The organism is Aeromicrobium sp. REDSEA-S38_B2 (assembly GCF_001628525.1).
Taxonomy (GTDB): Bacteria; Actinomycetota; Actinomycetes; order Propionibacteriales; family Nocardioidaceae; genus Aeromicrobium; species Aeromicrobium erythreum.
Genome location: NZ_LUNH01000003.1, coordinates 1 through 57,671 on the forward strand (window position 1 = coordinate 1; position 57,671 = coordinate 57,671).

Genomic DNA, 57,671 nt, shown 5'->3' on the forward strand with positions numbered 1-57,671 from the left:
GGGTCGCGCAGCCCGAGCCGCAGCAGGGCCCCGAGCTCCATCTCCAGACGCATCACCTCACGGGCGAGGTGCGCGGAGTGCGAGAGCGCGGCGACGGCGAGGTGCAGCTCGGTGTCGGCGGCGCGGAGGGTGGTCGCGTCGGTCGTGCCCGGGTCGGGGAGGATCTCGCGGAGGTCCTCGACCTCCTCCACGTTCGCACGCTCCGCGGCGAGCTCGGCGCAGCCGCTGAGGACGGTCGCGTAGTGGATGCCGTGGTCGGCGATGTCGACGCGGGTCATCGCCGCGACGCGCCGCTCCAGCATCTCGTCGGCCGCGCCGACCGGACGGGTGACGAAGGAGCCGCCGCCGCGCCCCCGCGTCGTCGTGACGAGTCCCTGCGCACGCAGCGACACGAGCGCCTCGCGGGCGGTGACCGTGGCGACGCCGAGCATCGCCGCCAGCTCCGACTCGCTCGGCAGCCGCTCGCCGTCCTCCAGGATCCCCGAGCGGATGGCCTGCGCGAGCCGCTGCTCGACGCGCACGGCACGCCCCAGGTCGCCGATGGGCGCGAACACGGCCGTGCGCGCTCGGGTCGAGCGGCGTCGGACGGCGGCCATGCATCTCCTCGGGTCGACGTCCAGGCTCGGTCGGTGCGGGACGACGGTGGCACCTGTTTACCGGATGGTGACAGAAAGCTGTTTACATTTAACATCTGAAGCCATAGGTTTCTCGACGCGGACAGGGCTCACCAACCCTCCCGCCCCGGCGCGCACGGCGTCGGGACGCCCGCCGAAGGAGACCGATGAGCAGCACCGGCGCCACCCCCGCGATCCGCCTGACCGGGCTCCAGAAGCACTTCGGCGACGTCCGTGCCGTCGACGGCGTCGACCTCGAGATCGCCGACGGCGAGTTCTTCTCGATGCTCGGACCGTCCGGGTCGGGCAAGACCACGGTGCTGCGTCTCGTGGCCGGCTTCGAGCAGCCGACCGGCGGCACGGTGGAGCTCGCCGGTCGCGACGTCACGGGCACGGCACCCTTCGAGCGCGACGTCAACACCGTCTTCCAGGACTACGCGCTCTTCCCGCACATGAGCGTGCTCGAGAACGTCGCGTACGGGCTGCGCGTGCGCGGGGTCGGCAAGGCCGAGCGTCGCAGCCGCGCCCGCGAGGCCCTCGCGACCGTGCGCCTCGACCACGTCGCCGACCGTCGACCGACCCAGCTCTCCGGCGGGCAGCGCCAGCGCGTCGCCCTCGCCCGCGCGGTGGTCGTCCGTCCCAAGGTCCTGCTGCTCGACGAGCCCCTCGGCGCCCTCGACCTCAAGCTCCGCGAGCAGATGCAGGTCGAGCTGAAGCAGCTCCAGCGCGAGCTCGGCATCACCTTCGTCTTCGTGACGCACGACCAGGAGGAGGCGCTCACGCTGAGCGACCGGGTCGCCGTGTTCAACGACGGCCGCATCGTGCAGCTCGGCAGCCCCCAGGAGGTCTACGAGCGGCCCGTCGACGAGTACGTCGCCTCGTTCGTCGGCACCTCGAACCTGTTCGACGCCGAGGCTGCGCGCGCCGTCCTCGGCCGCGACGGTCGCTACGCGCTGCGCCCGGAGAAGATCCACCTCGCCGCCGAGCCCGACGCCGGTGCCGCGACCCCGGAGCACGACCGCGTCCGCGGCGTCGTCGCCGAGACCATCTACCTCGGCATCGGCCGCCGCGTCGTCGTCGACACCGAGCACGGGGCCCGCCTCGTCGTCCTCGAGCCGTCGACGGCGCCCGCCGCCGTCGAGCGGGGCGACCAGGTCGTCGCCTCCTGGCGTCACGCCGACCTCGTGACGCTCGCCTGACCCCCACCCACACCCATCGAAGAGGACGGAACCGAGATGATCCCCACGACCAGGAGAGGACGCGTCGGCGCACTCGCCGCCGCCGTCACCTGCAGCCTCGCCCTCGCCGCCTGTGGCGGGGGTGGCAGCGACGACGCCGCCACCGAGGCACCCACCAAGCTCGGCAAGAACGAGGGCCAGGTCTCGATCCTCGCGTGGCCCGGCTACGTCGAGGACGGCAGCAACGACCCCGACGCCGACTGGGTCACCGACTTCGAGAAGGAGACCGGCTGCAAGGTCACGAGCAAGGTCTACGGCACGTCCGACGAGGCGTTCAACCTCGCCAAGTCCGGCGACTACGACGTCGTCGCCGCGTCCGGCGACCTCACGCTGCGCATGGTCGCCGCCAAGGCCGCGGCCGAGGTCAACACCGACCTCGTGCCCAACTACGCCAAGGTCTTCGACTTCCTGAAGGACCAGGAGTGGAACACCGTCGACGGCAAGAACTACGGCGTGCCGCACGGCTACGGCGCCAACCTGCTGATGTACAACAGCGACGTCGTGAAGGACGAGCCGACGTCGTGGGACGTCGTGTTCGACAAGGGTGCGCAGTACAAGGGCAAGGTCACCGCCTACGACTCGCCCATCTACATCGCCGACGCCGCCATGTACCTCATGGCCAAGCAGCCGGAGCTGAAGATCGAGAACCCGTACGCCCTCGACGAGAAGCAGCTCGCCGCGGCAGTCGACCTCCTCAAGGAGCAGCGCGCCAACGTCGGCGAGTACTGGTCGGACTACCTGAAGGAGGCGTCGGCGTTCAAGACCGGCGACTCGGTCGTCGGCACCACCTGGCAGGTCATCGCGAACACGATCGACCAGGAGAACGTCAAGACGACGGTGCCCGAGGAGGGCGTCACCGGCTGGAACGACACCTGGATGATCGCCGCCAAGGCGAAGCACCCGAACTGCGCCTACGCGTGGCTCAACCACATCGAGGACCCGAAGACGAACGCGCAGGCCACCGAGTACTTCGGCGAGTCGCCGAACTCCGAGGAGGCCTGCGAGTTCGCCAGCGAGGGCTTCTGCGAGACGTACCACGCCGGTGACAAGGCCTACTCGGACAAGATCTGGTACTGGCGCACGCCCATCGAGCAGTGCCTCGACGGTCGCACCGACGTGAAGTGCACCGACTACTCGGACTGGACCAAGGCCTGGACCGAGATCAAGGGCTGACGTGACCCAGCCGAACACGCCCGCGGTGGCCGCTCCGTCCCCCTCCGGGGTCGGGGCGGCCACCCGCCGGGCCTCCTCCTTCCTCGCCACCCGGCCACGGCTGCGGCTCGGCCTGTTCCTCTCCGCGCCGCTCACCTGGCTCGTGCTGGTGTACGTGGTCGCGCTCGCGGCCCTGCTCGTCACCGCGCTCTGGTCGGTCGACGCGTTCACGGGCGAGATCGACCGCGGCCTCACGCTCGACAACCTGCGCGAGGTCGCGACCGAGTCGCTCTACCGGACCGTCACCCTCCGCACGCTCGGCGTCGCGGTGCTCGTGACCGTCATCGACGTCGCGATCGCTCTGCCCATCGCCTTCTTCATGGCCAAGGTCGCGTCGCCGCGCGCCCGACGCATGCTCGTCGTCGCGGTGCTGACGCCGCTGTGGGCCAGCTACCTCGTCAAGGCTTTCGCGTGGCGCTCGCTGCTCAGCGAGGGCGGTCTCGTCGACTGGGTGCTCGACCCGTTCGGCGCGCACAGCCCCGGCTACGGGCTCACGGCCGTCGTCATGACGCAGGCCTACATCTGGCTGCCGTACGTCATCCTGCCGATCTTCGCGGGCATGGAGCGCGTCCCCGACGCGCTGCTCGAGGCCGCGGGCGACCTCGGCGCCTCGGCCGGCACGACGGTCCGCACGGTCGTCATGCCGCTGCTGCTGCCCGCGATCGTCGCCGGCTCGATCTTCAGCTTCTCACTCACGCTGGGCGACTACATCAGCGTCAACATCGTCGGCGGCGCGAACCAGATGCTCGGCAACCTCGTCTACACGAACGTCGGCGCGGCCAACAACCTGCCGCTCGCCGCCGCCATCGCGCTCGTGCCCATCGTCATCATGCTCGGGTACCTCGCGGCGGTCCGTCGCACGGGCGCCCTGGACAACCTCTAGGAGCGCGCCGTGACCCTCAGCCCGACCTCGCGCCGAGCCCTGCTCGCCGTCACCGCCCTCGTGCTCGTGCTCATGTACGCGCCGCTGCTCGTCGTGGTCGCGAACTCCTTCAACCCCGACCCGTCGATGACGTGGCCGCCCGACGGCTTCACCACCGAGTGGTGGGTCCGGGCGTTCCACAGCGCGGGCGCCCGTGACGCGGTGCTGACGAGCGTCGAGGTGGCGCTCGCGTCGACGGCGGTCGCGCTGGTGCTCGGCACCCTCATGGCGTTCGCGCTGCAGCGCTTCCGGTTCTTCGGGCGCAACACCGTGAACCTGCTGGTGATCCTGCCGATCGCGCTGCCCGGCATCGTCACGGGCGTCGCGCTCAACAACGCGTTCCGCGGCATCCTCGCCATCGAGCTCGGCGTCGCGACCCTGGTGGTCGCGCACGCGACCTTCTGCATCGTCACCGTGTTCAACAACGTCGTCGCCCGGCTGCGGCGGATGGGCGGCAACCTCGAGGAGGCCTCGGCCGACCTCGGCGCGGGGCTCTGGACCACCTTCCGGCTGGTCACGTTCCCGCAGCTGCGCTCGGCGCTGCTCGCCGGCGGCCTGCTCGCGTTCGCGCTCAGCTTCGACGAGATCATCGTGACCACGTTCACCGCGGGCCCCGGCACCACGACGCTGCCGATCTGGATCCTCAACAACCTGTTCCGGCCCAACCAGGCGCCGGTCGTGGCCGTCGTCGCGGTCGTGCTCATCGTCGTGTCCGTCGTGCCGATCTGGATCGCCCAGCGCATCGCCGGCGAGGCCGAGACCGTCCGATGAGCGCACGCCTCGTCACCGGGCCGACCTCCGCGCCCTCCCGTAACGTCGGCCGTGCCGACACCGCCACCCCCTCGAAGGAGCACCGATGAGCCTGTACGCCGTCACGAACCCCGCCACCGGCGAGGTCGTCAAGGAGTACCCCACCGCCACCGACGCCGACATCGAGGCCGCGCTCGCGTCGGCCCACGAGGCCTACCGCGGCTGGTCGAAGAGCTCGACGGTGGCCGAGCGCGCCGCGCTCGTGCGCCGCGTCGGCGAGCTGCACGCCGAGCGCCGCCAGGAGCTCGCCGAGATCGCCCAGCGCGAGATGGGCAAGCCGCTCGAGGAGTGCCTGGGCGAGGTCGACTTCTGCACGGCCATCTACGAGTTCTACGCCGACAACGCCGAGCGCTTCCTGGCCGACGAGCCGCTCAAGCTGCTCGAGGGCGAGGGCTCGGCCGTCGTCAAGCGCAGCGCCGTCGGCGTGCTGCTCGGCATCATGCCCTGGAACTTCCCGTCGTACCAGATCGCCCGCTTCGCCGGCCCGAACCTGGCGCTCGGCAACACGATCGTGCTCAAGCACGCCCCGCAGTGCCCGGAGTCGGCCGAGGCGCTGCAGAAGATCTTCCTCGATGCCGGCTTCCCCGAGGGCGCGTACGTCAACATCTACGCGACCAACGAGCAGATCGAGGAGATCATCGGCGACAAGCGCGTCCAGGGCGTGTCCCTGACCGGCTCCGAGCGGGCCGGCGCCGCCGTCGCCGCGATCGCCGGACGCCACCTCAAGAAGGTCGTGCTCGAGCTCGGCGGGTCCGACCCGTTCATCGTGCTCGGCGCCGACGACCTCGACGCCACCGTCGAGCAGGCCGTCAACGCGCGGCTCGACAACACCGGCCAGGCCTGCAACGCGGGCAAGCGCTTCATCGTCGTCGAGGACCTCTACGACTCCTTCCTGGAGAAGTTCACCGCCAAGATCCTCGAGGCGGCCGACGGCATCGCACCGCTCTCGTCGAAGGAGGCCGCCGAGCGGCTCGCCGACCAGGTCGACCGCGCCGTCGAGCAGGGCGCCCACCTGGAGAGCCGCGGCGAGCGCGACGGTGCGTTCTTCCCGCCCGGCGTGCTCACGGGCGTGAAGCCCGGTGACGACGCCTTCCACGAGGAGCTGTTCGGACCGGTCGGCATCGTGTTCAAGGTCAGCTCGGAGGACGAGGCGGTCGAGCTCGCCAACGACACGCCCTTCGGCCTGGGCTCCTACGTCTTCACCGACGACCCCGAGCAGGCGCAGCGCGTCGCCGACCGCATCGAGGCGGGCATGGTGTTCGTCAACGGCGTCGGAGCCGAGGGTGCCGAGCTGCCGTTCGGCGGCGTCAAGCGGTCCGGGTTCGGTCGCGAGCTCGGACGCTTCGGCATCGACGAGTTCGTCAACAAGAAGATGATCCGCACCATCGCCTGATCTCGCCCTGCGAGACACCAGCGTCGTCGCGCGTCATGGGACGCCGCGGGCGGCGTCTCCTGGGTGCGTCGGTCCCGCTCCTCAACAGGGAGGGCGGGACCGACGTCGTCGTCGGGGTCGGTCCGGCGCCGGCACTAGGCTGGCGGTCGTGGTCTACGACGCGCTGTTCTCGACGGTCTTCGCCCGCATGGACCCGGAGGTCGCGCACGAGCAGGCCTTCCGGGCCATCCGCCTCGGAGGTCGGCTCGCGCGACCGCTCACGGCGGTCCCGCCCGCGCCGCGCACGGTGATGGGGCTGACGTTCCCGCACGCCTTCGGCCTGGCCGCCGGCTTCGACAAGAACGCCCGCGCGGTGCCCGGGCTGCTGGGCCTCGGGTTCGGCCACGTCGAGGTCGGCACCGTGACCGCCCGCCCCCAGCCCGGCAACCCACGCCCCCGGCTCTTCCGGCTCGTCGACGACCGCGCCGTCATCAACCGGATGGGCTTCAACAACGACGGCGCCGCCGTCGTCGCGGCCCGGCTGCACCGTCTGCGGCGCACCGCGGTCGGGGCAGACGCCGTGGTCGGCGTCAACATCGGCAAGACGAAGGTCGTGCCGGCCGAGGAGGCCGTCGCCGACTACGTCGAGAGCGCCCGGCTGCTCGCGCCCTACGCGAGCTACCTGGTCGTCAACGTCTCCAGCCCCAACACACCGGGTCTGCGCGACCTGCAGTCGGTCGACGCGCTGCGCCCCATCCTGGCCGCCGTGCGCGACGTCACCGAGCGTCTCCCGCAGGGTCGGCGGGTGCCGCTGGTCGTCAAGATCGCCCCCGACCTCGCCGACGCCGACGTCGACGCGGTGGCCGACCTCGCGCTCGAGCTGGGGCTCGACGGCATCAGCGCCACGAACACGACCATCGAGCGTCCCGCCTCGCTGCTGGCCGACCGCGCGACGATCGACGCGGCGGGCGCGGGCGGCCTGTCCGGCCCCGTGCTGGCCGACCGGGCCACCGAGGTGCTGACCCGTCTGCGCGACCGCGTGGGGGAGCAGGTGGCGCTCGTCGGGGTGGGCGGGGTGACCACGCCCGACGACGTCCGCGACCGGCTCGCCGCGGGTGCCGACCTCGTGCAGGCCTACACCGGCTTCATCTACGGCGGACCGCTGTGGCCGGCGCGTCTCGCGCGCGCTTGCAGGCCCTGAGGGCGTCACGGTCGAGGGGGGTACCCCCGATTTCGTCCTGCACGGGACTACCTGTAGTGTTGCTTCTCGGCTTGCCCCTTTAGCTCAGTCGGCAGAGCGTTTCCATGGTAAGGAAAAGGTCTACGGTTCGATTCCGTAAAGGGGCTCTGAGAGACGAGAACTCGTCCCTCCGTGGCTGGGTAGCTCAGGTGGTTAGAGCACACGACTCATAATCGTGGTGTCGCGGGTTCGAGTCCCGCCCCAGCTACCGCATCCCGGCAGCACCACCCCCAGACCAGAAGAGGCAGACCCGTGGCGAGCAAGAGCTCCGACGTTCGACCCAAGATCACCTTGGCTTGCACCGAGTGCAAGGAGCGCAACTACATCACCAAGAAGAACCGTCGCAACGATCCCGATCGTCTCGACCTCAAGAAGTTCTGCCCGCGCTGCAAGACCCACCAGGTCCACCGCGAGACCCGCTGAACCTCGTTCCTCCCGAGACCCCCGACCGCATGGTCGGGGGTCTCGTGCGTTGACGCCCTCCTGCGACGCGTCCCGCACGGGAGGGGGTGGACCGCGGGGAGGCGTGCTGGCGGTGAGGTCCTAGGCTCGACGCATGGAGCTCGCCGACGTCACCACGCTGCGCCTGGGTGGTCCCGCCCGCGACGTCGTGGAGGTGACGACGGAGGCCGAGCTGGTCGACGCCGTCCGCACCGCCGACGCCGCCGCGACGCCGTTGCTGCTCGTGGCGGGCGGCAGCAACCTGGTCGTCGACGACGCCGGGTTCGACGGCACGGTCGTGCTGGTCCGCACCCGCGGTGTCCAGGTCGAGGCGGACGCGTGCAGCGGTGCGCAGGTCGTCGTGCAGGCGGGGGAGCCGTGGGACGACCTCGTCGCCCTCGCGGTGGAGTCGGGCTGGGTCGGCATGGAGGCGCTGTCGGGCATCCCCGGATCCACGGGCGCGACCCCGGTGCAGAACGTCGGTGCCTACGGACAGGAGGTCGCGCAGACGATCGCCTGGGTGCGGGTGTACGACCGCACCCAGCAGAAGGTGCGCACGATCTTCGCCGTCGACTGCGGCTTCGGCTACCGGCACAGCCGGTTCAAGGCCGAGCCGGGACGCTACGTCGTCCTGGCCGTCGCCTTCCAGCTGCGCCTCGGCGACCTGTCGGCCCCGATCGCCTACGCCGAGCTCGCGACGCGGCTCGGTGTCGACGTCGGCGACCGCGCCCCGCTCGCCGACGTGCGCCGCACGGTGCTCGCCCTGCGCGGCTCCAAGGGCATGGTGCTCGACGCCGACGACCCCGACACCTGGAGCGCGGGCTCGTTCTTCACCAACCCCGTGCTCGACGCCGAGGCGGCCCAGCGGCTGCCCGAGGCCGCCCCCCGGTTCCCGCAGCCCGACGGCAGCGTCAAGACGAGCGCGGCATGGCTGATCCAGGCGGCGGGGTTCGAGCGCGGCCACGCCACGGCGGACGGCCGAGCCAGCCTCTCCACGAAGCACACGCTGGCCCTCACCAACCGCGGCGACGCCTCGAGCGCCGACGTCCTCGCGCTCGCCCGCGAGGTCCGCGACGGCGTGCGCGACGCGTTCGGGGTCACCCTGGTGCCCGAGCCGGTGCTCGTCGGCTGCGCGCTCTGAGACGTCCCTGCGCCGCGTCGCGCACCAGCGGGCGGACGGCCTCTCAGTAGCCGGTGTCGCGGCGCAGCGCCACCAGCTCGACGACGGCCCAGCCGACCAGGGCGAGCACGGCGAGGCCGAGCGCCGTGGTCGCCACCGCGCCCAGGACGACGCCGGCGCGGGCGCGGCTCGCTCCCGTCCAACGTCCCGGCTCGCGCTCGACGTCGCGCAGCACGCCGGCGCCCAGGTACCAGGCCCAAGGGCCGAGCAGCAGCGGCACCACGAGCAGTCCGCCGACGACCGACGCGAGCCCCGTCGCGTAGGCGCGCTCGGCGGCGGGGTGCCGTTCGGCCGCGCCAGGCCCCAACGGGCTCACGAGGTCCGCCAGCGCTCGATGCCGGTGAGTGCCTCGGCCTTGAGGTCGTCGGGGGCGTGGGAGCGACGGACCGACATCGCCGCGAGGGTCGCGAGCTCGTCGTCGCTGAAGTCCTGGGCGGCGCGCAGCACGTTGTACTGGCCCGCCAGGCGCGAGCCGAACAGCAGCGGGTCGTCGGCGCCCAGCGCGACGTCGACGCCGGCCTCGACGAGCGTGCGCACCGGCACCTCCTCGAGCGTGGCGTAGACGCCCAGCGAGACGTTCGACGTCGGGCACACCTCGAGCGCGACCCCGGCGTCGGCGACGCGCGACAGCACCGCAGGATCCTCGCTGGAGCGGACCCCGTGCCCGATGCGCGTGGGATGCAGGTGGTCGAGGCACTGGGTCACGTGCGCGGGGCCGAGCAGCTCGCCGCCGTGCGGCACGAGCGACAGGCCTGCCCGCTCCGCGATGGAGAAGGCGGGCGCGAAGGCGGCCGTGTCGCCGCGTCGCTCGTCGTTGGAGAGACCGAAGCCCACGACGCCGCGGCCCGCGTACTGGGCGGCCAGGCGGGCCAGCGTCCGCGCGTCGAGCGGGTGGCGCGTGCGGTTGGCCGCGACGACCACGGCCACGTGCGTGCCGGTCCGCTCGGTCGCGTCGCGTGCTGCGTCGATGACGAGGTCGGTGAACGCGGTGATCCCCCCGAACCGGGCCCCGTACCCCGACGGGTCGACCTGGATCTCGGTCCACACCGAGCCGTCGCGCGCGTCGTCCTCGGCGGCCTCGAGCACGAGCCGGTGGACGTCGGCCTCGGTGCGCAGGACCGACCGGGCCACGTCGTAGAGCCGCTGGAAGCGGAACCAGCCCTTCTCGTCGGTGGCGACGAGCTGCGGGGGCCACTCCTCGACGAGCGCCGGCGGGAGGCGGATGCCGTCGCGGTCGGCGAGCTCGACCAGCGTGGCGTGCCGCATCGACCCGGTGAAGTGCAGGTGCAGGTGCGCCTTCGGCAGCGTGACGACCGGCCTCACGCGGCGAGCGCCTCGTCGAGGTACGAACGGGCTCCGCCGGACTCGAGCCCGGCGCGCACCCGGTCGACGGTGGAGCGGCGCGCGAGCACGTGGAACAGCATCGAGGGCACCCCGGCCACGACGGCGAGCACGAACGGCCAGGGCCCCTCGTCGAGCGTGAACGCGAGCGCGATACCGAGGATCACCGGCACCTCGGTGACGACGAAGCGCAGGATCATCAGCGTCTGGTAGGTGGCGACGGAGCGTCGGCGTGCCTCCGCCTCGCCGAGCCCGGGCGGCAGCGGGGCGGCGCGGTAGCCGACGGCCTGCGCCAACGCGAACGCCGCGGCGACGAGCGCCAGCACGCCCAGGGCGACCGGGAGGGTGAGCCGACCCTCCGACGGTGGCAGCACCACGAGCACGGCGACGAGCACGAACAGGGGCGACGAGCAGAGCGCCAGCGCGAGTACGCGCAACGTCCGGCCGGGCGACGGGACGGCGTTCGCGGCACTCATGGAGCCACGGTAGCCGTCCCGCGCCGCTCAGGCCTCGTGTGCCTTCTCCACCGCGCGGGCGGCCTTCTCCACGGCGTCGGCGACCCGGTGGTGGACCTCCGGGTGGAACACGCTCGGGACGATGTAGTCGGCGTTCAGCTCGTCGTCCTCGACGCACGCGGCGATGGCCTCCGACGCCGCGAGCAGCACCGGCACCTCGATGCCGTGGCTGTGCGCGTCGAGCAGACCGCGGAAGATGCCCGGGAACGCGAGCACGTTGTTGATCTGGTTGGGGTAGTCCGAGCGTCCGGTGGCGACGACCCGCGCGTGCTGGCGGGCCAGCGACGGGTCGATCTCCGGGTCGGGGTTGGCCAGGGCGAACACGACGGCGTCGTCGGCCATGGTCTCGACGTCGGCGGCGTCGATGAGGCGCGGCGCGCTGACGCCGATGAAGACGTCGGCGTCGCGCAGGGCGTCCTTGAGGGTCCCCGTGACCCCGCGCGGGTTCGTGTTCTCGCCGATCCAGCAGAGGGTCGGGTCGGTGTCGCCGCGCTCGGTCGAGACGATGCCGTCGACGTCGCACACGACGACGTCGCTCAGGCCGGCACCGAGCAGCAGCCGCAGGATGGCGGTGCCGGCGGCGCCTGCGCCGACGAGGACCACGCGCACGTCCTCGAGCGACTTCTCGACCACGCGCAGCGCGTTGCGCAGGGCCGCGAGCACGACGATGGCGGTGCCGTGCTGGTCGTCGTGGAAGACGGGGATGTCCAGGCGCTCGCGCAGCCGTGCCTCGATCTCGAAGCAGCGGGGCGCCGAGATGTCCTCGAGGTTCACGCCGGCGAAGCCGGGGGCGACGGCGGCGACGATCTCGACGATCTGGTCGACGTCCTGCGTGTCGAGGCACAGCGGCCAGGCGTCGATGCCGCCGAAGGTCTTGAACAGGGCGGCCTTGCCCTCCATCACCGGCAGGGCGGCGTGCGGGCCGATGTTGCCGAGGCCGAGCACGGCCGACCCGTCGGTGACGACGGCGACGCTGTTGCGCTTGATGGTGAGTCGGCGCGCGTCCTCGCGGTCGGCGGCGATCGCCTGGCAGATGCGCGCGACGCCGGGCGTGTAGACCATCGACAGGTCGTCGCGGTTGCGCAGGGCGTGCTTCGACGCGGTCTCGATGACGCCGCCGAGGTGCATGAGGAACGTGCGGTCGGAGACCTTCTTGACCTCGACGTCGGGGATCGCGCGCAGCGCGTCGGTGATGCGGTCGGCGTGGTGCGTGTCGCCGGCGGCGATCGTCAGGTCGATGCGCAGCGCGTCGCCGCGCGACGCGGCCACGTCGAGCGCGGTCACGACGCCGCCGCTCTGCTCGACCGTGGTCGTGAGGTGGCCGACGGCGGTGCCGCCGGCCGGCACCTCCAGGCGGACGGTGATGGAGTGGGACACGTTCGGCGCGGGGGAGGCCCCGACCGCGCTCTCGGTCGTCGAGTGAGTCACGATCCCCAGTCATACGCCCGCCCGCCGGTTACCGGCCAGTCGCGCACATTGTGTTCACGCCGGGTGACCTTGCTGCTGCGCTGCTCGGCTCGCGCTGGGGGTGGCTTCCGAAAGTGCCTCGACCGGGTGGCCGGGTGCAATCCACTGACGAGGGGGCCGGCCGGTCGAACGCTTCTGCGTTCACGACGGGATCCCGTAGTCAACGCAGAAGCCTTCGATCTTCCGCACGCGAACGCAGATTCTTGCGTCCACGCGGGCCACAGCCCGAGATCCGAGGCCGGCCCCCACCAAGGTCACGACGAAGGCAGGCAGCGCAGCAGCGGGACGAGGCCCACCGCACCCGGCGCACCGGCGACGTCGACGAACCCGCGGGCAGCGCACCGGCCCGTCCGTCCCGAGGCGGTTCGACTCCGCCGCCTCCCACCCCGTACACTGGTCTGACCGGTGAGAAAGTCACGCTGTCTCGTCATGCCCTCGTCCCTGCCTGCAGGACGGGCGTGGTCGACCAGGGTCACCGGCAGACGGCACTAGCTCAACTGGCAGAGCATCGGTCTCCAAAACCGAAGGTTGGGGGTTCAAGTCCCTCGTGCCGTGCCAGCACGACGCACCACCAGACCAGCACGATCCAACGAAGGGAACACCGTGAGCGAGAGCCACGAGACGTCGGCCACGAAGGAGCGGCGCACCTCCCCGCTGACCTTCTACCGCCAGGTCGTCGCGGAGCTGCGCAAGGTCGTGTGGCCCACGCGACCGCAGGTCGTCAACTACTTCTTCGTCGTGCTCGTCTTCGTCCTGATCATGATGGCGTTCGTCGCCGGCCTGGACTACGGGTTCGGCAAGGCGATGTTCGCCGTCTTCGCGTGAACCCCAGACGCACACCCGCAGAGGAACCTTGTGACTGAACAGTCCCCCGAGACGAGCCCCGTCGAGGTCGAGGAGCTCTCCGACGTCGAGGCCGCCGACGAGGCGCCCGAGGTCGAGGAGACCACCGACGACCTCGACACGCTCGACGCACCCGACGAGACGGTCGACACCGACCAGGCCGACGAGGCCGAGGTCGACGCCGACCTCGAGGCCGACGCCCCCGTCGACGCCGCCCCGGTCGACGCCCTGGCGGAGTTCCGCGAGCGCCTGCACAGCCAGATCGGCGACTGGTACGTCGTGCACACGTACTCCGGCATGGAGAAGCGGGTCAAGGCGAACCTCGAGAACCGCATCACCTCCCTCAACGCCGAGGACTACATCTTCGAGATCGTGGTCCCGACCGAGGAGGTCGCCGAGATCAAGAACGGCCAGCGCAAGCTCGTCAAGCGCACCGTCCTGCCCGGCTACGTCCTGGTCCGCATGGACCTCACCGACGAGTCGTGGGGCGTCGTGCGCCACACGCCGTCGGTCACCGGCTTCGTGGGCAACTCCCACCAGCCCGTGCCCCTCAGCCTCGCCGAGGTGGAGCAGATGCTCGCCCCGGCGGTGGAGGCCGAGGTCGCCCAGCAGGCGGCCGACGCCCCCGAGCAGCAGCAGACGGCCTCGTCCCCCAAGGTCGAGTTCGCCGACTTCGCGACGGGCGACTCCGTCATGGTCGTCGACGGTCCGTTCGCCACGCTGCACGCGACCATCACGGAGATCAACCTCGACGCTCAGCGGGTCAAGGCCCTGGTCGAGATCTTCGGTCGCGAGACCCCGGTCGAGCTGAGCTTCACCCAGATCCAGAAGGTGTGACCCCGACGTCGGCCCGGCCGACGTCCGCCACCTCGACCCGCACCACCCATCCACCAGAAGGACCCGAAGAAGAATGCCTCCCAAGAAGAAGGTCGCAGCGCTCGTCAAGGTGCAGCTGCAGGCCGGCCAGGCCAACCCCGCGCCGCCCGTCGGCACGGCGCTCGGCCCGCACGGCGTCAACATCATGGAGTTCTGCAAGGCGTACAACGCCGCCACGGAGTCCATGCGCGGCAACGTCGTCCCCGTCGAGATCACGATCTACGAGGACCGTTCGTTCACGTTCGTCACGAAGACGCCGCCCGCGGCCGAGCTGATCAAGAAGGCCGCCGGCCTCGCGAAGGGCTCGCCCGTCCCGCACAAGGACAAGGTCGGCAAGCTCAGCAAGGACCAGATCCGCGAGATCGCCACGACGAAGCTCCCGGACCTGAACGCGAACGACATCGACCAGGCCATGAAGATCGTCGAGGGAACCGCCCGCTCCATGGGCGTCACCACCGACTGACCAACCCCCCACCGAGCAGTACGTGGCAGGGCCGGCTGGGCCCGCGAGACCACACCTGGTGCACAACCGAAGGAAGCCAGACATGACACAGCGCAGCAAGGCGTACCGCGCCGTCGCCGAGAAGATCGACCGCGACGCCCTCTACACCCCGCTCCAGGCCACCACGCTGGCCAAGGAGTCGGGCAGCAAGAACTACGACTCCACCGTCGACGTCTCCGTGCGTCTCGGGGTCGACCCTCGCAAGGCCGACCAGATGGTGCGCGGCACCGTCAACCTGCCCCACGGCACCGGCAAGACCGCCCGGGTCCTGGTCTTCGCCACCGGCGCCAACGCCGACGCCGCCCGTGAGGCCGGCGCCGACCACGTGGGTGCCGACGAGCTCGTGGAGCAGGTGAACGGCGGCTGGCTCGACTTCGACGCCGTCGTCGCCACGCCCGACATGATGGGCAAGGTCGGTCGCCTCGGCCGCGTCCTCGGCCCGCGCAACCTGATGCCGAACCCCAAGACCGGCACGGTGACCGTCGACGTCGCCAAGGCCGTCAGCGACATCAAGGGCGGCAAGGTGCAGTTCCGCGTCGACCGTCACGCGAACCTGCACTTCGTCATCGGCAAGGCCTCGTTCTCCGCCGAGCAGCTCGCCGAGAACTACGGCGCCGCCATCGAGGAGATCCTGCGTCTCAAGCCGGCCAGCTCCAAGGGCCGCTACCTGAAGAAGATCACGGTCTCCACGACCCAGGGTCCGGGCGTCCCGGTCGACCCGTCGCACCTGCGCAACTTCGCGGCGGCCGACGAGGCCTGAGCCTGCGTCGTCCCACCCAGGACCCCCTCCGCCGACGCGGAGGGGGTCCTGTGCGTGTGGGCGGCCCCCTGGTGGCCGCCGTCGCTGGTCAGGCGGACGGGCAGCGCCGGGGGAGGATCAGCTGCAGCTGCGACCCGGGGGCGTCCGGCACGGTCAGGTAGCCGCCGACGGCCTCGGCGGTGGTGGCCGCGGCGGTCAGGCCCGCGTCCTGGGCGGCCGCGTCGTCGCCGTGCAGGATGCCCACGGGCACCCGTCGTCCGCCGAGGTCGCCGACGCGCACGTGCACGACGTCGCGCAGCTGCGCCACGTCGACGGTCACGGTGCCGCTGCCCCGGGTGGCGGCGTGCGCCACCAGGGCGTCGACGACCTGGCGCACCGGCTCGGAGGCCACGCGCGCCCGCACGGGCGCCGCAGCGCCCAGCACCAGCCCGCGGCCCTGGTCCGACAGCGGCTCGCGCCACCGGTCGACGACGGTGGAGGTCAGCGCGACGAGGTCGACGTCGAGCTCCTCGGCCGTGCTGACGTCGCGTCGCTCCTCGAGCAGGTCGGCGACCGCCGCGCCCAGCCGGTCGACCTCGCCGATGGCGCGCTCCAGCTCGACCGTGATCTCGGCCGGCACCTGCTCCCAGCGGGTCAGGTCCTCCAGGGAGAGGCGTAGGGCGGTGAGCGGGGTGCGCAGGTCGTGGGAGGCGCTCACGGCGATCGCGCGCTCGCGGTCGACCTGGCCGTCGAGCCGGTCGGTCGTCTCCTGCAGGGTGCGGCCGAGGTCGTCGAACGGTCGGGTCACGTGCCGGGCGGCGACGAGGCCGACCACTCCCGCGAGCACGGCGGCTGCGAGCGCGGCGGCCACGTGCGCGAGCACGCCGTGGTCGGCGAGGTCGGACGTCGTCGACAGCAGCAGCACGAGCAGGGCCAGGCCGACGAACGCTGCGACCAGCCGCTCACGCATCGGCGCCGCCGGTCTCCCAGCGGAAGCCCACGCCCCGCACGGTGACGAGCCGCGCCGGTGCGTCGGCGTCCTCGAGCTTCTGGCGCAGCCGTCCGATCGTCGTGTCGAGGGTCTTCGTGGAGCCGAACCAGTTCTCGTCCCACACCTCGTCCATCACGCGCTCGCGCGTGACGACGCTCCCGCCCGCGGACTCGACCAGGGCGAGCACGTCGAACTCCTTGACGGTCAGCCCGAGCTCGGTGCCGTCGACCCAGGCGCGGCGCGTGTCACGGTCGACCCGGACGCCGCCGGCGACCGGGTCGTCGGGGACGGCCGGTGCGGTCCGCGCCGTGCGCCGCAACAGGGCACGCACCCGGGCCAGCAGCTCGGCGAGGGCGAACGGCTTCGGCAGGTAGTCGTCGGCGCCGACGTCGAGGCCGACGACGCGGTCGAGCTCGCCGCCACGCGCGGTCAGGATCATGACGCCGCCGTCGTAGCCGGACGCCCGGGCCCGCCGGCAGACCTCGAGCCCGTCGACGTCGGGCAGGCCGAGGTCGAGCAGGACGAGGTCGACGGTCTCGGCGGCGAGCCGCTCGAGGGCCTCGCCGCCGGTCGCGACACGCTCGACGACGTAGTCCTCGCGCTCCAGGGTGCGCACGAGCGGGGCGGCGATCTGGTCGTCGTCCTCGACGACCAGCAGGGTGGGCGACATCTCAGGAAGCATACGGTCGGTCCGCCTCAGAAGTCTCGGTCGGCGGTGCCGGTCTCGGTGGCCGGCGCGGTGGAGCACTTCTGACCGGTCAGGTCCGTGGCGCTGGCCGAGGGGCTCCAGACCATCGTGGCCGCGGTGGTCACGGTGCGCAGGCCCGTCCCCGAGCTCACCGCACCGAGCCGGATCGTCACCACCGTGCGCGTCGCCGTGCCCACGGTGACGGTGCTGGCCGTGACGGTCCCGTTCCACTGCAGGGTCTTGCCGTTCTTCAGGTAGTCGGCCCGCAGGTTGATGCTGCCGAGGTTCAGGCCGGGCACGTCGAGCGTGTCGTCCCTCGAGCCGAAGCCGACGGAGGAGACCGCCCCGTCGCGAAGCCGCACCGTGACGGCCCGCGCCGTCCCGTCCCACCCGGCCACGAGCGACGCGGGGGAGACCTTCTCGCTGTACGTGAGCGTGACGGTGTCGCCGCTGTCGAGCCGGCCCACGGTCCCGCCGCCGTTGGCGGCCTGCACGTCGAGGGCGCGCACCGGGCTGTTGTCGACGACCCGGCCCGCGACGATGCTCGAGACGGTCGTCGTGCCGCGGGCGTCCAGCAGCACGGCGCGCAGGTCGATGCTGCCGTCGGCGACCGTCCTCGTGTCGAAGGCGCAGCTGTAGGGCGCGGTCGTGTCGGTGCACACGTCGGTCCAGGTTCCACTGCCGGCGACGGCGCGCTGGATCCGCACCGACGTCGCGCCGGCGGGGGCGTTGGCGCTCGCGGCGAGCGTGACGGTCCCGGTGAGGTACGTGCCCGGGTCGGTCATCGACACCGAGGAGACGGTGTTGTCGACGACGCGTCCGGTCACGACCGCGGAGGTGGTCTGCAGGCCGACGCCGTCGGTCGCGACGGCGCGGACGGAGTAGGTGCCGTCGGGCAGTGCGGTGGTGTCGAAGCGGCACGACCACGGAGCGGCCGTGACGGTGCACAGCGAGCGCCAGGTGCCGGAGGTCCCCGCCACGTACTGCAGGTCGACCGTGTCGACGCCCGCTCCGGCGTCCGACGCCGTCGCCGCGAACGTGCGCACACCGCTGAGCGGCGTGCCGGGGTCGACCATGGTGACCGTGGGGCGGGTGTTGTCGACGAGCACGTCGGTCTGCACGACGGACGTGTAGGTCGTCACGCCGGCCACGACCGCGGCGCGCAGGTCGTAGGACCCGTCGGCGAGGCTCGCGGTGCTCCACTGGCAGGTCGCGACGTTCGAGACCAGCAGGACCCCGGTGCAGGCCGTCGTCCAGCGGCCGGAGCCGGCCGGTGCGTACTCCAGGCGCGGTGTGCCGAACGGCAGGCCCGCGTTGTAGACGGTCATGGTCGCCGTGACGGTGCCGCTGACGGCGTCGGCGACGGGCGACAGCGCGATGGCGAAGCTGTTGGCCACGTAGGTGCGGACGACGTCGGAGGTCGTGCTGTAGCCGGCGCGGTCGGTGGCGACCGCGCGCAGGTCGTACGGACCGTCGGGGGTGGTGCCCGTGCGGGTGTCCCACGCGCAGGAGTACGGCGCCGTCGTGTCGGTGCACAGCGTCGTCCAGGTGGCGGCGTCCGCGGCCTGGTACTGCACGACCACCTGCGCGACCCCGGACTGTGCGTCGCTCGCGGTCGCGGCGATCGTCGCCGTGCCGCTCACGCTGCCGCCGGTCGGCGGGGTGACGGCCACGGTGGGCGGCGTCCAGTCCGCCGCGGCGGTCACGGTGCTAACGGAGTTCATCGTGCGGGCCGTGAACGTCGCCGACGAGAAGCCGGTCGCGGAGACCGCGACGGCGACGAGGACCGCCACGAGACCTACCAGGGGCAGGCGGCGCCGGGCAGGCGCCGGAGCGAGGTGGCGGGCGTTCATCGGCATGTCTCCCACGCTACGAAGAGGGGCTCCACAGGACGGTCACGCGCAGGTCACGCGCGCTCCACGAAGCAGGTCAGGGGGTGGCGGGCGCGACGCTCGACGGTGCCAGCACCTGCTCGGCCCGCGCCCGACGGTCGCGGCCGCGTCGACCCTCGCGGAGGGCCCGGAGGAGCTCCACGGCGCTGGCGAGCGCGACGAGGCCGGCGGGCACGCCGAGGACGAGCACGCGCACGTCGCGGTCGGCGAGGGCGACGAGCACCCAGCCGACGTGGGGCACGTGGTGCCGGACGACGGGCTGCGTGGGCGCGGTGAGCGAGAACCGCCAGGGGTCGGGCTGCGGGTTCGCATCACCCTGCGTCCGGAGCAGGCGGCCACCGCCCTCCGCGGTGCCGATCTCGATGATGCGGTGCGTCACGAGGTTGGGGACGCCGCTGTCGGCGGGAGGCTGGTAGGTGATCACGTCGCCGACGGCGAGGTCCGCGACCGGCACGGCCTTCTCGAGGACGATCGAGCCCTTGTCGATGGTCCCGGTCATGGAGCCACCGGTGATCACGTAGCGCTGGTAGCCCAGGAGGCTCGGCGCGAGGTAGGCCAGACCGGCGAGGGTCGCCACGACCAGGAGCGCGTTGACCGCCGAGGAGGTGACGCGGCGTGCGGTGCGACGCTCGACGCGGTGCTGCGCTGAGGTGCTCATGGTGCTCTCCCTGCTGGCGGTGGACGGGCCGTGGTGGCTGGTGGCGGTGGAGGTGGTTCGAGGAGGCGCGCGACGGGCGCGCCCCCTCGGGCCCGGCGCTGCGGCCCTCCCCGCGTGCCGGGCGACCCGGACGTGACCCTCCCTCCACGTCACGTCCGGGCTGGTCTCACTGGTTGGTGGTGGTGGCGGCGAGCTGCGTGGAGTCCCAGCTGTAGGCGGCCGAGGCGGTCTTGCCCTGCTGCGTGTTGTCCGCCGTGTCGGCCAGGCGCACCGAGAAGGTGTAGGAGCTGGCGACGCCGGGGTCGACGGTGCCGAGCGGGTTCTTCTGGCCGTCGGTCAGGCCGCCGAAGTTGCCGTCGTAGACCTTCGTGCCCGTCGTGGTGTTGGTGATGGTGAGCGAGAGCGCGTTGTCGGCGAAGCCGTTCGTCGAGGACGTCTCGGTCAGGCTGAACGAGGCCGGCAGCGAACCGGTGTTCGTGATGGTGAGGCTGCCGTTGACGACGTCGCCGGGCTTGATGTTCGACAGCGAGAAGACCGCCGCGTTGTTCTTGGAGTTCGTGTGCGTCAGGGTGCCCGACGTCACCGAGCTGATCGTGTTCGCCGTGCTGGAGGTGAACGTCGCGCCCGAGCCGATGGCGACGGCGCCGGCGGCGAGCAGGGTGGCGAGGGGGAGGAGGACCTTCTTGGTGTTCATGGTGTGGCTTCCTGTGCGGTGCTGCGTGATCGAGGTGATGTCGACGACGCTACGGAGCCGAGATCCACAGAAGTCCCCCACGAGATCCCCACGCACTCCACGTCTGGGAACCGGTCGGCGGCTACCCCGCGGGAAGCTCGAACCACACCGCCGCGCCACCGGCCGGGGAGTCCTCCGCCCCGACCCGGCCGCCGTGGGCCTGCACGAGCCGACGCGTCGTCGCCAGGCCGATGCCGTGGCTGTCGGGGTCGTCGCCGCGGTCGTACAGGTCGAAGACCTCCCGTCGCCGCTCGGGCTCGATGCCCCGGCCGTTGTCGGCCACCGTCACCCGCCAGGCGTCGCCGTGGCGGTGCGCGGTCACGCTCACCTGTGCCGGGACGCCGGGGCGCGTGAACTTCAGCGCGTTCGTGAGCAGGTTCAGCACGACGGAGTACAGCATGTCCGCGTCGGCGCGGACCGTCGGCAGCATCCCGACCGTCACCGTCGCGCCACCCTGGCGCACCACGGGCTCGAGGTCGGTCAGGGCGAGGGTGAAGACGTGCTCCAGCGGGGTGTCGACGAGGGAGAGGCGTCCGCCGCGCACGGCGAACTCGAGCATCTCCTCGATCATCCGGTTCATGCGACGGCCGGCGTCGGAGACCGCCCGCACGACCGTGCCGAGGTCCCCGCGGGTGGCGACGACCGGCTCGGTCTCCAGAAGCTCCACGTTGGCGAGGATCGCGGTGAGCGGGCTGCGCAGGTCGTGGCTCACCTGCCCGGCGAAGAGCGCCAGGTGGTGGTTGGCGCGCTCGAGCTCCCGGGTGCGCAGCCTCAGCTCCAGCACGTCCATGACCTGCTCGGCCACGGTGCGCAGCGACGTCTCCTGCTCCGGGGTGAGCTCGCGCGCGGACTCGTCGAACAGGCACAGCCGTCCGAGGTGCACGCCGTCGGGCGTCACCAGCGGGGCCGACGCGTAGAACCGGACGGCTCCGATGACGCCCGTGACGAACGGGTTGGTCCGGAAGCGCTCGTCCACGGTGGCGTCCGGCACCACGACGGCGTCGCGCTCGGCCATCACCGCCGCGCACATCGAGTCCGACCGCGAGCACACCGACGGTGCGATCCCCGCCGTGGCGACGATCTGGTGCTGCTGGTCACGCGTGATGATGTTGATGGCCGCGCTGGGCACGTCGCAGGCCTGCGCCGCGAGGTCGACGAGCGCCTGCAGGTCGCGACCGACCGGCTCGGTGAGCACCGCGTAGCGCGCGAGCTCCTGCTCCTGCTGGTCGGTGGTGCCTCCGACGACCTCGATCACGTGTCCTCCTCGCCGTACGTCACGACGCCGCTGCGTGTGACGGGGGTCTCGTCGCGCATGCCAGGATGCCCCCGCGGGAGACCATCCGTCACCTCGCGTACCCCTTCGAGCGGCAGGTACGCTCCAAACATGAACCTTCGCCTCAAGAAGACCACCGCGGCGCTGGCCCTCGTGCTGGCCGCCGGCACCACCCTCGCCGCGTGCGGCGGTGACGACTCCTCCCAGGCGAAGGGCGACTCGTCCTCCGTCGGCGAGAAGGCGTCGACCACGCTCACGAAGGACAACTTCTTCACCGAGGTCTCCCAGGCCCAGCAGGACGCCAAGACCAGCCACGTCGAGATGGACTTCGGCGTCAGCGGCCAGGAGATCAAGGCCAGCGGCGACGTCGCGGTCGCGAAGGACGTCGCCGACACGAAGATGGCGATGAAGATGTCCGCCGGCGCGCAGGGCGACATCGAGATGCGTCTCGTTGACGGCGTGTTCTACATGAACATGGGCCCGATGACGCAGAACAAGTTCGCGAAGATCGACCTCAACGACACGAGCAACCCGATCGGCAAGCAGTTCAGCGGCCTGCTGGACAGCGTCGACCCCTCCAAGCAGATCGAGCAGCTGCAGGGCTCGATCACGAGCTTCGAGCAGAAGGGCGCGGCCAAGCAGATCGACGGCGTCGAGGCCAAGCCGTACGTCGTCGGCGTCGACTCCCAGAAGATCGTCTCCCAGCTGGGCGCGGCCGGCGCGGGCGCGTCGTCGCAGCTGCCGAAGGAGATCGTCTACACGATGTGGATCGGCCCTGACAACCTCCCGCGTCGCATCACGCTGGACCTCGCGGGCACGGCGATGACGATGGACTACAGCAAGTGGGGCGAGGACGTCTCCATCGAGGCGCCCGCGCAGGACCAGATCTCCGACGTCGACCTCGGCCAGATGGGCGCAGGCTCCCTGTAGGTCCCTGCACGCCCTCGCCGAGCCCCCGTCGCACCGGATTTGGTGCTGCGGGGGCTCGTGCGTAGACTGGACCAGCCGAAGACCGCTGGTCGGGTCCCACCTGGGTCCCGTGAAGTGCCTCGAACGGGGCGGCCCGCGCAGGTGTCCTCATGGTGGTGGGTTCCCAGAGCCTCCCGACGTGCGCATCCCTGCATGGCGTCGGTCGTAGGCAACGACCACCTGAAGGAGACCCATGGCAAACGCGGAGAAGGTCGCCGCCGTCGCCGAGCTCACGCAGAGCCTGCGCGAGTCGGACGGCATCGTCCTCACCGAGTACCGCGGTCTCACCGTGAAGCAGCTGCAGGAACTGCGGCGCTCGCTCGGTGAGGGTGCGAGCTATGCCGTCGCCAAGAACACGCTGACCAAGATCGCGGCCCGCGAGGCCGGGGTCGAGCTGTCCGAGGACCTGCTGACGGGTCCGACCGCCATCGCCTTCATCAAGGGCGATGTCGTCGAGGCGGCGAAGGGTCTGCGTGACTTCGCGAAGGCCAACACCACCCTCGTCATCAAGGGAGGCTTCCTCGACGGGAAGGCTCTCGACGCCGACGAGGTCAAGAAGCTGGCGGACCTCGAGTCGCGCGAGGTCCTCCTCGCCAAGCTCGCGGGCGCGATGAAGGGCAGCCTTCAGAACGCCGTGTCGCTCTTCAACGCCCCCCTCGCCCAGACGGCCCGCCTCGTGGCGGCCCTCGAGGCGAAGAAGGCCGAGGAGGCGCCTGCCGCCGACACTGCCGACGAGGCCCCCGTGGCCGAGACGGCGCCCGAGGTCGAGGCTTCCGCCGAGACCGACTCCGAGGGCTGAACGCCCGATTCACATCGGGACCCCCTCGGGGTCTCACCAACGAAAGGACGCCAATCATGGCGAAGCTCAGCACCGACGAGCTGCTCGACGCATTCAAGGAACTGACCCTCATCGAGCTCTCCGAGTTCGTGAAGGCCTTCGAGGAGACCTTCGAGGTCACCGCCGCTGCCCCCGTGGCCGTGGCTGCTGCCGGCGCCCCCGCGGCCGCCGGTGGCGACGCCGGTGACGCCGCCGCCGAGCAGGACGAGTTCGACGTCGTCCTCGAGTCGGCCGGCGACAAGAAGATCCAGGTCATCAAGGAGGTGCGCGGTCTCACGAGCCTCGGCCTGAAGGAGGCCAAGGACCTCGTCGAGGGCGCTCCGAAGCCCGTCCTGGAGAAGGTCAACAAGGAGACCGCCGACAAGGCCAAGGAGGCCCTCGAGGCCGCCGGCGCCACGGTCACGCTCAAGTGATCTGAGGCTGTCAGCCTGACGTCCGCAGTGACGTCGACGAGGACCCCCGTCGCCCCGGGACACCGGGTGCGGCGGGGGTCCTTCGCGTCCGCCCGGCAGGGCCACTCGTCCCGAGCGTCCCTGTGTCGTCGGCACGCGGACGCAGAACGCTGCTCGAGATCCACAGCACCGCAGACGCACGACCCTGCATTCGTGCGTACCAGGGCGAACCTCTCTGCGTCCGCGCCGGGATACCGCAGCGGACGCAGCATCCCTGGGGTCCCAGCGCACGGACGCGGAACCTCGTGCTCGACGCGACCCCGGTCCGAGATCACGTGCACCGCGGCTCGCTCCCACCTCCACACGAACCCACACCGCTGCGGGCGCGGACCGCCGACGACCGCACCCCTCGGACCCACCGGTCACGGGTCGAAAGTCCCTGCGCCGGCCTCGACGACGGCCGCGTAGCAGCCCCGTGACGGCGCGGGCGACGAGTCATGACGGTGCCGTCCACGTGACGGATGCCACCTTTGTCACCCCGAGTTGCATGAGGTACGGTCGCTGAGACCTGCGACACGTTACTGACGAGTCAACTCATGAGGGAGTTCTCGTAACCGGCGTCGCACAGTGTCGTTACAATAGGTGGTCCGGGTCACATCGACCCGGACCCCGTGGTGAGTGTCCGGGTCGCGCTGGAGTGGAGGAGGGGTCCGTGGGCGTCGAGGTCAAGGTCGAGAACCTGACGAAGAGCTTCGGGTCGCAGCTGATCTGGGGAGACGTCTCGTTGACGCTGCCCGCGGGTGAGATCTCGGTGATGCTGGGTCCGTCGGGTACGGGCAAGTCGGTGTTCCTGAAGTCGCTGATCGGTCTGCTGAAGCCCGACGAGGGCCACATCTGGATCGAGGGCGTCGACATCGCGACGTGCAAGGAGAAGGACCTCTACGAGATCCGCAAGCTGTTCGGCGTGCTGTTCCAGGACGGCGCCATGTTCGGCTCGATGAACCTCTTCGACAACTGCGCGTTCCCGCTGCGCGAGCACACCCGCAAGTCCGAGTCCGAGATCCGACAGATCGTCATGGACAAGATGGACATCGTGGGTCTGGCCGGCGCGGAGATGAAGCTGCCCGGCGAGATCTCCGGCGGCATGCGCAAGCGCGCCGGCCTGGCGCGCGCCCTCGTCCTGGAGCCGGAGATCCTGCTCATCGACGAGCCCGACTCCGGCCTCGACCCGGTGCGCACCGCCTACATCAACCAGCTCTTCATCGACCTGAACGCGCAGATCGACGCGACGTTCCTGATCGTCACGCACGACATCAACTCCACGCGCACCGTCCCGGACAACATCGGCCTGCTCTACCACAAGCACCTGGCGATGTTCGGCCCGCGCGAGATGCTCCTGTCCTCGACCGAGCCGGTCGTGGCGCAGTTCCTCAACGCCCAGCGCGTCGGCCCGATCGGCATGTCCGAGGAGAAGGACGCCGCCGAGCTGGCCGCGGAGGCCGAGCTCGACATGCCGCCCCTGCCGCCGATCCCGCGCCAGCTCGAGCCCTCCGACGGTCGTCCGCGGGCCGGGCAGCGCGAGCCGGGCGCCTGGTGCCGCGAGCACGGGATCACGCCGCCCCCCGGCTCCTTCGAGGAGAACATGAGCCTCGCGCCGGGTGCCACGGCGTGAGCGCAACGAAGCTGACGGCTCCCGCACGCGTCGCGGGTGGGCTGTTCGCCTTCATGCTCGACGTCACCGTCGCGCTGTTCCGGCGTCCGTTCCAGCTCAAGGAGTTCCTGACGCAGGCGTGGTTCATCGTCACCGTGACGATCGTGCCCACCGCCCTCGTCTCGATCCCCTTCGGCGCGGTCATCGCGCTGCAGGTCGGCGGCCTCATCAAGCAGTTCGGCGCCCAGTCGTTCACCGGCTCCGCGGCCGTGCTCGCGGTGGTGCGCGAGGCCGGCCCGATCGCCACGGCCCTGCTGATCGCGGGCGCCGCCGGCTCGGCCATCGCCGCCGACTTCGGCTCGCGCAAGATCCGCGAGGAGCTCGACGCGATGATGGTGCTGGGCATCGACCCGATTCAGCGCCTCGTCGTGCCGCGCGTGCTCGCCTGCATGCTCATCGCCGTCTTCCTGAACGGGTTGGTGACCATCGTCGGCGTGGCGGGCGGCTACGTCTTCAACGTCGTCCTGCAGGACGGCACACCAGGGGCGTACCTGGCGTCGTTCACGGCACTCGCGCAGCTGCCCGACATCTACCAAGGCATGGTCAAGGCCGTCATCTTCGGCTACATCGCCGCGATCGTGGCCTCCTACAAGGGCATGAACGCCAAGGGCGGGCCGAAGGGCGTGGGCGACGCGGTGAACGAGGCCGTGGTGATCACGTTCCTCCTGCTGTTCATCGTGAACTTCTTCGTCTCGGCCATCTACATCCAGCTCGTGCCGCCGAAGGGGATGTGAGCATGGCGACCAAGGTCAGCGCGCTCTACGAGCGCCCCGCAGCCGCCCTGGAGGGCATGGGCACGCAGCTGCTCTTCTACCTGCGCGTCCTGCGCGCGGTGCCGTTCACCATCAAGAACTACAGCCGCGAGATCCTGCGGCTGCTCGCCGAGGTCACGCTCGGCTCCGGCGCGCTCGCCGTCATCGGCGGCACCGTCGGCGTCATCGTGGCCATGTGCTTCTTCACCGGTACCGAGGTCGGCATCCAGGGCTTCGCCGCGCTCGACCAGCTCGGCACGTCGGCCCTGTCCGGCTTCGTCTCGGCCTACTTCAACACCCGCGAGATCGCGCCGATCGTGGCCGGCATCGCCCTGGCCGCGACCGTCGGCTGCGGCTTCACCGCCCAGCTGGGCGCCATGCGGATCTCCGAGGAGGTCGACGCGCTCGAGGTCATGGCCGTGCCGTCGATGCAGTTCCTCGTCACGACCCGCGTGCTCGCCGGCCTCATCGCCGTCATCCCGCTGTACGTGGTCGGCCTGCTGTCCTCCTACTTCGCGACCCGGCTGACCATCACCCAGTTCCTGGGCCAGAGCACCGGCACCTACGACCACTACTTCCAGACGTTCCTGCCCCCGGGCGACGTGCTGTGGTCCTTCGGCAAGGTGCTGATCTTCGCCGTCGTCGTCATCCTCATCCACTGCTACTACGGCTACTACGCCTCCGGCGGCCCCGCCGGCGTCGGCGTGGCCGTGGGGCGCGCCGTCCGAACCTCGATTGTCGCGGTCAACGTCGTCGACCTGCTCGCCTCCATGGCGATCTGGGGCACGACCGTCACCGTCAGATTGGCGGGCTGACATGGCTGCCACACCCCTCGCCGAGCGCCCCACCAGCCTCAAGCTCCTCGGAGCCGCGCTGGTCGCGATCATGCTGTTCTTCATCTGGCTGACGTTCGCGTTCTTCTCCAAGACCTTCGTGGCCTACGACGACGTCACCGTCGACACCGGCACCGCCGGCCTCAACCTGCCCGAGAACGCCGACGTGAAGCTGCGCGGCATGATCGTCGGCGAGGTGCGCAAGGTCGAGCCGCACGACGGCGGGGTGCGCATCGTGCTCGGCATGAAGCCCGACCTCATCGACGAGGTGCCGGCCGACGTCACGGCCGAGATCGTCCCGAAGACGCTGTTCGGCGAGAAGTACATCGCCCTCATCCCCGCCGACGACGCCGGGCCGGAGAAGCTGAAGGCCGGCGACATGATCGCGCGGGCCGAGGTGCCGATCGAGGTCGAGCAGCTCCTCAACGACCTCTACCCGCTGTTGCAGGCGGTCGAGCCCGCCGAGCTGTCCTCGACGCTGACCGCGGTGTCGCAGGCGCTCGAGGGTCGCGGCGAGAAGCTCGGCCAGACGCTGGTCCAGGCCAACGAGTACCTGACCGCCCTCAACCCCGACGTCCCGACGCTCGTCACGGACCTCACCAAGCTCGGCACGGTCTCCGACGGCTACGCCGCGCAGATGCCGACCCTCGGCCGGCTGCTGCGCAACACGGTCGTCACCGGCAACACGGTGGTCGCCAAGCGCACCCAGCTCGCGGCGTTCTACAACGAGGGCACGCGCCTGGCGAACACCCTGACCGACTTCACGAAGGCCAACGGCGACAACCTCGAGGTCCTGGCCAAGCAGAACCGCGTCATCCTCGGCGTCACCGCCGAGTACGCGAGCAGCTTCCCGTGCTTCACCGGCGGCATGGCCACCGTGCTGCCGAAGCTGAACAGCGTGCTGCGCAACAACACGGTGCACATCGACCTCGAGACGCTGCCGCAGCAGCCGACCTACTTCGGCTTCGACGAGAACGCCCGCATCCCCAGCAACCGGCAGATCGAGCAGGCCCCGCAGGCCGACCCGAGCAAGGTCGAGTACATCGACGCGCCCGACAAGAAGCGCGGCAAGCTGCCCAACACGATCGGCGCCGTCTGCGAGGACCTCAAGATCTTCAAGCAGAACGCCGACGACCCGTCGAAGTGGCCCTACAGCAAGTCCGACCCGTTCGAGGTCTCCCCGGAGGTGTTCAAGCTGATCGGCGTGCGGAACAGCCACAACGGCAAGTTCGGCACCGATGCCGACTACCAGCGTGCCGCCGTGTCGAGCCTGGACGAGGCAGGCTTCTTCAACCCCAGCCTCGCCGACACCGACACGCCCCAGCAGCGGGCCGAGGCGCGCAGCCTCGCCGCCGCGATGGCCGGCGTCGACGAGGACCAGGTCCCCGACGCCGCCTCGCTGCTGCTCAGCCCCATCCTGCGAGGCACGGAGGTGAAGGCGCCGTGAACCGCCGTCAGACCGTCCGCGCCGAGGAGGTGAGCCGATGAGCAGGATGCTCGACAAGGAGTCGATCAGCGCGATCGTCAAGCTCGCGGTGTTCTTCGTCGTCACCGGCACCGCCACCGCCATGCTCATGCTCACGCTGAGCAACGGCAGCCTCGGTGCCAGCAACGAGTACAAGGCCGTCTTCTCCGACGTCACCGGCGTCGCGAAGGGCGACGACGTGCGCATCGCGGGCGTCTCGGTCGGTTCGATCAAGTCGGTGAAGATCCACGACACCGACGAGGCCATCGTGACCTTCTCGGTGCGCTCGACCACGCCGCTGACGAAGGACACGATCGCCCAGCTGCGCTTCCGCAACCTCGTCGGCCAGCGCTACCTGGCGCTGTTCCAGGGCGGCGACGGCGACACGTCACGGCTCGCGCCCGGGTCGACGATCCCGCAGGACCGCACGGAGGAGGCGCTCGACCTCAACGTGCTGCTCAACGGGTTCAAGCCGGTCTTCCAGGCGCTCTCGCCGGAGGACACCAACAAGTTCGCCTTCGAGATCGTGCAGACCCTGCAGGGCGAGTCCGGCAACGTGCAGAACCTGCTGGCGCGCACCGCGTCGCTCACCAGCACGCTCGCCGACCGCGACCAGCTGATCGGCGACGTCGTCGTGAACCTCTCCGACGTGCTCGACACGATCGGCAGCCGTGACCAGCAGCTGACGGCGACCATCGACACGCTGCAGCAGTTCATCACCGGGCTCAAGGGCGACCGCGAGGCCATCCTCGGCTCGCTCGACTCGATCTCCGACCTCACGACCGAGACCTCGAACCTGCTCGTCGAGGGCCGCCCCGACCTGACGGCCGACGTCAAGCAGCTGCGACGACTGACCGGCAACCTGTCGAAGAAGCGCAACCTCGACACCCTCGAGTCGGCGCTGCAGATCCTGCCGATCAAGATGGAGAAGCTCGGCAACCTGGTGTCGAACGGCAGCCTGTTCAACTTCTACGTCTGCGAGCTCAACGTCGACGTCAGCCAGCTCACCGGCACGCCGCTCGACGGCCTGCTCGACGGTCTCCTGAAGCAGCTCGGCTCGCTCAAGGCCGGTGGCGACCGCTGCCGCACCGGCGGCAACGAGTACGGGAAGGCCGCGTCATGAAGCCGTTCCGCGAGCGCAACCCCGTCATCATCGGCTTCATCGGCTTCGCCGTGATCGCCATGCTGCTGGTGGCCGCCTTCCGTGCCGACCGCCTGCCGATCATCGGCGCAGGCGACACCTACCACGCCGAGTTCGCCGAGATCGGTGGCCTGAAGTCCGGCAACGAGGTCCGCGTCGCGGGCGTCCCCGTCGGCAAGGTCCGCGACATCGAGCTCGACGGCAACAAGGTCAAGGTGACGTTCAAGGTCGACAAGGGCACCCGCCTCGGCCGCGAGACCGCCGCCGAGATCCGCATCCGCACGCTGCTCGGTGCACAGTTCCTGGCGCTGCAGCCGTCGGGCTCGGGTCGCCTCGAGAAGGGCGGCACGATCCCGGAGTCGCGCACCACGCCGCCCTACGACGTCGTGCAGGCGTTCTCCGACCTCAGCACCACCACCGAGGCGCTCGACGTCGACCAGATCTCCCAGGCGCTGGAGACCCTCTCCGACGTCGCCGCGCAGACGCCGGAGGAGTTCCGGGGCGCCATCCGCGGCGTCTCCGACCTCTCGCGCAACCTCGCCGCGCGCGACGAGCAGATCAACACCCTGCTGAAGAACCTCAAGAAGGTCACCGGCGTCATCAACGCCCGCGACGACCAGCTCGTGGCGCTCGTCAAGGACTCCTCGGTGCTCTTCGACGCGATCAGCGCCCGGCGCGAGGCGATCCACCGCCTCCTCGTCTCGACGCAGGAGATCTCCGCCCAGCTGACCGGTCTGGTCAAGGACACGGAGGCCGACCTGCAGCCGGCGTTGCGCCAGTTGCGCACCGTCACCACCATGCTGGCGCGCAACGAGCAGAGCCTCGACCGGGCGCTCACCGTGATGCCCGGCTTCCTGCGGGTCTTCGCCAACGCGCTCGGCAACGGGCCCTGGTTCGACACGTACGTCAAGATCGGAGGGGCAGGATGAGCAGGCTCGCCGGTGCCGCACGCATCCTCACGGTGCTCGTCGCCCTCGTGCTCGTCGTCGGACTCGTGATCGTCTTCGGGCAGCGCGACGCGAAGAAGACCATCACGGTCGACTTCACCCAGACCAACTCGCTGTACGAGGGTTCCGACGTCCGGATCCTCGGCGTGGCCGTCGGCACCGTCGACCGGCTCGTGCCCCGCGGCAAGACGGTGCGCGCGACCATCTCCTACGACGCCTCGGTCAAGCTGCCCGACGACGTGAAGGCCGTCGTGGTCTCCCCGTCGATCGTCGGCGACCGGTTCGTCCAGCTCGCCCCGGCCTACGACGGGGGAGCGGTCCTCAAGGACGGCGCGCGCCTCGGCGTGAGCCGGACGGCCGTCCCGGTCGAGCTCGACCAGGTCTACAAGTCCCTCGACGACCTCTCGGTGGCGCTCGGCCCAGACGGCGCCAACCGCAACGGCGCCGTCAGCGACCTCGTCCGCGACACCGCGAAGCAGCTCGACGGCCAGGGTGCCCAGGTCAACGAGACGCTGCGCAACTTCGGCAAGCTCAGCCAGACGCTCTCCGACAACAAGGACGAGCTGTTCGGCAGCATGCGCGAGGTCGACCAGTTCGTGCAGCTCCTGCAGACCAACGACCAGTCGGTGCGCGACTTCTTCGACAGCACCGCCCAGGTCTCGACCGTCCTGGCGGGCGAGCGCGAGGACCTGCAGGCCACCATCAAGGCCCTCGGCGATGCGCTGGTCGAGGTCCGCCGACTGGTGCGCGAGAACCGCTCGGAGCTGCGCGGCAACGTCAAGCAGCTGGCGACGGTCGCGCGCGTGCTCGGCGACCACCAGAAGGACCTCGAGCAGTTCACGATCAGCGCGCCGACGGCCCTGTCGAACGTCGCCCTCGCCTACAACGGCAACACGGGCACGCTCGACAACCACGCCGACGTGCTCCAGCTGCTGCTGGGTGCCGTGGAGGACCCGGGCGACCTGCTGTGCAACATCAGCGAGAACCTGCCGATCGACGTCAAGGAGCCGTGCGACGTCCTCGGCGGCGTGCTCGACGACCTCCTCAAGCCGATCACCGGCGGACTGCCGCTGCCGCGCGCCGCCGTGGCCAACGCGCCGTCGCCGGACCGCACCGACACGTCGCTGTCGCAGATGCTGGGGGTGGAGCGATGAGCCTGCGCCGACGCGGCCTGCGGGCCGCCGCCGTGACCGCCGGGAGCGCCGTGCTCCTGTCGGGCTGCGGCTTCTCGCCCTACGAGCTGCCGCTGCCCGGTGGCGCGGACCTCGGGTCCGACCCGTACACCGTGACCGTCCAGTTCCGCGACGTCCTCGACCTGGTGCCGCAGAGCGCCGTGCGGGTCAACGACATCGCGGTCGGGAAGGTCACCAAGATCCGGCTCGACGGCTGGACGGCCACCGCGACCCTCGAGATCAACCGCGACGTCGAGCTGCCCGACAACGCCGAGGCGCAGATCCGCCAGACCAGCCTGCTGGGCGAGAAGTTCGTGTCGCTGGCTCCGCCGTCCACGGGGGGCGAGGGCAGGCTCGGCAACGGCGACCGCATCCCGCTCGACCGCTCGGGGCGCAACCCCGACATCGAGGAGGTGCTCGGTGCGGCCTCGCTGCTCTTCAACGGCGGCGGCCTCGAGAAGACGAACACCATCGTCAAGGAGCTCAACAAGACGCTCGACGGCAACGAGCCCGAGGTCAAGCAGCTGCTGCAGAGCACCACGACCTTCATCGGCCAGCTCGACGAGAACAAGGGCGAGATCCTGACCGCCCTGGAGAAGGTCGACAACCTGGCCAAGGCGACGAAGGCGCAGGAGGGCGCGATCACCCAGGCGCTCGACGAGCTGCCGGAGGCGCTGCGCACCCTCGACGCGCAGCGTGACGACCTGGTCGGCCTACTGCAGTCGCTGGACCGGCTGAGCGACACCGCGACGGGCGTCATCCGACGCTCCAAGGACGACACGCTGGCCGTGCTGCGCGACCTCGAGCCCACGTTGCGTGAGCTCGCGAACGCCGGCGACGACCTCGCCACGGCGAGCCAGCTGATCTTCACCTACCCGTTCACCGACGCGATCGCCGGCGGGTCGCCGGCGCGTGCCAGCAGCCCCTGCACGGCCTACGACCCCGCGGTCCCGGCCACGCAGAACAAGGCGCTGCTGCGCAAGCAGGTCGCCGAGGGCGCCTGCTACGGCGACTTCATGAACCTCGACATCAACCTGTCGCTGAACACCGGGCAGCTCACGAACCTCGTGGAGGGCCTGCTGTCGCTCGGCAACACGATCGGCTCGGCGAAGCCCACGGGCTCCTCGGCGCCCGCCTCGGGCGGGTCGGGCTCCGGCGCGGCCGGCGCTCCCGCCAACCAGCTCGTCGAGCTGGTCGAGGGCCTGACCAGCCAGGGCGACACCGGCCTGCCGTCGCTGCCGGGCACCTCCGACGGCACCGGCTCGCAGCCGTCGCCGTCGGCCAGCCCGTCGCCGTCGGCGTCCACGTCGTCCCGCGGCGGCTCGTCCTCCGGCGGTGGAGGCGGTATCTGTTCCCTGCTCGGCAACTGCCGGGTCACGACGACGAGTGAGCTCATGGCCACGCAGACCGAGGACGTCGCGCGGCTGGTGCTCGGACCGGTGGTGCAGCGATGATCACTCGCCTGACCAAGATCCAGCTGGCGATCTTCGCGATCATCGTCGCCGTCGGCGCGACGTTCGTCGGCGGCAAGTACGCCCAGCTCGACCGCCTGTTCGTCGACCGCACCTTCCCCGTCACGGCCGACTTCGCCGACTCCGGCGGCATCTTCGCCGGGGCCGAGGTGACCTACCGCGGCATCGCGGTCGGCAAGGTCAAGCAGCTGAAGTTCACCGACGACGGCGTGAACGTGGTGCTCGACATCAACAAGGACGCGCCGAAGATCTCCTCCGACGTCGTGGCCACCGTGGCCAACAAGTCGGCCATCGGCGAGCAGTACGTCGACCTCTCCCCGCGTACGAACGAGGCACCGTACCTGAAGGCGGGCACCACCATCCCGCGCTCGGACACGCGCATCCCGATCGACACCACGACCCTGCTGCTCAACCTGAACTCCTTCGTCTCCAGCATCGACACCCGCAGCCTCAAGACCGTCGTCGACGAGCTCGGCACCGCGTTCGAGGGGACCGGACCCGACCTCGAGCGCATCCTCGACACGTCCTCGGAGTTCATCACCGCGGCGCAGGAGAACCTCGGCGTGACGCAGCGGCTCATCCGCAGCTCCTCGGGCGTCCTGCAGACGCAGATCGACAAGCAGCCCCAGCTCGAGACCTTCGCGAAGAACCTGGCGCTGCTCTCGGACACCCTCGTGGAGTCCGACGGCGACCTGCGACGCCTGGTCGACGAGGGACCGTCGGCGGCCAAGACCGTCAACGACACGGTCGCGGAGAACGCGGCGCAGCTGCGCACGATCTTCGCCGACCTGCGCAGTGCGACCGAGCCGCTGGCCCGCAACTCCAAGAGCCTCAAGGCGCTCGCCATCGTCTACCCGTACGTGCTCGAGGGCACCTACAGCGTGGTCGCCCCGAGCAAGAGCACCAAGGGGGAGTGGGACGCCCGCTTCGGCCTGGTGATCACCAACCCGAGCGACACGAGCAACCCCAAGCCGTGCGACGAGGACGACAACGGGCAGCGACCGCGGCGCGAGCCGATCGAGGTCTACGACATGCAGTTCGACGTGGACGCCGGCTGTATCGTCAAGGACAAGGTCCCGCGCGGGCCCGACAAGACCGTGATCAACCGTGATCGGGCCGCCGTGGGAACCGGGGCCGACGCCTCCGGAAAGGACTCGTGGACGTGGCTGCTGCTCGGACCGGCGATCCGCTGACCGCGCGCAGGAGCTCCACCCCCCTCGTCGTCATCGCCGTCCTCGGCGTGCTCGTCGGGGTGGCCGGGCTGCTCGTGCCGCGGTTCGTGGGAGGTGGCGAGGACGCCGAGCGCGACGCCGTCGTGGCGCGCGTCAACGACTTCGCGACGACGTACAACACCTACGACGTCGCCGACCTCGCGAGCTACCAGAAGCGGATGAAGCCGCTGCTGACGCCGGCCTACGACAAGGAGTTCGTCCGCGTCACGAACGCGGTCTTCGGCGCCCTGGAGTCCAAGGACCAGAAGAGCGGCGACGCCAACGTGCTCGCCGTCGCCGTCGACTCGATCGACAAGGATTCCGCCATCGCGATCGTCGCCGTCGACGCGTCGATCACGACGTCGTCCGACGAGACCGCGGTGCAGCGTCGGTTCCGCTGGAAGGTCACGCTGTCCAAGTCCGACGGCGACTGGCGGGTCAGCCAGTTCGACACGGTGGTGCCGCTGGACGCGTCCACCGATCCCGGGTCGGGCGGCGCGAGCCCGTCGCCGTCGGCCTCGCCGTCCGCGTCGCAGGAGGGTCAGTGAGCACGCCCGAGGGACCGAAGAAGCGCCGCAGGATCGCCGGGGAGTCGACGCCGGGTGCGGCGCGGCCGCCCGTGCCGGCGAAGAAGGTCGTGCGTCGCCCGGTCGCACGCCCGGGCGCGCCGGTCGAGCCCGAGCCGACCCCGGTCGACGAGCCGACCGTCGAGGAGCAGGAGGCCGCGCAGCCCACGCCCCCGACGGCTCCCCGCGTCGCACCCCGGGTGGGACGGCGCAACGACCGGCGCACCGGTGCCGCCGGCGACGTCGCAGCGTCCGCCCCGAGTGCGACGCCGGTCGAGGACGAGCGCGTCGACGACGCCGCTGCCGAGGCCCAGCGGTGGGGCTCCGATGCGCGCGCGGACGTCGAGTCGAGCGACGCGGGTGCCGGCGCAGGTCGCCGGGCCCTCGACCCCGCGCGCATCGTCCTGGTGGGCGTGGCCGTCCTGGCCGTCGTCTTCGGTGCGTTCTTCGGCTACCGCGGCGTGGCCGACTGGCGCGAGACCCACGGGGTCGACGGCGTCCACGACAAGGCCGCCGAGGCGGCCGCCTCCGCCGCGGAGACGATCTTCACCTACCGCTACGACCGCATCCAGCAGTACCTCGACGACTCCAGCGACGTCATGACCTCCTCGTTCGCCAAGGACTTCGAGAGCATCTCGCCGGCCCTGCGCGACCTCGCGCCGCAGCGCAAGATCCAGGTCAAGGCCACGACCCGCGACTCCGCCGCGATGTCGTGCGGCGACGACTGCCGCCGCGACCGCGCCACCGTGCTGGTCTTCGTCGACCAGGCGCGTCTGGCCGACGGCTCCGAGGTACCGACGGTCTTCGGCAACCGGGTCGAGATGACGATGGTCGAGCGCGACGGACGCTGGCTCGTCGACGACATCAAGGCGCTCTGAACCGGCGCGTCGGACCCGCCGGGCGCCTCCGGTCCGTCTCTCCGGCGGGCGCTGCGCAGGCTCCAGGCCACGTCGGACCGCCGCGCGGACGGCCCGCGACCCCTGGCGTTGCAGTCCTTTCGGGCCGTGAGCCTGCGGAGCGGCCGAATACTTTGGCCCATCTCAGGCTGGTTGTCAAGGACCAGGCTTGCGCGCGTGTGGACGGGGGGGCTAGACTGAATCTTCGCGCCCGCCTCGTCGCCCTCGTTGCCCCTTGACTGGGGGCGTCAGTCATGCGCACAAGTCCATCACGTGACACCCTTGCGAGCCTCTGGAAGGACCCCTCTTGGCCGCCTCGCGCACCGTCGCCGCACCTGCCCAGAACAACAGTGCCACCAACGCACCCCGCCGCATCTCCTTCGCCAAGATCTCCGAACCGCTCGAGGTTCCCGAGCTCCTGGCCCTGCAGACCGACAGCTTCGACTGGCTGATCGGCAGCGAGAAGTGGAAGGCCGAGGTCGAGGACGCCCTCGCTGCCGGCCGCACCGACGTCTCCACCAAGTCCGGTCTGGAGGAGATCTTCGAGGAGATCTCCCCGATCGAGGACTTCTCCGAGACGATGAGCCTGTCGTTCCGCGACCACCGCTTCGAGCCCCCGAAGTACTCGGTCGAGGACTGCAAGGACCGCGACGTCACCTACGCCGCGCCCCTGTTCGTCACCGCCGAGTTCATGAACAACGAGACCGGCGAGATCAAGAGCCAGACGGTCTTCATGGGCGAGTTCCCGCTCATGACCCCCAAGGGCACCTTCGTCATCAACGGCACCGAGCGCGTCGTCGTCAGCCAGCTGGTCCGCAGCCCCGGCGTCTACTTCGAGCGCACGCCCGACAAGACGTCGGACAAGGACATCTACACGGCCAAGGTCATCCCCTCGCGCGGCGCGTGGCTGGAGTTCGAGGTCGACAAGCGTGACCTCGTCGGCGTGCGTCTGGACCGCAAGCGCAAGCAGAGCGTCACCGTCCTGCTCAAGGCGCTCGGCTTCACCGAGGCGCAGATCCTCGAGGAGTTCGGCCAGTACGAGTCGATCCGTCTGACCCTGGAGAAGGACAACGTCCAGACCCAGGACGAGGCCCTGCTCGACATCTACCGCAAGCTGCGTCCGGGCGAGCCGCCGTCGCGCGAGGCCGCCCAGAACCTGCTCGACAACTACTACTTCAACACGAAGCGGTACGACCTGGCCAAGGTCGGTCGTCACAAGGTCAACAAGAAGCTCGGCGCCGACGAGGCGTTCGACCAGCAGACGCTGACCATCGACGACGTCGTCGCCACCATCAAGTACGTCGTGGCGCTGCACGCCGGCGAGACCGAGCTGGAGATGCCCGCGGGCACCACCCTCGTCGAGGCCGACGACATCGACCACTTCGGCAACCGTCGCATCCGCACGGTCGGCGAGCTGATCCAGAACCAGCTGCGCACCGGCCTGGCGCGCATGGAGCGGGTCGTGCGCGAGCGCATGACCACGCAGGACGTCGAGGCCATCACGCCGCAGACGCTCATCAACATCCGTCCGGTCGTGGCGGCGCTGAAGGAGTTCTTCGGCACCAGCCAGCTGTCGCAGTTCATGGACCAGAACAACCCGCTCGCGGGTCTGACCCACAAGCGCCGTCTGAACGCGCTCGGCCCGGGTGGTCTGTCGCGTGAGCGCGCGGGCTACGAGGTCCGCGACGTGCACCCGTCGCACTACGGCCGCATGTGCCCGATCGAGACGCCTGAAGGTCCGAACATCGGTCTGATCGGCTCGCTGGCCTCCTACGGTCGCATCAACGCGTTCGGCTTCATCGAGTCGCCGTACCGCAAGGTCGTCGACGGCCGGGTCACCGAGCAGATCGACTACCTCACGGCCACCGACGAGGACCGGTTCATCGTCGCCCAGGCGAACTCCCCGCTCACCGAGGACGGGACGTTCGTCGACGACGCGGTGCTCGTGCGCCAGCGTGGTGGTGAGGCCGAGCTCCGCCCGGCCGCCGAGGTCGACTACATGGACGTCTCGCCGCGCCAGATGGTCTCGGTCGCGACCGCGCTCATCCCGTTCCTCGAGCACGACGACGCCAACCGCGCCCTCATGGGTGCCAACATGCAGCGCCAGGCGGTCCCGCTGGTGCGCAACGACGCCCCGCTCGTCGGCACCGGCATGGAGTTCCGTGCCGCCGTCGACGCCGGCGACGTCACGGTCGCCAAGAAGGCGGGTGTCGTCAAGGAGGTCTCGGCCGACCTGGTCGAGATCATGGAGGACGAGGGCACGTACACGACGTACCGCCTCGCGAAGTTCCGCCGCTCCAACCACGGCACCTGCACGAACCAGCGTCCCCTCGTCGCCGAGGGCCAGCGCGTCGAGGTCGGCACCCCGCTGGCCGACGGTCCGTGCACCGACGAGGGCGAGATGGCGCTGGGCACCAACCTGCTCGTCGCCTTCATGCCCTGGCAGGGCCACAACTACGAGGACGCGATCATCCTCAGCCAGCGTGTCGTGCAGGAGGACCTGCTCACCTCGATCCACATCGAGGAGCACGAGGTCGACGCGCGTGACACCAAGCTGGGCCCGGAGGAGATCACCCGCGACATCCCGAACGTCAGCGAGGAGATGTTGGCCGACCTCGACGAGCGCGGCATCATCCGCATCGGCGCCGAGGTGGGCAACGGCGACATCCTCGTCGGCAAGGTGACGCCCAAGGGCGAGACCGAGCTGACGCCGGAGGAGCGCCTGCTGCGCGCCATCTTCGGTGAGAAGGCGCGCGAGGTCCGCGACACGTCGCTCAAGGTCCCGCACGGCGAGTCCGGCACCGTCATCGGCGTCCGCGTGTTCGACGCGGCCGACGGCGACGAGCTCAGCCCCGGCGTGAACCAGCTGGTCCGCGTCTACGTGGCCCAGAAGCGCAAGATCTCCGACGGTGACAAGCTCGCCGGCCGTCACGGCAACAAGGGCGTCATCTCCAAGATCCTGCCGATCGAGGACATGCCGTTCCTCGAGGACGGCACCGCCGTCGACATCGTGCTCAACCCGCTGGGTGTGCCCGGCCGCATGAACGTCGGCCAGGTGCTCGAGACCCACCTCGGGTGGGTGGCCAAGGCAGGCTGGGACATCGGCGACCTGAAGGACGAGTGGGCCGACCGCCTGCGCGCCATCGGCGCCGACCGTGCCCCGGCGAACTCCAACGTCGCGACGCCCGTCTTCGACGGTGCCCGCGAGGACGAGATCCAGGGCCTGCTGGCCTCGACGCTGCCCAACCGCGACGGCGACCGCATGGTCGGCCCCGACGGCAAGGCGGTCCTGTTCGACGGTCGTACCGGCGAGCAGTTCCCCGACCCGATCAGCGTCGGCTACATGTACCTGCTGAAGCTGCACCACCTGGTCGACGACAAGATCCACGCCCGCTCGACCGGTCCGTACTCGATGATCACCCAGCAGCCGCTCGGCGGTAAGGCCCAGTTCGGTGGCCAGCGCTTCGGTGAGATGGAGGTCTGGGCCCTCGAGGCCTACGGTGCCGCGTACGCGCTGCAGGAGCTGCTGACGATCAAGTCCGACGACATCGTCGGCCGCGTCAAGGTCTACGAGGCGATCGTCAAGGGCGAGAACGTGCCCGAGCCGGGCATCCCCGAGTCCTTCAAGGTCCTCGTCAAGGAGATGCAGTCGCTGTGCCTGAACGTCGAGGTGCTGTCCAGCGACGGCTCCGCCGTCGAGATGCGCGACGCGGAGGAGGACCTCTTCCGCGCCGCCGAGGAGCTCGGCATCGACCTGTCGCGTCGCGAGCCCTCCAGCGTCGAAGAAGTGTGAGCCGGCGGGGCGCCGTCGCCACGACGGCGCCCCCACCCTCACTCCCCGCTCACCACTGAATTTCGAAAAGTAAGGGAAAGAAGACACCGTGCTCGACGTGAACTTCTTCGATCAGATCCGGATCGGTCTCGCGACCGCCGACGACATCCGCGGATGGTCCTACGGCGAGGTCAAGAAGCCGGAGACGATCAACTACCGCACGCTCAAGCCCGAGCGTGACGGCCTCTTCTGCGAGAAGATCTTCGGTCCCACCCGGGACTGGGAGTGCTACTGCGGCAAGTACAAGCGCGTGCGCTTCAAGGGCATCATCTGCGAGCGCTGCGGCGTCGAGGTGACCCGCTCCAAGGTGCGTCGCGAGCGCATGGGCCACATCGAGCTCGCTGCGCCGGTCACCCACATCTGGTACTTCAAGGGTGTCCCCAGCCGCCTCGGCTACCTGCTCGACCTCGCCCCGAAGGACCTCGAGAAGGTCATCTACTTCGCGGCGTACATGATCACGCACGTCGACGAGGAGGCGCGTCACCGCGACCTGTCCTCGCTGGAGTCCAAGATCGACCTCGAGGTCAAGCAGCTCGAGGCCCGTCGTGACGACGAGGTCAACCAGCGCCTGCAGAAGCTCGAGGAGGACCTCAAGGCCCTCGAGGACGAGGGTGCGAAGGCCGACGCCAAGCGCAAGGTCAAGGACGCCGCCGAGCGTGAGGCCAAGCAGCGTCGCGACCGCATCCAGCGCGAGATCGACCGCCTCACCGAGGTCTGGGACCGCTTCAAGAACCTCAAGGTCCAGGACCTCGAGGGCGACGAGATGCTCTACCGCGAGATGACGTACCGCTTCGGTGCGTACTTCGAGGGCTACATGGGCGCCGCTGCCATCCAGAAGCGTCTGCAGTCCTTCGACCTCGACGCCGAGGCGGAGTCGTTGCGCGAGATCATCGCCACCGGCAAGGGCCAGAAGAAGACCCGCGCCCTCAAGCGACTCAAGGTCGTCTCGGCGTTCCTCGGCAGCAGCAACCACCCCGAGGGCATGGTCCTCGACGCCGTGCCGGTGATCCCGCCGGAGCTGCGTCCCATGGTCCAGCTCGACGGTGGCCGCTTCGCCACGTCGGACCTCAACGACCTGTACCGCCGCGTCATCAACCGCAACAACCGCCTCAAGCGACTGCTCGACCTCGGCGCGCCCGAGATCATCGTCAACAACGAGAAGCGGATGCTGCAGGAGGCCGTCGACTCGCTGTTCGACAATGGCCGTCGCGGTCGCCCCGTCACGGGCCCGGGCAACCGTCCGCTCAAGTCCATCTCGGACATGCTCAAGGGCAAGCAGGGTCGTTTCCGTCAGAACCTCCTCGGCAAGCGCGTCGACTACTCGGGCCGTTCGGTCATCGTCGTCGGCCCGCAGCTCAAGCTGCACCAGTGCGGTCTGCCCAAGCAGATGGCGATCGAGCTGTTCAAGCCCTTCGTCATGAAGCGTCTGGTCGACCTCAACCACGCCCAGAACATCAAGTCCGCCAAGCGGATGGTGGAGCGCGGCGTGCGCGCCGAGGTCTGGGACGTGCTCGAGGAGGTCATCACCGAGCACCCGGTGCTGCTGAACCGTGCACCCACCCTGCACCGTCTGGGCATCCAGGCGTTCGAGCCGCAGCTCATCGAGGGCAAGGCCATCCAGATCCACCCGCTCGTCTGCTCGGCCTTCAACGCCGACTTCGACGGTGACCAGATGGCCGTGCACCTGCCGCTGAGCGCCGAGGCGCAGGCCGAGGCCCGCATCCTCATGCTGAGCACGAACAACATCCTGAAGCCGTCCGACGGCCGTCCGGTCACCATGCCGACGCAGGACATGATCATCGGCCTGTACTTCCTCACGCTCGAGCGCGAGGGACACCCGGGCGAGGGTCGTGCGTTCAGCTCGGTCGCCGAGGCCGTCATGGCCTTCGACCGCAAGGAGATCACCCTCCAGAGCAAGGTGCGGATCCGCATCCCCGGCGTCGACGGTGTCGTGGCGTCGCGGGAGACCACCCTCGGTCGCGCGATCTTCAACCAGGCCCTGCCGGACGACTACGCGTACGTCAACTACCAGGTCGGCAAGAAGGAGCTCGGGGTCATCGTCAACGACCTCGCCGAGCGCTACTCCAAGATCGACGTGGGCGTCGCGCTCGACAACCTCAAGGAGACCGGTTTCCACTGGGCCACGCGCTCGGGCGTCACCATCTCCATCGAGGACGTCGTCACGCCGGAGACCAAGCAGGAGATCCTCACCAAGTACGAGGGTCAGGCGGCGAAGGTCCAGCAGCAGTTCGACCGCGGTCTCATCACCGAGGACGAGCGTCGTCAGGAGCTCATCGAGATCTGGACCCAGGCCACGGCCGAGGTGTCCGGTGAGATGGAGAAGAAGTTCACCGCGAACGCCGACAACCCGATCTGGATGATGGTCCACTCGGGTGCGCGAGGCAACATGATGCAGGTCCGTCAGATCGCGGCCATGCGTGGTCTCGTGGCGAACCCGAAGGGCGAGATCATCCCCCGCCCGATCAAGGCGAACTTCCGTGAGGGCCTCAGCGTCGTCGAGTACTTCATCGCGACGCACGGTGCCCGCAAGGGTCTGGCCGACACCGCCCTGCGCACCGCCGACTCCGGCTACCTGACGCGTCGACTCGTCGACGTCAGCCAGGACGTCATCATCCGCGAGGAGGACTGCGGCACCGAGCGTGGTCTGCCGAAGGTCATCGCGACCCGCCTGGACGACGGCACGTTCGTGCCGGCGGAGAACGTCGAGACCTCGGCGTACTCGCGCAGCGCGGCCACCGACATCACCCACCCGGAGACGGGCGAGGTGCTGGTGGAGGCCGGCGGCGACCTCGGCGACGTCGAGATCGGCCAGCTCGTGACCGCCGGCGTGGAGACCATCCGCGTCCGCACGGTCCTGACCTGCGAGGCGGCGGCCGGTACGTGCGCCAAGTGCTACGGCCGCTCGCTGGCCACCGGCAAGCTCGTCGACATCGGCGAGGCGGTCGGCACCATCGCCGCCCAGTCGATCGGTGAGCCCGGCACCCAGCTGACGATGCGTACCTTCCACACCGGTGGTGTGGCCGGTGACGACATCACGCACGGTCTGCCGCGTGTGGTCGAGCTCTTCGAGGCCCGTCAGCCCAAGGGTCGTGCGCCGATCACCGAGTCCGCCGGTCGCGTCGCGATCGACGACACGGACAAGACGCGCAAGCTCGTCGTCACCCCCGACGACGGCTCGGAGGTGCAGGAGTACCCCGTCAGCAAGCGTTCGCGCCTGCTCGTCGAGGACGGCTCGCACGTCGAGGTCGGCCAGCAGCTCACCCACGGCACGCCGGACCCGCAGGAGGTCCTGCGCATCCTCGGTGTCCGTCGGGCGCAGGAGCACCTCGTGGACGAGGTCCAGGAGGTCTACCGCAGCCAGGGCGTGGCGATCCACGACAAGCACATCGAGATCATCGTGCGGCAGATGCTGCGTCGGGTCACGGTCATCGAGCAGGGTGACTCCCACCTGATCCCCGGTGACCTCGCGGACCGGGCGACGTTCGAGTCGGAGAACCGACGCGTCGTCGCCGAGGGCGGCACCCCCGCCTCGGGCCGTCCGGTGCTCATGGGCATCACGAAGGCCTCGCTGGCCGTCGAGTCGTGGCTGTCGGCCGCCTCCTTCCAGGAGACGACCCGCGTCCTCACGGACGCCGCCATCCACGGCAAGTCGGACTCGCTGCGCGGTCTGAAGGAGAACATCATCATCGGCAAGCTCATCCCGGCAGGTACCGGTCTCGACCGGTACCGCAACATCCGGGTCGAGCCCACCGAGGAGGCCCGCCAGGCCGCCTACGCCGTCACGGGCTACGAGTCCTACGACTACGGCTTCGGCTCGCCCGACGGCCCCGCCGTCCAGCTGGAGGACTACGACTTCACGTCGTACGAGCCCTGACGGACTGAACGCACGACGGCCCCGGACCTGCTGGTCCGGGGCCGTCGTCGTGTGGGGGTGCGGTCGTCGTGACGTCGCTGGTGCGCTGCCGTAGGGGATCTGGGGTTGCTGGTGCGCTGCCGCGGCTGGCGCTGGGGGTGGTCTCCGCAAGGGCCTCGACCGGGCGGCCGGGTGGCGCCGTGGCTCGGGTTCTCGGGCTGTGGCCTTCGGTGGACACAAGAACCTGCGTTCGTGCGCTGGGACGTCAAGGATGCTGCGATTGCTACGGGATCCCGTCGTGAACGCAGAAGCGTTCGGCCTCGCACGCGCGAAGGAAGAAGCGTGGGTGTGCTTGGGGGTGGGGTGGGCAGCGCTTCTCCCTTCGCGTGGCACGGTCCGCGAGAAGGAAGCATCGTTGCCACGCTCAGCCCCGTCGGCGGTGGAACATCAACCGCACGAGCGCTCCTGCGGTTGGAGATCCACCGATGGAGCGCGCGAACGCAGCATTGTGCGTCCCGGCAGAAGGCCTCAGGCGGTGGGCGCGGGGGCCTTCGACGACTTCGGCTTGGTCTCGGGGTCGGGGCGGAACAGCCAGCGGAGGCGGGGCTCGAAGACCGGGCGGAAGACGGTAGCGACCAGCTGCGTCATGAGCAGGTTCGCGACCACCGTGGCGACGACCATGGTCAGCACCACCGCGGGTGCGCCGTACTTCTCGAGGGAGTCGAACACGCCGAACTGGTAGCGCAGCAGCAGGATCACGTAGCCGTGCAGCAGGTAGCAGTAGAACGTGCGCCCGCCGAGACGCGTCGTCCACGACCGACGGCGGGGGACGAGCGAGAGCGCGGCGAACGTCAGCACCAGGCCGATGACGAGCAGCTCCGCGCGCTGCGTGATGCCCTCCAGGGGCGAGGCGCCGAGCGGGTCCTCGTCGTAGCGCTGCTTCCACAGCAGCCAGTCGAGCGTCCAGTTCGCCGAGTAGAGGTAGCAGATGACGAAGCTGCCGGCGAGCAGCAGCGCCGACCCGACCCGGATGCGGGGGTCCGCGAGCCGCTCGAAGCGCTCACGGCTCATGTGCAGACCGATCACGTAGAACGGCAGGAAGCCGAGGATCTTCGGCAGCGCCAGCACGTTCGGCACCTCGATGAGCCCGACCAGCAACGAGATCGCGATTGACGTCGTGATCGGGTAGCGCAGCGCACGCCAGATCGGGGTGGTCAGCCGCCACACGAACAGCGCCGCCATGAACCAGCCCAGCCACTGCGGCGACAGGAACTTGTACGGCTCCGGCTCGCCCGTGTAGTGGCGGGTGATCATCTGCATCGAGATCTCGATGATCAGGTACGGGACCACCAGGGTGCTGACGATGCGGCGCACCTGCCGCGCGTCGCCCATGTAGCGCCGAGCCGTGTAGCCGGAGATCAGGATGAAGAACGGCATGTGGAACGCGTAGATCCACACGTACACGCCGCGCGCGGAGTCCATCGCCACGAACTGCGTGAGGGAGTGCCCGATCACGACGAGCAGCATCACCCAGTACCGTGCGTTGTCGAGATAGGCCACGCGCTCCTTCGGGGCGGCGGTCGTCACGGGCAACGGGTCGAGGGCACTCATCGTCCACCGACTCTAGTGGAGCGCACCGAAGGGAGCCCGATGAACGAGCACCGCGAGACGCGCCGCACGCAGCGGCTCGGCGCGTACGGCGTCGTCGTCGCCGACGACGAGACCGGCACGCCCCGGCTGCTGCTCACCCGCATCTCCCCGACCGGCTACCCGGCGGGCTGGTGGGCGTTGCCGGGCGGCGGTGTCGACCACGGCGAGTCCCCGCACGACGCCGTCGTCCGCGAGGTGTACGAGGAGACCGGGCTGACGGTGCTGGAGAAGCGCCTCGTCGACGTCCACCACGTGCACACCGTGGCGCCGGGCCGCGACGACCGCTTCGAGGACTACCACGGCGTCCACCTGCTCTACGCCGTCCGCGTCGCGGGCGTGGAGCCCGGAGCGCCGCTGCCCACCCCGCACGTCGTCGAGGTCGACGGCACCACCGACGTGGCCACCTGGCTGCCGCTCGACCAGGTCGACGACGGCGTCCGGCAGCTCCTGCCGGCCGCGCAGCACGCGCTCGCGCACCTCACCGACTACCGCTGAGCCCGTCCTGCGGGAGAGCCGCCCGGTGCGACGCGCAGGGTCAGGAGCGTGGTGGCGTGTAGAACAGCATCGCGTAGCTGCCCCGCGCCGAGAGCACGAAGGTCGCGCGGGCCACGCCGCCGTCCTTGCCGCGGGCGGTGTAGGTCGTGCTGATCTCGTTGAGGTCCTCGACGACGTCCTTCGTCGGCGTGCCGATGCTCGAGGCGAAGTCCTCCGCGATCGCGTCGGCCTCGCGGACGCGGTCGGCGACGACCGCCGCGAACCGGGGCCGCTCACCACTGAGCAGCAGGGTGCCGGTGGCCGGCACGCGCCACTTCCCGTCGAGCAGGGGCGAGTCGCGCGGCGCGGACACGTCCATGCTCGGCCAGATCAGCCCCGACGTGTCCTTGCCCTCGACGTCGCGCGGCACCTGCGCCGTCGACGCCCGCGGCTCGAGCTGGCCGCTGCGCGGGTCGCCCACGTACTGCGCCCGCACCGTCATGACCGGCCGCTTCTGCGCCGCCGGGTAGCCCGTGCGGGTCGTGACGTCGCCGGGGTCGGCGGTGATCGTGATGCGGATGTCGCGCTGGTCGGCGGTCTTGCCCTCGGCGTCGACGGTGCAGCCCGTGATCCGACGGTCCTGCGACTGGCAGTACGTCGAGAGGTCGTCCTCGTCGAGCTTGGCGTCGGGGATGACGGCATTCACCTGGGCGATCAGACGGCGCAGCACCTGCGTGGGTGAGCCGTCGACGCGCAGCAGCGAGATCGTGACGTCGGGGCGAGGGGCGTCGTCGATGAGCGAGAAGGTGTCGTCGCTGGGGCGGGTGGCGGGCGTGGTGGTCTCGGTCGGGGTCGGCTCGACGCCCTCGGGCAGCTCGCCGTCCTCCTCCCCCGACTGCTGCGCCGCCTTCGCAGCGTCGAGCTCGGGCTGGAAGGCCTCGATCAGCGCAGCGCTGCGGTAGCGCACCAGCGGCCCCAGCTGCGTGGCGCCCGACGGGACCTCGAGCCCGTAGATGATGGGGCTCTGCGGCCCCGACTCGTGCTCGGTCACGTCGGCGTCCGACGCCCCCGCCGCCGAGGAGGAGGCGCCGGCGCTGGGCCGCGGATCGGCCTGGGTGCGCGTCTCGCAGGCACCCAGCGCGAGCACGCCGACGAGCAGGAGCGGGGTCGCGATCCGTCTCATGGGTCTCCTCGGGGAGGTCGTGCGGTCCCCGGGCCGGGGTGGTCGGTCGACCGGGCCGAGCGGACCGATCGGCCCCATCCTGCCGCAGCCGGACAAGGTCGTGCGGCACCGGGCGCGGTAGGTTGCGAGCACCGGACGGTCCGACGGGGCGAGGAGGCGCGGCGATGGCAGGACGGACGACGGCTGCCGAGCGCGTCTTCGCCCGACTGCGCGAGGACATCCTCACCGGTCGTCTCGAACCGGGTTCCCAGCACTCGATCTACCGGCTGGCCGAGGAGCTCGGCACGTCGCGCACGCCCGTCCGCGAGGCGGTGCTGCGCCTCGCCGACGCCGGTCTGGTGGCCGTCGAGCGCAACCGCGGGGTGCGCGTCCGGGGCGTGACCGTGCAGGACGTGCTCGAGGTCTTCGAGCTGCGCCTGCTGCTCGAGGTGCCCGCCGCCGCGTACGCCGCGCTGCACGCCGACGCAGCACAGCGCGACGAGCTGCGCGCCCTGCTGCGGGCCATGGCGGCCGACGCGGCCGCCGACGACGAGCGAGCCTTCGAGGAGCACGACCGGGCGCTCCACGCGGTGCTGCACGCGGCGAGCGGCAACGGTCGGCTGGGCGAGGAGGTGCTCGCACTGCGCGCGTCGATCCAGGCGCGTGGCGCGGTGACCCTGCACCGCTCCCGCGGGGCCCACGAGATCCTCGAGGAGCACGAGCCGATCGTGCAGGCCGTCCTCGACCAGGACGCCGGCCGGGCCGCTGCGCTCATGCGCGAGCACCTCCAGCACACCGCGGAGCTGCTGGCGCGCCAGCTCGACCCCGCCGTCGACGTCGACGTCTGGCGCTCCCGAGCGCAGGCGCTCACTGCCAGTAGCATGCTACTGTCGTCGTCCTCGACACGTCTGGAACCGAGCTGACAGGAGCGGCATGTCCGGCTTCGCCCCCCACCACCCCGAGACCGTCTTCACCTACGGCGCCCCGCGCCTGAAGCTCGGCGTCGGCGCCCGGCACGAGCTCGGGCACGACCTCGCCGAGCTCGGCGCCCGCCGCGTCCTGCTCGTCACCGACGCCGGCGTCGCCGCGACCGGTCGACCGGCCGAGATCGCCGACCGCCTGGCCGCCGACGGCCTCGACGTCGTCGTCTTCGACGGCGCCCGGGTCGAGCCGACCGACGGCAGTCTCGAGGACGCGGTCGCCTTCGCCCGCGACGCCAGCCCCGTCGACGCCGTCCTGGCGGTCGGCGGCGGCAGCAGCATCGACACCGCCAAGGCCGTCGCGCTCCTGCTCACGAACGACGGCGAGCTGATGGACTACGTCAACGCGCCGGTCGGGAAGGGCCGTGCCCCGAGCCAGCCGCTCCTGCCACTCGTGGCCGTGCCCACGACCACGGGGACCGGCAGCGAGAGCACCACCATCTGCGTGCTCGACGTCGTCGACCAGCACGTGAAGACCGGCATCTCGCACCCGCGGCTGCGCCCGGTCCTGGCTGTCGTCGACCCCGAGCTGACGCTCACCCAGCCTGCGTCGGTGACGGCCGCGTCGGGCTTGGACATCCTGTGCCACGCGCTCGAGAGCTACACGGCACGCCCCTACACGTCGTACGAGGCGAAGCAGGCCGGTGAGCGCGTGCCCTACTGCGGGTCGAACCCGATCTCCGACGTCTGGTCCGAGCGCGCGCTGGCGCTCATGGCAGGGTCCTTCCGCCGCGCGGTCAGCCACGGCGACGACCTCGACGCGCGCACCGAGGTGGCCACGGCCGCCACCTTCGCCGGACTGGGCTTCGGCAACGCGGGCGTGCACATCCCGCACGCCAACGCCTATCCGATCGCCGGCCAGGTGCGGGAGTTCCGGCCCGAGGGGTACCCGGGCGACGACGGCGCCTCCGGGCACGCGGGGCTCGTGCCGCACGGCATGGCCGTCTCGCTCACCGCGCCCGCCGCCTTCCGGTTCACCTTCGAGGCCGCGCCCGAGCGTCACGTGCGCGCCGCGCGTCTGCTCGACCCCGACGCGAGCATGCCCGCGGACCCCGCCGACCTGCTCCCGCAGGTGCTCACCGCGATCATGCGCGACGTCGGCATCCCCGCCGGGCTCTCCGCCGTCGGCTTCGACAGCAACGACCTCGACCCGCTCGTCGACGGAGCCATGAAGCAGCAGCGACTCCTGGCCACCGCCCCCCGCGACGTCACCGAGGACGACGTCGCCGGCATCCTCGACGCCTCGCTCGAGCTCTGGTGAGCGTCGACACCGTCGGCCCCGACGTGGCCGCATCCCCGGCCGACGTCGTCGCCGAGCTCCGCCGCCGCGAGGTCGTCGACGTCGACGACTCCAGCACCACCCGCGCGCTCTACAGCACCGACGCGTCGCTGTACCGCGTCGTGCCGCAGGTCGTGGTCCGGCCACGGTCTGTCGAGGAGGTGCTCGCCGTCCTCGACGCGTCGCGCGCCACCGGGGTGCCCGTCACCTCACGCGGCGCAGGTACCTCCATCGCCGGCAACGCGGTCGGCACCGGGATCGTCGTCGACTTCGCGAAGCACCTGAACCGGGTCCACGAGGTCGACGTCGAGCGGCGGGTGGCGCGGGTCGACCCGGGCATCGTGCACGCCGCGCTGCAGAAGGTCGCCGCGCCGCAGGGACTGCGCTTCGGCCCCGACCCGTCGACGCACACGCGCTGCACGGTCGGCGGCATGATCGGCAACAACGCCTGCGGGAACCGCGCCCTCGGGTACGGCCGCAGCTCCGACAACGTCGCGGCCCTCGACGTCGTCACCGGCACGGGCGAGCGGCTGACGATCGGACGCGACGTCGCCACGACGTCGCCGACGCTCGACCGGCTGCGCGACGTCGTCGCGGCCGACCTGGCGACCGTCCGCACCGAGCTCGGCCGCTTCGGCCGCCAGGTGTCGGGCTACAGCCTCGAGCACCTGCTCCCCGAGCGCGGCTTCGACGTCGCGTCGTTCATGGCCGGCACCGAGGGGACGCTGGGCGTCCTGCTCGGCGCCACCGTCGACCTCGTGCAGACCCCGCGGCACGTGCACCTCGTGGTCCTCGGCTACGGCTCGATGGCCGAGGCCGGCGACGACGTGCCCACGATGCTCCCGCACGGCCCGATCGCCTGCGAGGGCCTCGGCGAGCGGATCATCGAGGTGTACCGCGCCGCCAAGGGTGCTGCCGGCGTGCCCGACTACCCGCGCGGCGGCGGCTACCTCTACGTCGAGCTCGCAGGCGACGACCCCGCCGAGCTCGCCGCCCAGGCCGAGCGCGTCGTCGCGGACTCCGCCTCGCTGTCGCACCGGCACGTGACGTCGGTGGCCGAGCAGGCCGCGTTCTGGCGGATCCGCGAGGAGGGTGCGGGCCTGGCGTCGCGCATCTGGGACCGACCGGCCCTGTCGGGCTGGGAGGACGCGGCCGTGCCGCCCGAGCGGGTCGGGCAGTACCTGCGCGACTTCGACGCGCTCCTGCAGCAGCACGGCCTGAACGGCGAGCCGTACGGCCACCTCGGCGACGGCTGCGTGCACGTGCGCATCGACTTCCCGCTGTCCGAGCCCGGGGGACACGCCGGCTACCGCGCGTTCATCGAGGACGCCGCCCGGCTCACCGCCACCCACGGCGGCTCGTTCTCGGGCGAGCACGGCGACGGTCGCGCCCGGTCGGAGCTGCTGCCGCTCATGTACTCCGAGCAGGCCATCGCGCTGTTCCGGGGCGTCAAGCACGTCCTCGACCCCGACGACCTGCTCAACCCCGGCGTGCTCGTCGCCCCCGCTGCTCTGCCGTCCGCCGCGCAGGGGCGGGCACCCGTGCCGGGTGTCCGTGCGCTGGACGCCGATCTGCGGACGCAGGGTCGAGGGTGGGCGCCCGGCCTGCAGGGATCGCGCCGCGGCCTGCGGCTGCTGCACGACGACGGCGACCTCGGCGCGGCCGTGCACCGGTGCACGGGCGTCGGCAAGTGCCTCGCCGACAACAAGGCGTCGCACGGCGTCATGTGTCCCTCCTTCCAGGCCACCCGCGACGAGAAGGACTCCACCCGCGGACGCGCGCGCGTGCTGCAGGAGATGGTCGACGGGCGGCTGGTGACCGGCGGCTACCGCGCGCCGGAGGTGCACGAGGCGCTCGACCTCTGCCTGTCGTGCAAGGGCTGCCTCAACGACTGCCCGACGGGCATCGACATGGCGACCTACAAGTCCGAGGTGCTGCACCAGACCTACAAGGGTCGGATGCGGCCGCGCAGCCACTACGTCCTCGGGAAGCTGCCGTTCTGGGCACGGCTGACGTCGCCCGTCGCGGCCCTTGCGAACCTGGCCCTGCGGGTGCCGGGGCTTGCCCACGTCGCACGCTGGGTGGCTGGCGTCGACCAGCGTCGCAGCCTGCCGTCGTTCGCGACGCGTCGGTTCAGCCGGGCCGCTCGGCCGGCCCTCGAGGCGTCCGCGACGCGCACCGACCGGCCCCGGGTCGCGATCTGGGCGGACTCGTTCACGGAGTACTTCTCGACGTCGGGCGGTCACGCCGCGGTGCGGCTGCTCGAGTCGGCCGGCTACCGGGTCGAGGTCGTCCAGAAGCAGGCATGCTGCGGACTCACGTGGATCACGACCGGCCAGCTCGACACCGCCCGCTCGCTCGTCGAGCGCACGGTCGGGGTGCTGCACGAGTACGTCGCGGACGGGGTGCCGGTCGTGGGCCTCGAGCCGTCGTGCCTCGCGGTGCTGCGCTCCGACGCCGTGGAGCTCACCGACGATCCGCGTGCAGCCGAGGTCGCGCAGGGGGTCTTCACGCTCGCGGAGCTGCTCGCCCGTACCGAGGGCTGGCAGGCCCCCGACCTCAGCGGCACCGAGGTGGTCGTGCAGCCGCACTGCCACCAGTCGTCGGTGCTCGGCTTCGCCGCCGACCTCGACGTCCTCGGCCGCACCGGCGCGACCGTCACCCGACTCTCCGGCTGCTGCGGACTCGCCGGCAACTTCGGCGTCGAGCGCGGCCACTACGAAGTGTCCGTCGCCGTCGCCGAGCAGCAGCTCATGCCAGCCGTCCGCGCCATGGGCGAGGGTGCCGTCGTCCTCGCCGACGGCTTCTCCTGCCGCACCCAGCTCGACGACCTCGCCGACGTCCCGGCCCTTCACCTCGCGGAGCTGCTCGCGCCGGGGGAGTAGGGGTACTGGCTCGTCGTGCGGTTGCGGTCTTGACGACTTGCCGGTGCGCTGTCGCAGGGGTCTCGTCGTGCTGCTGCGCTGCCGCGGGGAGTCTCGTCGTGCTGCTGCGCCGCCTCGACTCGCGCTCGGTCTGGTCTCCGAAAAGGCCTCGACCGGGCGGCTGGCGTCAGCGGTGGGTCGAGCACTCGGGCTGTGGCTTCGGCACGGGTGAACACAAGAATCTGCGTTCGGGTGCGGGAGTGCCAAGGCTTCTGCGTTTGCTACGGGATCCCCTCGCGAACGCAGAAGCCCTGCCAGGCCTGACCACGTCGGCGGTGGATTCTCCACCTGTACAGCGCTGAGAAGGTGACAGATCCACCGCCGAGGGCGATGCGGTGGCAAATCCACCGCTCAGGACGCGCCAACGCAAACTCCTGCGTCCCAAGCAGGCCACAGCCCGAGAACCCGAGCCGCCGCCGCTGCCAGCCGCCCGGTCGAGGCCCTTTCGGAGCGCAGGACGAGTCGAAACCGCGCCGACGCAGCCCCACCCGAGGACGAAGCCGCGCCGACGCACCCCCACCCGAGCACGAAACCGCGCGGACGCAGCCCCACCCGAGCGCGAAGCCGCGCCGGCGCAGCCCCACCCCAACACGAGCCACACCGGCGCAGCCGCAGGTCGAGGGAGAAGCCGCATCGACGCACCCGCTGGCGCGGTGCGTAGGGTTCACGGCATGACGAACTTGCTGGGTGAGCCGCCGGAGACGTTCCTTCCCGAGGACCCGGGCGCGCAGGAGCTGGCGTCGGGCACGTCGGCGCGGACCGTGGCCTCGGAGCACCCCGACTCGGTGCTGGCGTGGGCGCTGCTGGCGCAGGAGGCTCTGGACGCCGGTGACGACCTGGAGGGCTATGCGTTCGCGCGCACGGCCTACCACCGCTCGCTCGACGCGCTGCGTCGCAACGGCTGGAAGGGCTTCGGGCCCGTGCCGTGGTCGCACGCGCCGAACCAGGGCTTCCTGCGCTCCCTCGCGGCGCTCGCCACCGGATCCGAGCGGCTCGGCGACGACGCCGAGGCGCACCGCTGCCGCGAGTTCCTGCACGAGTCGAGCCCCGAGGCGTACGCGCAGCTCGTCTGAGCCGCTCCGCCCAGATCGTCGGCCCCTTCGTTCGTCGACGCTGTCAGTCCTCCAGCGGCGGGGGCGCGTCGGCGGGGGCGCGCAGCCTCAGCCGACCCGGCTCGACCACCCAGTGGTGCCGGGGGCTCGCGTCGCAGATCTCGCCGTCGAGGTTGGCCTGCAGTGCCTCGCCCTGCACCACGACCTCGCGACCCTTGAGGTAGACGACGTCGTCGCGCATCGGGTGGCGGCCGCGACGCAGGCGGTACGCGTACCCGAGCCGCTTCCACCGGGCGTGCGCCCACACGACCGCGACGTCGAGGCTCCCGTCGAACGGGTCCGCGGCGGGGAGCAGCGGCGCGCCGCCCCCGACGTAGCGTCCGTTGCCGACGGCCACCTGGATGAGTCGGCGGGGCGAGTCGATGCGCTGGCCGTCGACGTGCACCGTCGCGCGGAAGCCCTTGCCCACCACGCCCGTGATCGCCGCGCCGATGGCGTACCCGACGGGGCCGAACGCCTTCTTCCACGGGGTCGCCTTCACGTTCGCCTCGGCGCCCAGACCCACGTGCGCGGCGTTGACCACGAGCCGGTCCTGGCCGTCGCGGATCACGTCGGCAGGGCGGGCCACGCAGTCGACGGCCTGACGGGCCGCCTCGACCGGGTCGTCGCTCAGGCCGAGCGTGCGCACGAAGTCGTTGCCGGTGCCGAGCGGCACGATCGCCACCTCGACGTCGTCGAAGAGGTCGAGGTCGTCGACCGCCGTGACGACGGCGTGGATGCTGCCGTCGCCACCGACCGCCACCACGACGCCACCGCGCGCTGCGGCCACCGCGTCCTGCAGGTCGTCGCGGTCCTCGGTGCGCCGCACCTCCAGCGGGGCGTGCGCGCGCAGCACGTCGAGCGCCTCCTCGAGGCGCGGGTCGTCGCTGCTGCCCGCCTGGGCGTTCACCACCGCCACCCACGGCCTGCTGTCGGTCATGGCGCTCCCTCTGCGTGCGGCCCCGAGAGCACCGTCGACGACGGCGCCCCTGCGAGCCTAGGGCCCGGACGCACCGGACGCACCGTCGTGGCCGTCGTGCATTGGCCCGAGGGGCGTCCGGCCCGATACGATGCGGCTGTCAGGCCCCGGACGCCCGGGGCTTGTCGCCTGTTCACCGCACAGCACGAACCAACCTCGAGGGGTGCATCGCATGCCCGCAGTCGTCATCGTCGGAGCCCAGTGGGGAGACGAGGGCAAGGGCAAGGCCACCGACCTGCTCGGCAGCCGCGTCGACTACGTCGTCAAGTTCAACGGCGGCAACAACGCCGGCCACACCGTCGTCATCGGAGACGAGAAGTACGCCCTGCACCTGCTGCCCAGCGGCATCCTCAGCCCCGGCTGCACGCCGATCATCGGCAACGGTGTCGTCATCGACCTCGACGTCCTGTTCGAGGAGATCGACGCGCTCGAGGCGCGCGGCATCGACACCAGCAAGCTGCGCGTGAGCGCCAACGCCCACCTCATCGCCGACTACAACCGCACCCTCGACAAGGTGACCGAGCGGTTCCTCGGCAGCCGCAAGATCGGCACCACCGGCCGAGGCATCGGGCCGACGTACGCCGACAAGATGAACCGCCTCGGCGTGCGCGTGCAGGACCTCTTCGACGAGAAGATCCTGCGCGCCAAGGTCGAGGGCGCGCTCGAGCTGAAGAACCAGATGCTCACCAAGGTCTACAACCGCCGTGCGGTCAGCGTCGACGAGATCGTCGACCAGCTGCTCGTGCACGCCGAGCGGCTGCGCCCGATGGTCGCCGACACCGCCCTCGTGCTGCACGAGGCCCTCGACCGCGACGAGACGGTGCTGCTCGAGGCAGGCCAGGCCACGCTGCTCGACGTCGACCACGGCACCTACCCGTTCGTGACGTCGTCGTCGGCCACGACCGGTGGCGCCTGCACCGGGTCGGGCATCCCGCCGACGCGCATCACCCGCGTCATCGGCATCGTCAAGGCCTATGCCACGCGCGTCGGCGAGGGACCGTTCCCGACCGAGCTCTTCGGCAGCAACGATCCTGAGGGGGACGGCGAGCGTCTGCGCACCAACGGCGGCGAGTTCGGCACCACGACCGGTCGCCCGCGCCGCTGCGGCTGGTACGACGCGCCCGTCGCGCGCTACGCGGCCCGCATCAACGGCGTCACCGACTTCGTGCTCACCAAGCTCGACGTGCTCACCGGCTGGGACCGCATCCCGGTCTGCGTGGCGTACGACGTCGACGGCGAGCGGGTCGACGAGATGCCGACGACGCAGACCGGCTTCCACCACGCGAAGCCGATCTACGAGTTCTTCGACGGCTGGAGCGAGGACATCTCCGGCGCCCGCACCATGGACGACCTGCCGGCTGCGGCCCAGGCGTACGTCCGGGCCATCGAGAAGATGTCCGGCGCCCGCATCTCCGCGGTCGGCGTGGGCCCGGACCGCGAGGAGACCGTGGTCCTGCACGACCTGCTCTGAGCGGGGCGGTCGTCGGTCCGGGCGTGGTCGTCGGGGCGATAGGGTCGGGCAGCGTGAAGACTCTGGTGATCGGTACCGGCGGACGCGAGCACGCCCTGGCCCTGGCCCTGTCCCGCGACCCGCAGGTCACCGAGGTGCACGCGGCACCCGGCAACCCTGGCATCGCCGACGTCGCGACGCTGCACGAGGTCGACCCGCTCGACGGTGCCGCCGTCGCCGCGCTCGCCACGTCGATTGGTGCCGACCTCGTCGTCGTCGGCCCGGAGGCGCCGCTCGTCGCCGGGGTCGCCGACGCCGTGCGCGACGCCGGGATCGCCTGCTTCGGGCCGAGTCGGGCCGCCGCGCAGCTTGAGGGCTCGAAGGCCTTCGCGAAGCAGGTGATGGCCGCCGCCGAGGTGCCCACCGCGATGGCGCACGTGTGCGAGACCGCCGAGGAGGTGGCCGCCGCGCTCGACGCCTTCGGTCCGCCCTACGTCGTCAAGGACGACGCGCTCGCCGCCGGGAAGGGCGTCGTCGTCACCGAGGACCGCCAGGAGGCCGTGGACCACGCGGCCGGCTGCGACCGGGTGGTCATCGAGGAGTTTCTCGACGGCCCGGAGGTGTCGCTGTTCGCCATCACCGACGGCGAGACCGTCCTCCCGCTCCAGCCGGCGCAGGACTTCAAGCGAGCCCTCGACGGCGACGCCGGCCCCAACACCGGCGGCATGGGCGCGTACACGCCCCTCACGTGGGCGCCCGACGACCTGGTGGCCGAGGTGACCCGCCGCGTGCTCGTGCCCACCGTGCAGGAGATGGCCCGCCGGGGCTCCCCGTTCCAGGGCCTCCTCTACGCAGGCCTCGCCCTGACGTCGAGGGGCGTGCGCGTCGTCGAGTTCAACGCCCGCTTCGGCGACCCCGAGACGCAGGCGATCCTGGCCCTGCTGCGCACCCCGCTCGCCTCGCTGCTGCACGGCGCCGCCACCGGCACCCTCGACGCCGTCGGGCTGCCCGCGTGGCACGACGGCACGGCCGTCACGGTGGTCATGTCGTCGGCCGGCTACCCGGCGTCGTCGCGGTCGGGCGACGTGATCCTCGGCGTCGGTGCCGCGAACGCCATCGAGGGGGTCGACGTCATCCACGCCGGCACCGCCCTCGACGACAGCGTCGAGGGTGGGGGCCGGCTCGTGACGAGCGGCGGACGCGTCCTGGCGGTCACCGCCGTCGGCGAGGACCTCGAGCACGCCCGCGACCGGGCCTACGCCGGGGTCGACGCGATCTCCTTCGACGGAGCCCAGTTCCGCAGCGACATCGCGCTGGCGGCGCAGCGCGGGGAGATCGAGGTCTGATGTCCGGGTCGGGGCAGCGTCGAGGGTTCTGGTCGCGGTTGCGTGGCCGCAGCCCGCAGCAGGCCACCTCGACCGCGCCGGCGCCGGCGGGAGGGCTCAACGACCAGCCGCCCGGGCTGGTCCTGCCGTCGTCGCTGCGCCTGCCCGCCGACGTCGAGGAGGCGCTGCGCGAGCTGCTGTGGCAGGACGTGGTCCTGGGGCGGACCGAGGTCGAGGACCTGCTCGAGGTGCGCGAGGACGAGCTCGACGAGCTCGACGTCACTCCCGAGCAGACCACCGAGGCCTTCCGGCACCTGGTGCGGGCCCGGCGCGAGCAGCAGGCGGCGTGGACCGACGACGTCACCCGCACGCCCCTGCGGGCCGCGTTCGACGACCTCGAGACCGCCGGCGTGCTGGCCCGACCCGACTTCACGTGCTGCGCCAGCTGCGCGTCCGACGAGATCGGCGCCGAGCGGGACGACTCCCGACGCTGGCGCGGCTACGTCTACTTCCACCAGCAGGACACCGAGACGCTGCTGGAGACCCGGCAGACCTACGTCGGCTACGGCGTCTTCCTCAGCGCGCACCTGCCGCGCGACGCGTGGGAGGCGCTCGACTCCGCGCAGCAGGACGCCACCTACGCCGAGCTCGTCACCACCCTCGTGCGCGACGACGTGCTGCCGGTGCTCGAGCGACACGGCATCCGCGCGTCGTGGGACGGCGACACCGGCACGCGGAT

At 70.9% G+C, this 57,671-nt stretch carries 50 protein-coding genes and 3 tRNA genes (1 of these 53 running past the window's edge); 39 read left to right on the forward strand and 14 right to left on the reverse strand.

What is annotated here, in order from left to right:
* The coding region (locus tag A6Q81_RS00215; RefSeq protein WP_286689123.1) for a FadR/GntR family transcriptional regulator at positions 1–596 on the reverse strand (596 nt) is incomplete at its 3' end.
* 185 nt (positions 597–781) lie between these two features.
* Between A6Q81_RS00215 and A6Q81_RS00220 the strand changes: the two genes are divergently transcribed.
* The 10 genes from A6Q81_RS00220 to A6Q81_RS00265 all read left to right on the forward strand — a co-directional run bounded on the left by A6Q81_RS00220 (position 782) and on the right by A6Q81_RS00265 (position 8,990).
* Positions 782–1,813, forward strand: coding sequence for an ABC transporter ATP-binding protein (locus A6Q81_RS00220; protein ID WP_286689124.1), 1,032 nt, complete (start codon positions 782–784; stop codon positions 1,811–1,813).
* Positions 1,814–1,849: 36 nt separating this feature from the next.
* Positions 1,850–3,025, forward strand: a complete 1,176-nt coding sequence (locus A6Q81_RS00225) for an ABC transporter substrate-binding protein (RefSeq protein ID WP_286689125.1) — start codon at positions 1,850–1,852, stop codon at positions 3,023–3,025.
* Position 3,026: 1 nt separating this feature from the next.
* Positions 3,027–3,947: an ABC transporter permease gene (locus tag A6Q81_RS00230; protein WP_286689126.1), complete on the forward strand. Its 921-nt coding sequence runs from the start codon at positions 3,027–3,029 to the stop codon at positions 3,945–3,947.
* Between the two features lie 9 nt (positions 3,948–3,956).
* Positions 3,957–4,757, forward strand: coding sequence for an ABC transporter permease (locus tag A6Q81_RS00235; RefSeq protein WP_067854680.1), 801 nt, complete (start codon positions 3,957–3,959; stop codon positions 4,755–4,757).
* A gap of 85 nt (positions 4,758–4,842) precedes the next feature.
* Positions 4,843–6,189: an NAD-dependent succinate-semialdehyde dehydrogenase gene (locus tag A6Q81_RS00240; protein ID WP_286689127.1), complete on the forward strand. Its 1,347-nt coding sequence runs from the start codon at positions 4,843–4,845 to the stop codon at positions 6,187–6,189.
* A 148-nt stretch (positions 6,190–6,337) separates the two neighbouring features.
* On the forward strand, positions 6,338–7,369 hold the full coding sequence (locus tag A6Q81_RS00245; protein ID WP_083516226.1) for a quinone-dependent dihydroorotate dehydrogenase: 1,032 nt from the start codon (positions 6,338–6,340) through the stop codon (positions 7,367–7,369).
* A gap of 73 nt (positions 7,370–7,442) precedes the next feature.
* A tRNA-Thr gene (locus tag A6Q81_RS00250) sits at positions 7,443–7,515 on the forward strand.
* A gap of 27 nt (positions 7,516–7,542) precedes the next feature.
* Positions 7,543–7,616 (forward strand) — tRNA-Met (locus A6Q81_RS00255).
* A gap of 44 nt (positions 7,617–7,660) precedes the next feature.
* Positions 7,661–7,831 carry a 50S ribosomal protein L33 gene (rpmG, locus tag A6Q81_RS00260; RefSeq protein ID WP_055964149.1) on the forward strand — a complete coding sequence of 57 codons (171 nt, stop codon included), beginning with the start codon at positions 7,661–7,663 and terminating at the stop codon, positions 7,829–7,831.
* A gap of 133 nt (positions 7,832–7,964) precedes the next feature.
* A complete protein-coding gene (locus A6Q81_RS00265; protein ID WP_067854686.1) occupies positions 7,965–8,990 on the forward strand; it encodes a UDP-N-acetylmuramate dehydrogenase in 1,026 nt (341 codons plus the stop codon).
* 43 nt (positions 8,991–9,033) lie between these two features.
* Here A6Q81_RS00265 and A6Q81_RS00270 read toward each other — a convergent pair whose 3' ends face one another.
* Genes A6Q81_RS00270 through A6Q81_RS00285 form a run of 4 tightly spaced genes read right to left on the reverse strand, consistent with a single transcriptional unit; the run spans position 9,034 to position 12,313 of the window.
* Positions 9,034–9,345, reverse strand: a complete 312-nt coding sequence (locus A6Q81_RS00270; protein WP_067854688.1) for a hypothetical protein — start codon at positions 9,343–9,345, stop codon at positions 9,034–9,036.
* Positions 9,342–10,352, reverse strand: a complete 1,011-nt coding sequence (locus A6Q81_RS00275; RefSeq protein WP_286689128.1) for an adenosine deaminase — start codon at positions 10,350–10,352, stop codon at positions 9,342–9,344. Before A6Q81_RS00275 ends, A6Q81_RS00270 begins: the two co-directional genes overlap by 4 nt.
* Entirely contained in the window at positions 10,349–10,846 is a 498-nt protein-coding gene (locus A6Q81_RS00280) for a hypothetical protein (protein WP_286689129.1), read from the reverse strand. Before A6Q81_RS00280 ends, A6Q81_RS00275 begins: the two co-directional genes overlap by 4 nt.
* Before the next feature lie 27 nt (positions 10,847–10,873).
* Positions 10,874–12,313 carry an NAD-dependent malic enzyme gene (locus A6Q81_RS00285; protein WP_067854704.1) on the reverse strand — a complete coding sequence of 480 codons (1,440 nt, stop codon included), beginning with the start codon at positions 12,311–12,313 and terminating at the stop codon, positions 10,874–10,876.
* 521 nt (positions 12,314–12,834) lie between these two features.
* Here A6Q81_RS00285 and A6Q81_RS00290 point away from each other — a divergent pair.
* The 5 genes from A6Q81_RS00290 to rplA all read left to right on the forward strand — a co-directional run bounded on the left by A6Q81_RS00290 (position 12,835) and on the right by rplA (position 15,333).
* Positions 12,835–12,910, forward strand: a tRNA-Trp gene (locus tag A6Q81_RS00290).
* 45 nt (positions 12,911–12,955) lie between these two features.
* A complete protein-coding gene (secE, locus tag A6Q81_RS00295; protein WP_067854707.1) occupies positions 12,956–13,177 on the forward strand; it encodes a preprotein translocase subunit SecE in 222 nt (73 codons plus the stop codon).
* Between the two features lie 30 nt (positions 13,178–13,207).
* Positions 13,208–14,032 (forward strand): transcription termination/antitermination protein NusG, encoded by an 825-nt coding sequence (gene nusG / locus A6Q81_RS00300; protein ID WP_067854710.1) that lies wholly within the window; start codon positions 13,208–13,210, stop codon positions 14,030–14,032.
* A gap of 73 nt (positions 14,033–14,105) precedes the next feature.
* Positions 14,106–14,534 carry a 50S ribosomal protein L11 gene (gene rplK, locus A6Q81_RS00305; RefSeq protein WP_067854713.1) on the forward strand — a complete coding sequence of 143 codons (429 nt, stop codon included), beginning with the start codon at positions 14,106–14,108 and terminating at the stop codon, positions 14,532–14,534.
* Between the two features lie 82 nt (positions 14,535–14,616).
* The gene (gene rplA, locus A6Q81_RS00310) at positions 14,617–15,333 is read left to right on the forward strand and encodes a 50S ribosomal protein L1 (protein WP_067854716.1); all 717 of its coding nucleotides are present in this window, start codon (positions 14,617–14,619) and stop codon (positions 15,331–15,333) included.
* An 88-nt stretch (positions 15,334–15,421) separates the two neighbouring features.
* Here the strand turns inward: rplA and A6Q81_RS00315 are convergent, their stop codons facing one another.
* The 6 genes from A6Q81_RS00315 to A6Q81_RS00340 all read right to left on the reverse strand — a co-directional run bounded on the left by A6Q81_RS00315 (position 15,422) and on the right by A6Q81_RS00340 (position 21,529).
* Positions 15,422–16,282, reverse strand: a complete 861-nt coding sequence (locus A6Q81_RS00315) for a histidine kinase dimerization/phospho-acceptor domain-containing protein (RefSeq protein ID WP_286689130.1) — start codon at positions 16,280–16,282, stop codon at positions 15,422–15,424.
* Entirely contained in the window at positions 16,275–16,973 is a 699-nt protein-coding gene (locus tag A6Q81_RS00320; RefSeq protein WP_067854724.1) for a response regulator transcription factor, read from the reverse strand. Before A6Q81_RS00320 ends, A6Q81_RS00315 begins: the two co-directional genes overlap by 8 nt.
* 26 nt (positions 16,974–16,999) lie before the next feature.
* On the reverse strand, positions 17,000–18,850 hold the full coding sequence (locus A6Q81_RS00325; protein WP_144433649.1) for an Ig-like domain-containing protein: 1,851 nt from the start codon (positions 18,848–18,850) through the stop codon (positions 17,000–17,002).
* A 70-nt stretch (positions 18,851–18,920) separates the two neighbouring features.
* On the reverse strand, positions 18,921–19,541 hold the full coding sequence (locus A6Q81_RS00330; protein ID WP_067854726.1) for a signal peptidase I: 621 nt from the start codon (positions 19,539–19,541) through the stop codon (positions 18,921–18,923).
* Between the two features lie 166 nt (positions 19,542–19,707).
* Positions 19,708–20,235 carry a TasA family protein gene (locus A6Q81_RS00335; RefSeq protein ID WP_067854733.1) on the reverse strand — a complete coding sequence of 176 codons (528 nt, stop codon included), beginning with the start codon at positions 20,233–20,235 and terminating at the stop codon, positions 19,708–19,710.
* A 121-nt stretch (positions 20,236–20,356) separates the two neighbouring features.
* The gene (locus tag A6Q81_RS00340; RefSeq protein ID WP_067854735.1) at positions 20,357–21,529 is read right to left on the reverse strand and encodes a sensor histidine kinase; all 1,173 of its coding nucleotides are present in this window, start codon (positions 21,527–21,529) and stop codon (positions 20,357–20,359) included.
* A gap of 129 nt (positions 21,530–21,658) precedes the next feature.
* Here A6Q81_RS00340 and A6Q81_RS00345 point away from each other — a divergent pair, with 129 nt between their 5' ends.
* From A6Q81_RS00345 to A6Q81_RS00420, 16 genes are all read left to right on the forward strand, one after another.
* The gene (locus A6Q81_RS00345) at positions 21,659–22,477 is read left to right on the forward strand and encodes an SCO4651 family lipoprotein (protein WP_067854737.1); all 819 of its coding nucleotides are present in this window, start codon (positions 21,659–21,661) and stop codon (positions 22,475–22,477) included.
* 232 nt (positions 22,478–22,709) lie between these two features.
* Complete coding sequence (gene rplJ / locus A6Q81_RS00350) at positions 22,710–23,315, forward strand: 50S ribosomal protein L10 (protein WP_253025262.1); 606 nt, start codon at positions 22,710–22,712, stop codon at positions 23,313–23,315.
* A gap of 56 nt (positions 23,316–23,371) precedes the next feature.
* Positions 23,372–23,767 (forward strand): 50S ribosomal protein L7/L12, encoded by a 396-nt coding sequence (rplL, locus tag A6Q81_RS00355; RefSeq protein ID WP_286689131.1) that lies wholly within the window; start codon positions 23,372–23,374, stop codon positions 23,765–23,767.
* A gap of 691 nt (positions 23,768–24,458) precedes the next feature.
* Positions 24,459–25,418: an ABC transporter ATP-binding protein gene (locus A6Q81_RS00360; protein ID WP_067854749.1), complete on the forward strand. Its 960-nt coding sequence runs from the start codon at positions 24,459–24,461 to the stop codon at positions 25,416–25,418.
* 53 nt (positions 25,419–25,471) lie between these two features.
* The gene (locus tag A6Q81_RS00365; protein WP_083516566.1) at positions 25,472–26,191 is read left to right on the forward strand and encodes an MlaE family ABC transporter permease; all 720 of its coding nucleotides are present in this window, start codon (positions 25,472–25,474) and stop codon (positions 26,189–26,191) included.
* 2 nt (positions 26,192–26,193) lie between these two features.
* On the forward strand, positions 26,194–27,024 hold the full coding sequence (locus A6Q81_RS00370) for an MlaE family ABC transporter permease (protein ID WP_067854755.1): 831 nt from the start codon (positions 26,194–26,196) through the stop codon (positions 27,022–27,024).
* A 1-nt stretch (position 27,025) separates the two neighbouring features.
* On the forward strand, positions 27,026–28,489 hold the full coding sequence (locus A6Q81_RS00375; protein ID WP_286689132.1) for an MCE family protein: 1,464 nt from the start codon (positions 27,026–27,028) through the stop codon (positions 28,487–28,489).
* Between the two features lie 37 nt (positions 28,490–28,526).
* Positions 28,527–29,630 carry an MCE family protein gene (locus tag A6Q81_RS00380; protein WP_286689133.1) on the forward strand — a complete coding sequence of 368 codons (1,104 nt, stop codon included), beginning with the start codon at positions 28,527–28,529 and terminating at the stop codon, positions 29,628–29,630.
* Positions 29,627–30,577 (forward strand): MCE family protein, encoded by a 951-nt coding sequence (locus tag A6Q81_RS00385; protein ID WP_067854762.1) that lies wholly within the window; start codon positions 29,627–29,629, stop codon positions 30,575–30,577. The genes A6Q81_RS00380 and A6Q81_RS00385 overlap by 4 nt, the downstream gene beginning before the upstream one ends.
* Positions 30,574–31,749, forward strand: a complete 1,176-nt coding sequence (locus A6Q81_RS00390; RefSeq protein WP_067854763.1) for an MCE family protein — start codon at positions 30,574–30,576, stop codon at positions 31,747–31,749. Before A6Q81_RS00385 ends, A6Q81_RS00390 begins: the two co-directional genes overlap by 4 nt.
* Positions 31,746–33,221 carry an MCE family protein gene (locus A6Q81_RS00395; protein WP_067854765.1) on the forward strand — a complete coding sequence of 492 codons (1,476 nt, stop codon included), beginning with the start codon at positions 31,746–31,748 and terminating at the stop codon, positions 33,219–33,221. The genes A6Q81_RS00390 and A6Q81_RS00395 overlap by 4 nt, the downstream gene beginning before the upstream one ends.
* Positions 33,218–34,432, forward strand: a complete 1,215-nt coding sequence (locus A6Q81_RS00400; protein ID WP_067854767.1) for an MCE family protein — start codon at positions 33,218–33,220, stop codon at positions 34,430–34,432. The genes A6Q81_RS00395 and A6Q81_RS00400 overlap by 4 nt, the downstream gene beginning before the upstream one ends.
* Positions 34,402–34,998 (forward strand): Rv1363c family protein, encoded by a 597-nt coding sequence (locus A6Q81_RS00405; RefSeq protein ID WP_144433650.1) that lies wholly within the window; start codon positions 34,402–34,404, stop codon positions 34,996–34,998. Before A6Q81_RS00400 ends, A6Q81_RS00405 begins: the two co-directional genes overlap by 31 nt.
* Entirely contained in the window at positions 34,995–35,894 is a 900-nt protein-coding gene (locus A6Q81_RS00410) for a hypothetical protein (RefSeq protein ID WP_286689134.1), read from the forward strand. Before A6Q81_RS00405 ends, A6Q81_RS00410 begins: the two co-directional genes overlap by 4 nt.
* 325 nt (positions 35,895–36,219) lie before the next feature.
* A complete protein-coding gene (rpoB, locus tag A6Q81_RS00415; RefSeq protein WP_067854770.1) occupies positions 36,220–39,705 on the forward strand; it encodes a DNA-directed RNA polymerase subunit beta in 3,486 nt (1,161 codons plus the stop codon).
* Between the two features lie 88 nt (positions 39,706–39,793).
* Positions 39,794–43,639, forward strand: a complete 3,846-nt coding sequence (locus A6Q81_RS00420) for a DNA-directed RNA polymerase subunit beta' (protein ID WP_067854771.1) — start codon at positions 39,794–39,796, stop codon at positions 43,637–43,639.
* Between the two features lie 507 nt (positions 43,640–44,146).
* Here the strand turns inward: A6Q81_RS00420 and A6Q81_RS00425 are convergent.
* On the reverse strand, positions 44,147–45,229 hold the full coding sequence (locus tag A6Q81_RS00425) for an acyltransferase family protein (RefSeq protein WP_286689135.1): 1,083 nt from the start codon (positions 45,227–45,229) through the stop codon (positions 44,147–44,149).
* 39 nt (positions 45,230–45,268) lie between these two features.
* Between A6Q81_RS00425 and A6Q81_RS00430 the strand changes: the two genes are divergently transcribed.
* Entirely contained in the window at positions 45,269–45,763 is a 495-nt protein-coding gene (locus A6Q81_RS00430; protein ID WP_067854777.1) for an NUDIX hydrolase, read from the forward strand.
* A 40-nt stretch (positions 45,764–45,803) separates the two neighbouring features.
* Here A6Q81_RS00430 and A6Q81_RS00435 read toward each other — a convergent pair whose 3' ends face one another.
* Positions 45,804–46,925, reverse strand: coding sequence for a hypothetical protein (locus A6Q81_RS00435; RefSeq protein ID WP_067854780.1), 1,122 nt, complete (start codon positions 46,923–46,925; stop codon positions 45,804–45,806).
* A 164-nt stretch (positions 46,926–47,089) separates the two neighbouring features.
* Between A6Q81_RS00435 and A6Q81_RS00440 the strand changes: the two genes are divergently transcribed.
* The 4 genes from A6Q81_RS00440 (at position 47,090) to A6Q81_RS00455 (ending at position 53,160) form a co-directional block, all read left to right on the forward strand.
* Positions 47,090–47,827 (forward strand): GntR family transcriptional regulator, encoded by a 738-nt coding sequence (locus tag A6Q81_RS00440; RefSeq protein WP_286689136.1) that lies wholly within the window; start codon positions 47,090–47,092, stop codon positions 47,825–47,827.
* Between the two features lie 10 nt (positions 47,828–47,837).
* Positions 47,838–49,145, forward strand: a complete 1,308-nt coding sequence (locus A6Q81_RS00445; RefSeq protein ID WP_286689137.1) for a hydroxyacid-oxoacid transhydrogenase — start codon at positions 47,838–47,840, stop codon at positions 49,143–49,145.
* A complete protein-coding gene (locus A6Q81_RS00450; protein WP_286689138.1) occupies positions 49,142–52,048 on the forward strand; it encodes an FAD-binding and (Fe-S)-binding domain-containing protein in 2,907 nt (968 codons plus the stop codon). Before A6Q81_RS00445 ends, A6Q81_RS00450 begins: the two co-directional genes overlap by 4 nt.
* Before the next feature lie 710 nt (positions 52,049–52,758).
* Positions 52,759–53,160, forward strand: coding sequence for a DUF3151 domain-containing protein (locus A6Q81_RS00455; RefSeq protein WP_067854790.1), 402 nt, complete (start codon positions 52,759–52,761; stop codon positions 53,158–53,160).
* A gap of 43 nt (positions 53,161–53,203) precedes the next feature.
* On the opposite strand, the gene A6Q81_RS00460 is transcribed toward A6Q81_RS00455, so the two are convergent.
* Complete coding sequence (locus tag A6Q81_RS00460) at positions 53,204–54,118, reverse strand: diacylglycerol/lipid kinase family protein (RefSeq protein WP_067854793.1); 915 nt, start codon at positions 54,116–54,118, stop codon at positions 53,204–53,206.
* 211 nt (positions 54,119–54,329) lie between these two features.
* On the opposite strand from A6Q81_RS00460, the gene A6Q81_RS00465 reads away from it, so the two are divergent.
* The 3 genes in view from A6Q81_RS00465 to A6Q81_RS00475 are tightly spaced (at most 53 nt apart) and all read left to right on the forward strand, a layout consistent with a single transcriptional unit that may run on beyond the window.
* Positions 54,330–55,628, forward strand: a complete 1,299-nt coding sequence (locus tag A6Q81_RS00465; RefSeq protein WP_067854796.1) for an adenylosuccinate synthase — start codon at positions 54,330–54,332, stop codon at positions 55,626–55,628.
* Between the two features lie 53 nt (positions 55,629–55,681).
* The gene (gene purD, locus A6Q81_RS00470) at positions 55,682–56,953 is read left to right on the forward strand and encodes a phosphoribosylamine--glycine ligase (protein ID WP_067861304.1); all 1,272 of its coding nucleotides are present in this window, start codon (positions 55,682–55,684) and stop codon (positions 56,951–56,953) included.
* On the forward strand, positions 56,953–57,671 hold the 5' portion of the coding sequence (locus A6Q81_RS00475; protein ID WP_067854798.1) for a DUF6891 domain-containing protein. It continues 37 nt past the right edge of the window; the window shows 719 of its 756 coding nt (coding positions 1–719); its start codon is at positions 56,953–56,955; its stop codon lies beyond the right edge, outside the window. The genes purD and A6Q81_RS00475 overlap by 1 nt, the downstream gene beginning before the upstream one ends.

Coding starts and splice junctions, on each gene's coding strand:
- A6Q81_RS00220 (WP_286689124.1), top strand. CDS start 782: ATGAGCAGCACCGGCGCCACCCCCGCGATCCGCCTGACCGGGCTCCAG.
- A6Q81_RS00225 (WP_286689125.1), top strand. CDS start 1,850: ATGATCCCCACGACCAGGAGAGGACGCGTCGGCGCACTCGCCGCCGCC.
- A6Q81_RS00240 (WP_286689127.1), top strand. CDS start 4,843: ATGAGCCTGTACGCCGTCACGAACCCCGCCACCGGCGAGGTCGTCAAG.
- A6Q81_RS00265 (WP_067854686.1), top strand. CDS start 7,965: ATGGAGCTCGCCGACGTCACCACGCTGCGCCTGGGTGGTCCCGCCCGC.
- A6Q81_RS00280 (WP_286689129.1), bottom strand. CDS start 10,846: ATGAGTGCCGCGAACGCCGTCCCGTCGCCCGGCCGGACGTTGCGCGTA.
- rplK (WP_067854713.1), top strand. CDS start 14,106: ATGCCTCCCAAGAAGAAGGTCGCAGCGCTCGTCAAGGTGCAGCTGCAG.
- rplA (WP_067854716.1), top strand. CDS start 14,617: ATGACACAGCGCAGCAAGGCGTACCGCGCCGTCGCCGAGAAGATCGAC.
- A6Q81_RS00315 (WP_286689130.1), bottom strand. CDS start 16,282: ATGCGTGAGCGGCTGGTCGCAGCGTTCGTCGGCCTGGCCCTGCTCGTG.
- A6Q81_RS00320 (WP_067854724.1), bottom strand. CDS start 16,973: ATGTCGCCCACCCTGCTGGTCGTCGAGGACGACGACCAGATCGCCGCC.
- A6Q81_RS00325 (WP_144433649.1), bottom strand. CDS start 18,850: ATGCCGATGAACGCCCGCCACCTCGCTCCGGCGCCTGCCCGGCGCCGC.
- A6Q81_RS00330 (WP_067854726.1), bottom strand. CDS start 19,541: ATGAGCACCTCAGCGCAGCACCGCGTCGAGCGTCGCACCGCACGCCGC.
- A6Q81_RS00335 (WP_067854733.1), bottom strand. CDS start 20,235: ATGAACACCAAGAAGGTCCTCCTCCCCCTCGCCACCCTGCTCGCCGCC.
- A6Q81_RS00345 (WP_067854737.1), top strand. CDS start 21,659: ATGAACCTTCGCCTCAAGAAGACCACCGCGGCGCTGGCCCTCGTGCTG.
- rplJ (WP_253025262.1), top strand. CDS start 22,710: ATGGCAAACGCGGAGAAGGTCGCCGCCGTCGCCGAGCTCACGCAGAGC.
- rplL (WP_286689131.1), top strand. CDS start 23,372: ATGGCGAAGCTCAGCACCGACGAGCTGCTCGACGCATTCAAGGAACTG.
- A6Q81_RS00365 (WP_083516566.1), top strand. CDS start 25,472: ATGCTCGACGTCACCGTCGCGCTGTTCCGGCGTCCGTTCCAGCTCAAG.
- A6Q81_RS00370 (WP_067854755.1), top strand. CDS start 26,194: ATGGCGACCAAGGTCAGCGCGCTCTACGAGCGCCCCGCAGCCGCCCTG.
- A6Q81_RS00375 (WP_286689132.1), top strand. CDS start 27,026: ATGGCTGCCACACCCCTCGCCGAGCGCCCCACCAGCCTCAAGCTCCTC.
- A6Q81_RS00380 (WP_286689133.1), top strand. CDS start 28,527: ATGAGCAGGATGCTCGACAAGGAGTCGATCAGCGCGATCGTCAAGCTC.
- A6Q81_RS00385 (WP_067854762.1), top strand. CDS start 29,627: ATGAAGCCGTTCCGCGAGCGCAACCCCGTCATCATCGGCTTCATCGGC.
- A6Q81_RS00390 (WP_067854763.1), top strand. CDS start 30,574: ATGAGCAGGCTCGCCGGTGCCGCACGCATCCTCACGGTGCTCGTCGCC.
- A6Q81_RS00395 (WP_067854765.1), top strand. CDS start 31,746: ATGAGCCTGCGCCGACGCGGCCTGCGGGCCGCCGCCGTGACCGCCGGG.
- A6Q81_RS00400 (WP_067854767.1), top strand. CDS start 33,218: ATGATCACTCGCCTGACCAAGATCCAGCTGGCGATCTTCGCGATCATC.
- A6Q81_RS00425 (WP_286689135.1), bottom strand. CDS start 45,229: ATGAGTGCCCTCGACCCGTTGCCCGTGACGACCGCCGCCCCGAAGGAG.
- A6Q81_RS00430 (WP_067854777.1), top strand. CDS start 45,269: ATGAACGAGCACCGCGAGACGCGCCGCACGCAGCGGCTCGGCGCGTAC.
- A6Q81_RS00435 (WP_067854780.1), bottom strand. CDS start 46,925: ATGAGACGGATCGCGACCCCGCTCCTGCTCGTCGGCGTGCTCGCGCTG.
- A6Q81_RS00440 (WP_286689136.1), top strand. CDS start 47,090: ATGGCAGGACGGACGACGGCTGCCGAGCGCGTCTTCGCCCGACTGCGC.
- A6Q81_RS00445 (WP_286689137.1), top strand. CDS start 47,838: ATGTCCGGCTTCGCCCCCCACCACCCCGAGACCGTCTTCACCTACGGC.
- A6Q81_RS00455 (WP_067854790.1), top strand. CDS start 52,759: ATGACGAACTTGCTGGGTGAGCCGCCGGAGACGTTCCTTCCCGAGGAC.
- A6Q81_RS00460 (WP_067854793.1), bottom strand. CDS start 54,118: ATGACCGACAGCAGGCCGTGGGTGGCGGTGGTGAACGCCCAGGCGGGC.
- A6Q81_RS00465 (WP_067854796.1), top strand. CDS start 54,330: ATGCCCGCAGTCGTCATCGTCGGAGCCCAGTGGGGAGACGAGGGCAAG.